At 53.6% G+C, this 57,671-nt stretch carries 53 protein-coding genes and 1 tRNA gene (2 of these 54 running past the window's edge); 37 read left to right on the forward strand and 17 right to left on the reverse strand.

From position 1 onward, the window contains the following. Both pyrD and J5067_RS02920 read left to right on the forward strand, forming a co-directional pair. A protein-coding gene (gene pyrD / locus J5067_RS02915) for a quinone-dependent dihydroorotate dehydrogenase (RefSeq protein ID WP_264650395.1) crosses the window boundary here: on the forward strand, positions 1–562 show its 3' portion. Its footprint begins 449 nt before the window's first position; the window shows 562 of its 1,011 coding nt (coding positions 450–1,011); its start codon lies off the left edge, out of view; the stop codon is at positions 560–562. 222 nt (positions 563–784) lie between these two features. Then, positions 785–1,351, forward strand: coding sequence for a cell division protein ZapC (locus tag J5067_RS02920; RefSeq protein ID WP_264650396.1), 567 nt, complete (start codon positions 785–787; stop codon positions 1,349–1,351). A 14-nt stretch (positions 1,352–1,365) separates the two neighbouring features. On the opposite strand, the gene J5067_RS02925 is transcribed toward J5067_RS02920, so the two are convergent. Then, positions 1,366–2,469, reverse strand: coding sequence for a YcbX family protein (locus J5067_RS02925; RefSeq protein WP_264650397.1), 1,104 nt, complete (start codon positions 2,467–2,469; stop codon positions 1,366–1,368). A 212-nt stretch (positions 2,470–2,681) separates the two neighbouring features. On the opposite strand from J5067_RS02925, the gene rlmKL reads away from it, so the two are divergent. The 14 genes from rlmKL to J5067_RS02995 all read left to right on the forward strand — a co-directional run bounded on the left by rlmKL (position 2,682) and on the right by J5067_RS02995 (position 19,100). Then, positions 2,682–4,826 carry a bifunctional 23S rRNA (guanine(2069)-N(7))-methyltransferase RlmK/23S rRNA (guanine(2445)-N(2))-methyltransferase RlmL gene (rlmKL, locus tag J5067_RS02930; RefSeq protein WP_264650398.1) on the forward strand — a complete coding sequence of 715 codons (2,145 nt, stop codon included), beginning with the start codon at positions 2,682–2,684 and terminating at the stop codon, positions 4,824–4,826. 3 nt (positions 4,827–4,829) lie between these two features. Then, complete coding sequence (locus J5067_RS02935) at positions 4,830–6,749, forward strand: ABC transporter ATP-binding protein (protein ID WP_264642283.1); 1,920 nt, start codon at positions 4,830–4,832, stop codon at positions 6,747–6,749. Between the two features lie 147 nt (positions 6,750–6,896). After that, complete coding sequence (pqiA, locus tag J5067_RS02940) at positions 6,897–8,168, forward strand: membrane integrity-associated transporter subunit PqiA (protein ID WP_264642284.1); 1,272 nt, start codon at positions 6,897–6,899, stop codon at positions 8,166–8,168. After that, on the forward strand, positions 8,155–9,804 hold the full coding sequence (gene pqiB / locus J5067_RS02945; RefSeq protein WP_264643699.1) for an intermembrane transport protein PqiB: 1,650 nt from the start codon (positions 8,155–8,157) through the stop codon (positions 9,802–9,804). The genes pqiA and pqiB overlap by 14 nt, the downstream gene beginning before the upstream one ends. After that, on the forward strand, positions 9,801–10,364 hold the full coding sequence (gene pqiC / locus J5067_RS02950) for a membrane integrity-associated transporter subunit PqiC (RefSeq protein ID WP_264642285.1): 564 nt from the start codon (positions 9,801–9,803) through the stop codon (positions 10,362–10,364). The genes pqiB and pqiC overlap by 4 nt, the downstream gene beginning before the upstream one ends. Positions 10,365–10,598: 234 nt before the next feature. Then, positions 10,599–11,501 (forward strand): MurR/RpiR family transcriptional regulator, encoded by a 903-nt coding sequence (locus tag J5067_RS02955; RefSeq protein WP_264650399.1) that lies wholly within the window; start codon positions 10,599–10,601, stop codon positions 11,499–11,501. A 12-nt stretch (positions 11,502–11,513) separates the two neighbouring features. After that, positions 11,514–12,092, forward strand: a complete 579-nt coding sequence (ddpX, locus tag J5067_RS02960; protein WP_264642287.1) for a D-alanyl-D-alanine dipeptidase — start codon at positions 11,514–11,516, stop codon at positions 12,090–12,092. A 98-nt stretch (positions 12,093–12,190) separates the two neighbouring features. Beyond that, positions 12,191–13,693: an ABC transporter substrate-binding protein gene (locus J5067_RS02965; RefSeq protein ID WP_264650834.1), complete on the forward strand. Its 1,503-nt coding sequence runs from the start codon at positions 12,191–12,193 to the stop codon at positions 13,691–13,693. Positions 13,694–13,790: 97 nt separating this feature from the next. Next, a complete protein-coding gene (locus J5067_RS02970; RefSeq protein ID WP_264650400.1) occupies positions 13,791–14,810 on the forward strand; it encodes an ABC transporter permease in 1,020 nt (339 codons plus the stop codon). Next, complete coding sequence (ddpC, locus tag J5067_RS02975) at positions 14,810–15,706, forward strand: D,D-dipeptide ABC transporter permease (protein ID WP_264650401.1); 897 nt, start codon at positions 14,810–14,812, stop codon at positions 15,704–15,706. Before J5067_RS02970 ends, ddpC begins: the two co-directional genes overlap by 1 nt. Then, entirely contained in the window at positions 15,706–16,692 is a 987-nt protein-coding gene (locus J5067_RS02980) for an ABC transporter ATP-binding protein (protein WP_264642290.1), read from the forward strand. Before ddpC ends, J5067_RS02980 begins: the two co-directional genes overlap by 1 nt. Then, entirely contained in the window at positions 16,685–17,641 is a 957-nt protein-coding gene (locus J5067_RS02985) for an ABC transporter ATP-binding protein (RefSeq protein WP_264642291.1), read from the forward strand. The genes J5067_RS02980 and J5067_RS02985 overlap by 8 nt, the downstream gene beginning before the upstream one ends. 268 nt (positions 17,642–17,909) lie before the next feature. Next, the gene (gene rmf, locus J5067_RS02990) at positions 17,910–18,077 is read left to right on the forward strand and encodes a ribosome modulation factor (protein WP_195312963.1); all 168 of its coding nucleotides are present in this window, start codon (positions 17,910–17,912) and stop codon (positions 18,075–18,077) included. Between the two features lie 264 nt (positions 18,078–18,341). Continuing rightward, positions 18,342–19,100: a hypothetical protein gene (locus J5067_RS02995; protein ID WP_264642292.1), complete on the forward strand. Its 759-nt coding sequence runs from the start codon at positions 18,342–18,344 to the stop codon at positions 19,098–19,100. Positions 19,101–19,161: 61 nt separating this feature from the next. Here the strand turns inward: J5067_RS02995 and J5067_RS03000 are convergent. Continuing rightward, a tRNA-Ser gene (locus tag J5067_RS03000) sits at positions 19,162–19,251 on the reverse strand. A gap of 248 nt (positions 19,252–19,499) precedes the next feature. On the opposite strand from J5067_RS03000, the gene J5067_RS03005 reads away from it, so the two are divergent. Both J5067_RS03005 and J5067_RS03010 read left to right on the forward strand, forming a co-directional pair. Beyond that, positions 19,500–20,237 (forward strand): phosphatase, encoded by a 738-nt coding sequence (locus tag J5067_RS03005; RefSeq protein WP_264628402.1) that lies wholly within the window; start codon positions 19,500–19,502, stop codon positions 20,235–20,237. 49 nt (positions 20,238–20,286) lie between these two features. Further along, positions 20,287–20,868 carry a molecular chaperone gene (locus J5067_RS03010; protein ID WP_264642293.1) on the forward strand — a complete coding sequence of 194 codons (582 nt, stop codon included), beginning with the start codon at positions 20,287–20,289 and terminating at the stop codon, positions 20,866–20,868. Between the two features lie 46 nt (positions 20,869–20,914). Here the strand turns inward: J5067_RS03010 and J5067_RS03015 are convergent, their stop codons facing one another. Together J5067_RS03015 and mdtH are read right to left on the reverse strand one after the other, a co-directional pair. Beyond that, positions 20,915–21,481, reverse strand: coding sequence for a lipoprotein (locus J5067_RS03015; RefSeq protein WP_264628962.1), 567 nt, complete (start codon positions 21,479–21,481; stop codon positions 20,915–20,917). Between the two features lie 182 nt (positions 21,482–21,663). Then, complete coding sequence (gene mdtH, locus J5067_RS03020) at positions 21,664–22,869, reverse strand: multidrug efflux MFS transporter MdtH (RefSeq protein ID WP_264642296.1); 1,206 nt, start codon at positions 22,867–22,869, stop codon at positions 21,664–21,666. 354 nt (positions 22,870–23,223) lie between these two features. On the opposite strand from mdtH, the gene rimJ reads away from it, so the two are divergent. The 4 genes from rimJ to murJ all read left to right on the forward strand — a co-directional run bounded on the left by rimJ (position 23,224) and on the right by murJ (position 27,100). After that, positions 23,224–23,808, forward strand: coding sequence for a ribosomal protein S5-alanine N-acetyltransferase (rimJ, locus tag J5067_RS03025; RefSeq protein ID WP_264642297.1), 585 nt, complete (start codon positions 23,224–23,226; stop codon positions 23,806–23,808). An 11-nt stretch (positions 23,809–23,819) separates the two neighbouring features. Then, the gene (locus tag J5067_RS03030) at positions 23,820–24,473 is read left to right on the forward strand and encodes a YceH family protein (protein WP_264642298.1); all 654 of its coding nucleotides are present in this window, start codon (positions 23,820–23,822) and stop codon (positions 24,471–24,473) included. A 41-nt stretch (positions 24,474–24,514) separates the two neighbouring features. Further along, entirely contained in the window at positions 24,515–25,450 is a 936-nt protein-coding gene (locus J5067_RS03035; protein WP_264642299.1) for a Gfo/Idh/MocA family protein, read from the forward strand. Between the two features lie 114 nt (positions 25,451–25,564). After that, the gene (murJ, locus tag J5067_RS03040) at positions 25,565–27,100 is read left to right on the forward strand and encodes a murein biosynthesis integral membrane protein MurJ (RefSeq protein WP_264642300.1); all 1,536 of its coding nucleotides are present in this window, start codon (positions 25,565–25,567) and stop codon (positions 27,098–27,100) included. 72 nt (positions 27,101–27,172) lie between these two features. Here the strand turns inward: murJ and argS are convergent, their stop codons facing one another. Then, on the reverse strand, positions 27,173–28,903 hold the full coding sequence (argS, locus tag J5067_RS03045; RefSeq protein ID WP_264650402.1) for an arginine--tRNA ligase: 1,731 nt from the start codon (positions 28,901–28,903) through the stop codon (positions 27,173–27,175). A 748-nt stretch (positions 28,904–29,651) separates the two neighbouring features. Between argS and J5067_RS03050 the strand changes: the two genes are divergently transcribed. Together J5067_RS03050 and cutC are read left to right on the forward strand one after the other, a co-directional pair. After that, positions 29,652–30,194: a VOC family protein gene (locus J5067_RS03050; RefSeq protein ID WP_264650835.1), complete on the forward strand. Its 543-nt coding sequence runs from the start codon at positions 29,652–29,654 to the stop codon at positions 30,192–30,194. A gap of 198 nt (positions 30,195–30,392) precedes the next feature. Beyond that, a complete protein-coding gene (cutC, locus tag J5067_RS03055) occupies positions 30,393–31,157 on the forward strand; it encodes a copper homeostasis protein CutC (RefSeq protein ID WP_264642302.1) in 765 nt (254 codons plus the stop codon). 102 nt (positions 31,158–31,259) lie between these two features. Here cutC and J5067_RS03060 read toward each other — a convergent pair whose 3' ends face one another. From J5067_RS03060 to J5067_RS03090, 7 genes are all read right to left on the reverse strand, one after another. Further along, a complete protein-coding gene (locus J5067_RS03060; protein ID WP_264642303.1) occupies positions 31,260–32,120 on the reverse strand; it encodes a leucine-rich repeat domain-containing protein in 861 nt (286 codons plus the stop codon). 257 nt (positions 32,121–32,377) lie between these two features. Beyond that, entirely contained in the window at positions 32,378–33,619 is a 1,242-nt protein-coding gene (locus tag J5067_RS03065) for a DUF1835 domain-containing protein (protein ID WP_264642304.1), read from the reverse strand. Positions 33,620–33,888: 269 nt separating this feature from the next. Then, positions 33,889–34,173: a hypothetical protein gene (locus J5067_RS03070; RefSeq protein ID WP_264650403.1), complete on the reverse strand. Its 285-nt coding sequence runs from the start codon at positions 34,171–34,173 to the stop codon at positions 33,889–33,891. A gap of 305 nt (positions 34,174–34,478) precedes the next feature. After that, complete coding sequence (gene cmoB / locus J5067_RS03075; RefSeq protein WP_264650404.1) at positions 34,479–35,450, reverse strand: tRNA 5-methoxyuridine(34)/uridine 5-oxyacetic acid(34) synthase CmoB; 972 nt, start codon at positions 35,448–35,450, stop codon at positions 34,479–34,481. Then, on the reverse strand, positions 35,447–36,190 hold the full coding sequence (gene cmoA / locus J5067_RS03080) for a carboxy-S-adenosyl-L-methionine synthase CmoA (RefSeq protein ID WP_264650405.1): 744 nt from the start codon (positions 36,188–36,190) through the stop codon (positions 35,447–35,449). The genes cmoB and cmoA overlap by 4 nt, the downstream gene beginning before the upstream one ends. A 124-nt stretch (positions 36,191–36,314) precedes the next feature. Further along, complete coding sequence (locus tag J5067_RS03085; RefSeq protein WP_264642308.1) at positions 36,315–36,710, reverse strand: MAPEG family protein; 396 nt, start codon at positions 36,708–36,710, stop codon at positions 36,315–36,317. A 192-nt stretch (positions 36,711–36,902) separates the two neighbouring features. Beyond that, the gene (locus J5067_RS03090; RefSeq protein ID WP_264650406.1) at positions 36,903–37,715 is read right to left on the reverse strand and encodes a DUF72 domain-containing protein; all 813 of its coding nucleotides are present in this window, start codon (positions 37,713–37,715) and stop codon (positions 36,903–36,905) included. 394 nt (positions 37,716–38,109) lie between these two features. Between J5067_RS03090 and aspS the strand changes: the two genes are divergently transcribed. The 6 genes from aspS to ruvB all read left to right on the forward strand — a co-directional run bounded on the left by aspS (position 38,110) and on the right by ruvB (position 43,397). Further along, positions 38,110–39,894 (forward strand): aspartate--tRNA ligase, encoded by a 1,785-nt coding sequence (gene aspS, locus J5067_RS03095; protein WP_264642310.1) that lies wholly within the window; start codon positions 38,110–38,112, stop codon positions 39,892–39,894. A 6-nt stretch (positions 39,895–39,900) separates the two neighbouring features. Next, positions 39,901–40,344, forward strand: a complete 444-nt coding sequence (gene nudB, locus J5067_RS03100; protein WP_264642311.1) for a dihydroneopterin triphosphate diphosphatase — start codon at positions 39,901–39,903, stop codon at positions 40,342–40,344. A gap of 23 nt (positions 40,345–40,367) precedes the next feature. Beyond that, positions 40,368–41,111: a YebC/PmpR family DNA-binding transcriptional regulator gene (locus J5067_RS03105; RefSeq protein ID WP_264642312.1), complete on the forward strand. Its 744-nt coding sequence runs from the start codon at positions 40,368–40,370 to the stop codon at positions 41,109–41,111. A gap of 49 nt (positions 41,112–41,160) precedes the next feature. Then, complete coding sequence (ruvC, locus tag J5067_RS03110) at positions 41,161–41,682, forward strand: crossover junction endodeoxyribonuclease RuvC (RefSeq protein WP_264650407.1); 522 nt, start codon at positions 41,161–41,163, stop codon at positions 41,680–41,682. Positions 41,683–41,764: 82 nt separating this feature from the next. After that, the gene (ruvA, locus tag J5067_RS03115) at positions 41,765–42,385 is read left to right on the forward strand and encodes a Holliday junction branch migration protein RuvA (protein WP_264650408.1); all 621 of its coding nucleotides are present in this window, start codon (positions 41,765–41,767) and stop codon (positions 42,383–42,385) included. 10 nt (positions 42,386–42,395) lie between these two features. Beyond that, complete coding sequence (ruvB, locus tag J5067_RS03120) at positions 42,396–43,397, forward strand: Holliday junction branch migration DNA helicase RuvB (RefSeq protein WP_264650409.1); 1,002 nt, start codon at positions 42,396–42,398, stop codon at positions 43,395–43,397. Between the two features lie 7 nt (positions 43,398–43,404). Here ruvB and znuB read toward each other — a convergent pair whose 3' ends face one another. Further along, the gene (gene znuB, locus J5067_RS03125; protein WP_264642316.1) at positions 43,405–44,190 is read right to left on the reverse strand and encodes a zinc ABC transporter permease subunit ZnuB; all 786 of its coding nucleotides are present in this window, start codon (positions 44,188–44,190) and stop codon (positions 43,405–43,407) included. After that, positions 44,187–44,945, reverse strand: a complete 759-nt coding sequence (gene znuC, locus J5067_RS03130; RefSeq protein ID WP_264642317.1) for a zinc ABC transporter ATP-binding protein ZnuC — start codon at positions 44,943–44,945, stop codon at positions 44,187–44,189. Before znuC ends, znuB begins: the two co-directional genes overlap by 4 nt. A 73-nt stretch (positions 44,946–45,018) precedes the next feature. Between znuC and znuA the strand changes: the two genes are divergently transcribed. The 4 genes from znuA to J5067_RS03150 all read left to right on the forward strand — a co-directional run bounded on the left by znuA (position 45,019) and on the right by J5067_RS03150 (position 50,547). Continuing rightward, the gene (znuA, locus tag J5067_RS03135) at positions 45,019–46,095 is read left to right on the forward strand and encodes a zinc ABC transporter substrate-binding protein ZnuA (protein WP_264650410.1); all 1,077 of its coding nucleotides are present in this window, start codon (positions 45,019–45,021) and stop codon (positions 46,093–46,095) included. A 12-nt stretch (positions 46,096–46,107) separates the two neighbouring features. After that, the gene (mepM, locus tag J5067_RS03140; RefSeq protein WP_264650411.1) at positions 46,108–47,469 is read left to right on the forward strand and encodes a murein DD-endopeptidase MepM; all 1,362 of its coding nucleotides are present in this window, start codon (positions 46,108–46,110) and stop codon (positions 47,467–47,469) included. Positions 47,470–47,609: 140 nt separating this feature from the next. Beyond that, on the forward strand, positions 47,610–48,581 hold the full coding sequence (lpxM, locus tag J5067_RS03145; RefSeq protein ID WP_264642320.1) for a lauroyl-Kdo(2)-lipid IV(A) myristoyltransferase: 972 nt from the start codon (positions 47,610–47,612) through the stop codon (positions 48,579–48,581). Between the two features lie 292 nt (positions 48,582–48,873). Further along, positions 48,874–50,547: a methyl-accepting chemotaxis protein gene (locus J5067_RS03150; RefSeq protein WP_264642321.1), complete on the forward strand. Its 1,674-nt coding sequence runs from the start codon at positions 48,874–48,876 to the stop codon at positions 50,545–50,547. A 66-nt stretch (positions 50,548–50,613) separates the two neighbouring features. On the opposite strand, the gene pyk is transcribed toward J5067_RS03150, so the two are convergent. Then, a complete protein-coding gene (gene pyk, locus J5067_RS03155; protein ID WP_264642322.1) occupies positions 50,614–52,056 on the reverse strand; it encodes a pyruvate kinase in 1,443 nt (480 codons plus the stop codon). A 287-nt stretch (positions 52,057–52,343) separates the two neighbouring features. After that, complete coding sequence (locus J5067_RS03160) at positions 52,344–53,222, reverse strand: MurR/RpiR family transcriptional regulator (RefSeq protein ID WP_264642323.1); 879 nt, start codon at positions 53,220–53,222, stop codon at positions 52,344–52,346. A gap of 367 nt (positions 53,223–53,589) precedes the next feature. Here J5067_RS03160 and zwf point away from each other — a divergent pair, with 367 nt between their 5' ends. Both zwf and J5067_RS03170 read left to right on the forward strand, forming a co-directional pair. After that, positions 53,590–55,065: a glucose-6-phosphate dehydrogenase gene (zwf, locus tag J5067_RS03165; RefSeq protein WP_264642324.1), complete on the forward strand. Its 1,476-nt coding sequence runs from the start codon at positions 53,590–53,592 to the stop codon at positions 55,063–55,065. Between the two features lie 173 nt (positions 55,066–55,238). Beyond that, positions 55,239–55,880: a bifunctional 4-hydroxy-2-oxoglutarate aldolase/2-dehydro-3-deoxy-phosphogluconate aldolase gene (locus tag J5067_RS03170; RefSeq protein ID WP_264642325.1), complete on the forward strand. Its 642-nt coding sequence runs from the start codon at positions 55,239–55,241 to the stop codon at positions 55,878–55,880. 59 nt (positions 55,881–55,939) lie between these two features. On the opposite strand, the gene purT is transcribed toward J5067_RS03170, so the two are convergent. Then, the gene (gene purT, locus J5067_RS03175) at positions 55,940–57,118 is read right to left on the reverse strand and encodes a formate-dependent phosphoribosylglycinamide formyltransferase (RefSeq protein ID WP_264642326.1); all 1,179 of its coding nucleotides are present in this window, start codon (positions 57,116–57,118) and stop codon (positions 55,940–55,942) included. 170 nt (positions 57,119–57,288) lie between these two features. On the opposite strand from purT, the gene J5067_RS03180 reads away from it, so the two are divergent. Beyond that, positions 57,289–57,671, forward strand: partial view of a S9 family peptidase gene (locus J5067_RS03180; protein WP_264650412.1) — the beginning only. 1,651 nt of this gene lie beyond the right edge of the window; only the first 383 of its 2,034 coding nucleotides appear in the window; the start codon lies at positions 57,289–57,291; the stop codon falls past the right edge of the window.

The following is a 57,671-nucleotide window of genomic DNA, read 5'->3' on the forward strand; positions in this document are numbered from 1 at the left end:
GGGTAAAGATGACTATTTGATCTGCATGGACAAGATCTATGCACACGCTGGATATATTGCGATCAATATCTCATCACCGAATACGCCGGGATTGCGTTCTCTGCAATACGGCGAAGCGTTAGACGATCTGTTGCAGGCGATTAAAAATAAACAAGATGCATTGCATCACCAGCATCAGAAATATGTGCCGATCGCCGTGAAGATCGCGCCGGATCTTTCTGACGAAGAATTGATCCAAATTGCAGACAGTTTGGTACGCCATCACATTGATGGGGTGATTGCCACCAATACCACACTGAATCGTGACTTGATTCAGGGGTTAAATCATTGCGGGCAAACCGGGGGATTAAGCGGGCGTCCATTACAACAGCGCAGCACCGAAGTTATTCGTCGTTTGGCGCAAGAATTGAACGGCCGGTTGCCGATTATTGGCGTTGGTGGGGTCGATTCACTGATGGCCGCACGGGAAAAAATGGCTGCGGGTGCATCCCTGATACAGATATATTCCGGCTTTATTTTTCACGGACCGCGCCTGATTAAAGATATCATTACCCATATTTAATCTTTTCATCACATCATTTCTCGTTGGGGGTTTATTTATTCCCCCAGCTAGTCTATATTTTACTCGTTTGTGCAATTAATCTTCTTTTTTACAAAAAACGCGACTGACATACCCTCACAAAGCGTATGACGGATATAAACTGTTTTCTTGTCAAGGATGGCAATGGTATGTGGTGTGCAGACGCAACGGCGTCGATGAATAGCCCAGGGGAAGGTGAATAATATGAAGTTAAAACCTGACGACAATTGGCGCTGGTATTTTGACGCGGAACACGATCGTATGATGCTGGATTTAGCCAACGGCATGGTATTTCGTTCTCGTTTTTCGGCCAAAACGCTGACGCCAGATGCGTTTGCCCCGGTATCATTTTGTGTTGATGACGCCGCATTGTTTTTCACCTTTCAGGAAAAATGTCAGCCTATTTCGTTGCAGCATGAATTACAGGCAGAGCTGATATTAAATGCGCTGGTGGCTCACCGTTATTTAAAGCCCCTGATGCCCAAGAGTTGGTATTTTGCGCAGCAACCCCACGAACAGCAGGCTCCGCAAATGGGCGATGCGGTCCGGGTAATGCTGGCAGAAAGCCAGGAGATTGCCTGCTTTATGGTGGTGGAACACGGTGAAAAAGCCAGCCTGTGCGTGTTGGCACAAGAAGCGCTGACGCTAAACGGCAAAACCATGCAGTTAGGTGAAGCGATTAAAATTATGCATGACCGCCTGTTGCCCCAACAGAGCGCGCTGGCAGGGGCAATGCCATCGGCATCCTTCCCCTATGCCAAGGTGGTGTAGGGGAAAGATGCTTGTCAGGCGAGCACCAGATCTCCTTGCGGCACGCAGCTGCACGCCAGAATAGTGCCATCCTCACGCACGGCTCCCCGCTTTAAGGGCGAAACCTCACCGCTGACCAGTGTCATTTTGCAACAACCGCACACGCCCGCCCGGCACGAATAAGGCACGCGCACGCCGTGCTGCTCCAGTTGCTCTAACAAAATCTGCTGATTATTGCCTGACAGCGTTTGGCCCTGATAGTGCAGGGAAAGGCCTTGTTCCGCCTGAACCGGCGCATCCAAGGTGGCGGCTGGGGTCCCTGCACCATAGAGACGCGGTGGCTTGGTTGCTAGCACCTCAACGCTATCGCCCACGCGAATGATACCGCTTTGACGCGCCACCATATTCTGACCAAAATCCACGTCGCCGTTTTCAGCCGTGCGGAAGGCTTGCAGCGTGGCGAGCGGCTCTCCCGAGGGATGCTTGCGCCCGCGCTCGGTGCTCACGGTGGTTAATATGCAGCGGCTACACGGTTTGACCACATCGAAGGTCACCTCACCGATACGCAGTGTCTGCCAACTGTCTTCCGCGAAGGCATCCGCGCCGGTCACTACAATATTAGGGCGGAACTGAATCAGCTTGATGCCTGCATTACAGCGCTGGCGCAGTGCTTGAAAAGAGGCTTCATTGACCAACAGAAAAGGGTATCCATCGGCGAAACCCAGCGGGATATCAGGAAAGCGTTTCACGCGACGAGAGGGCGCATCACCTACCCAGCGCAACTGTACCGGACGTTTAAAATAACCGCTCAGCCACTGGTTGATGTTATCGGGAGCGATGCAGGCAGAAAAGTGCGTGCCCCAGACTTCGGTCGGCTGCAGCGTGTGGGCGAAATCTGTATAGCGTACTAGCGCCTGCGCGCCATCGGGTGCAGTGAGAAACAAGCCATCAGGCAGCAACGCCGGTGTAAACAGCACCATCTCGGGAAACTGGCGCGCGGTGATAAAAGTCCCATCGGGTTCCGTCACCATAAAGGAACGGTCATACGCCAGACCGCTGGGCGTTGCCAACGCATGGGAAAGTTGCAAGCCGCGCAGGGATTTGACCGGATGAACGTACAGTTGGGAAACACCAATCATCAAGAGTGCCTATCTGTTCGAAGGTTTTTAACGCGGCAACTTTATGACAAGTCGCTGGGATTAGCTATAATGCGCCTCAATTTTATGTTTTACACCCGTGATACTTCACATTGCAGGTGCGCTGGCTGTGTCGGTTTACCCGAACCACTTACCGCGTTCCAGCAACCCGAAGTCGTCTGGGTCTACCCTTTTACCTTGGTGGTCGTCGTATTATGAATTCTCTGTTTGCCAGCACGGCGCGTGGTCTGGAAGAACTGCTTAAAAGTGAACTTGAAGCGTTAGGTGCGCAGGAATGCAGCCTGGTTCAAGGCGGCGTGCATTTTCAGGGTGACGATCGCTTGATGTATCACAGCTTGCTGTGGAGTCGCCTGGCATCACGCATTTTATTGCCGCTCGGCCAATGCAAGGTTTACAGCGATCTCGATCTCTACCTCGGCGTTCAGGCCATTGACTGGACCTCAGTGTTCTCGGTTGACAGCGCTTTTGTGGTTCACTTTACCGGCACTAACGACGAAATCCGTAATTCCCAGTACGGTGCGCAGAAAGTGAAAGATGCCATTGTCGACAGCTTCGTGCGTAAAACCGGTCAGCGCCCCAACGTGGCTAAACAGCAACCGGATATTCGCATCAATGTGTTTTTGCAACGCGAGACGGCCAGCATTGCGTTGGATCTCAGCGGTGACGGCTTGCACCAGCGCGGATATCGTGAAGGCACCGGCGCTGCGCCGCTGAAAGAAAATCTGGCGGCGGCGATTGTGCTGCGCTCGGGTTGGCAGCCGGGTACGCCAATGATCGATCCGCTGTGCGGTTCCGGCACGCTGCTGATTGAGGCTGCCATGATGGCCACCGATCGCGCACCGGGCCTGCGCCGCGATCACTGGGGATTCCGCGCCTGGCTGAACCATAACGCCGATCTGTGGCGTGACGTCGTGGCCGAGGCGCAGGTGCGGGCCAAGCAAGGCCTGCAAACCACCACCTCCCGCTTTTACGGTTCAGACAACGATAGCCGGGTGATTGAGCTGGCGCGCGCCAATGCGCGCCGTGCCGGTGTCGGTGAATTGATTACGCTCTCGGTACAGGACGCGGTACAACTGCGTAATCCGCTGCCGCAAGGGCCGGCGGGCACGGTGCTCAGCAACCCGCCTTACGGTGAGCGTCTGGAGAGTGAACCGGCGCTGATTGCACTGCACAATATGCTGGGCCGCAAGCTGAAAAGTGAGTTCGGTGGCTGGACGCTGTCGCTGTTCAGCGCGTCACCGGAGCTATTAACCAGCCTGCCGTTGCGCGCTGAACGCCAGTTTAAGGCCAAAAATGGGCCGCTGGATTGCGTACAGAAAAACTACCGTATCAGCGCTGCGCCTGACGCCTCGGCGGATGACGCCAGTGTGCCGCGCGTGAGCGCCGAGGTTGCGCCGGATTTTGCCAACCGTCTGCGCAAAAACTGCCGTAAACTGGAAAAATGGGCTAAGCAGCAAGGGATAGAATGCTATCGCCTGTATGATGCCGATCTCCCTGAATACAACGTGGCTATCGATCGTTATGGCAGTTGGGTGGTGGTGCAGGAATACGCGCCGCCGAAAACCGTCGATCCGCAAAAAGCGCGTCAGCGCGTGTTTGATATCATCAACGCCACGTTGCACGTTTTGGAACTGCCTGCCAACCGTCTGGTGTTAAAAACCCGTGAGCGGCAAAAGGGCAAGAGCCAGTATGAAAAACTGGCGCAGAAAGGCGATTTCCTGCTGATGCAGGAGTATAACGCCAAGCTGTGGGTGAATCTGACCGATTATCTGGATACCGGGCTGTTTCTCGATCACCGCATCGCGCGCAAGATGCTGGGCGAGATGAGTCAAGGAAAAGACTTCCTCAACCTGTTCGCTTATACCGGTACGGCCAGCGTCCACGCGGGGCTGGGCGGTGCGCGCAGTACTACCACGGTGGATATGTCACGCACCTATCTGGAGTGGGCGGAGAAAAACCTGAGCAGCAACGGCCTGGCAGGCCGTCAGCATCGCCTTATTCAGGCGGATTGCCTGTCATGGATGCAGGAAACGCGCGAACAGTTCGATCTGATTTTTATCGATCCGCCTACGTTCTCAAACTCGAAACGCATGGCCGATGCCTTTGACGTGCAACGCGACCATCTGGCGTTGATGAAAGATTTGCAGCGTATGCTGCGTCGAGGCGGTACCATTCTGTTTTCCAACAACAAACGCGGTTTCCAGATGGATCAGGCGGGCATTGCAGCCCTTGGGCTTCGCGCCACGGAAATCAGCGAGAAAACCCTTTCATTAGATTTTGCCCGCAATCGCCAGATCCACAACTGCTGGTTGCTGCGACACGCGGGCGAGGAAAAGTAAGTCATGTCATTAATTAGCGTCTCGGATGCCTGGCTGTCGTTCAGCGATGCGCCTTTACTTGATAACACCGAACTGCACATTGAAGAAAATGAACGCGTCTGTCTGGTCGGGCGTAACGGTGCGGGGAAATCGACCCTACTGAAAATCCTGGCGCGCGAAGTACGGCTGGATGATGGGCGTATTGTTTATGAGCAGGATCTGATCGTCTCGCGCTTGCAGCAGGATCCGCCGCGTGACATCGCGGGCAGCGTATTTGATTTTGTGGCGGAAGGGGTGGCCGAGCAGGCGGATTACCTGAAACGCTACCATGAAGCCTTGCGTCTGGTCGAACAGGATCCCAGCGATAAGAACCTCAACCAGTTGGCGGTACTTCAGGAAACGTTGGAAACCCAAGGGTTGTGGCAATTAGAGAATCGTATCCACGACGTGTTGGCGCAATTGGGACTGACGGCGGATGCGCCCTTGTCCTCGCTCTCTGGCGGTTGGCTGCGCAAGGCGGCGCTGGGCCGCGCGTTGGTCAGCGGGCCGAAAGTGTTGCTGCTGGATGAACCCACCAACCACCTGGATATCGAAACCATCGACTGGCTGGAAGGTTTCCTCAAAACCTTCCAGGGCAGCATCGTCTTCATCTCCCATGACCGTTCCTTTATTCGCAACATGGCGACACGCATTGTCGATCTCGATCGCGGTAAACTGGTCTCCTGGCCCGGCAATTACGATAAGTATCTGCTGGGTAAAGAAGAAGCGTTGCGGGTGGAGGATCTGCAAAACGCCGAGTTCGATCGCAAACTGGCACAGGAAGAAGTGTGGATCCGTCAGGGCATCAAGGCGCGTCGTACCCGTAATGAAGGCCGGGTGCGTGCGCTGAAAGCGATGCGTCAGGAACGTTCACAACGCCGTGAAGTGATGGGCTCTGCCAAAATGCAGGTGGAAGAAGCGGCGCGCTCCGGCAAGATCGTATTTGAGCTGGAAAACGTCGATTATCACATCGGTGACAAAAATCTGGTGCAGGGATTCTCTGCACAGGTGCTGCGCAGCGACAAGATAGCGCTGGTGGGGCCAAACGGCTGCGGCAAAACCACGCTGCTGAAACTGCTGTTGGGCGATCTGCAAGCGTCGCACGGTCGCGTTCACTGCGGTACCAAGCTCGAAGTCGCCTATTTTGACCAGCACCGCGCCGAGCTCGATCCAGAGCGCACCGTGATGGATAACCTGGCCGAAGGCAAACAGGAAGTGATGGTGAATGGCCGTTCTCGCCATGTGCTGGGCTACCTGCAAGATTTCCTGTTCCATCCCAAACGGGCGATGACGCCGGTAAAAGCCCTGTCTGGCGGTGAGCGTAACCGACTGCTGCTGGCGCGTTTATTCCTCAAACCCAGCAACCTGCTGATCCTTGACGAACCGACCAACGATCTTGATGTGGAAACGCTGGAACTGCTGGAAGAGCTGATTGACAGTTATCAAGGCACCGTGTTGCTGGTGAGCCACGACCGTCAGTTTGTTGATAACTCGGTCACGGAGTGCTGGATTTTCGAAGGTGATGGGCGTATTAACCGCTATGTTGGCGGTTATTATGATGCGCAGCAACAGCGCGCTGAAGCGGTGCCACTGCGTAAATCCATGGCGGCGGCGGTGGAAAAATCCGCAGAGAGTAAAGAGAGTGCCCAGAGCGCACCCAGCGCTAAACGTCAAACCGGGAAACTCAGTTATAACCAGCAGCGCGAACTGGAACAACTGCCCGAGAAACTCGAACAACTGGAGCAGTCCATTGCGGCGTTACAGGCGCAAATGAACGATGCCGATTTCTTTACCCGTCCGCGTGATGAAACGCAAAAGGTATTGGATGCTTTGGCAGACGCGGAGCAAGCGTTGGAAGTGTGTTTCGCACGTTGGGAAGCGTTGGAAACGCAGAAAAACGGCTAACGTTGGTATACTAGCAGAAGGCAAAGGCCTTCCAAGGACCACGGCGGAAACGCTACCGCGTTGTGGGAAACACCAGCCTTCGACAGGTTAACGGCGGCGGCGCTCCTGACTGGGGTGCCGCTCGGCGAAAGATAAAGGAGGCAGAGCGTGTGCAATCATAACGCGAGACATGACGACTACATGTTGTGCCCCCAGTGCGACATGCTGGTGGAGTTACCCATCCTGAAGCACGGGCAGAAGGCAGTGTGTCCGCGCTGTAAATCAACCCTGGCCAACCGCCAGAATCAGGCGCACCAGCGCTCCATTGGCTTTGCCTTCAGCGCCTTGCTGATGCTGACATTGGCGAACGCCTTCCCTTTTGTTTATATGCGCGTGGCGGGCATCACCAGTGAGATATCGCTGTTTGAGATCCCGCAGGTGATGGTGTCCGATAATTACGCCAGCGTCGCCTTCCTGTTTATGCTGTTTGTTCAGGTGATCCCGGCGCTCTCCATGGTGATGGTTATCCTGCTGTCGCTGCGCGGCGATATGCCATTACGGCTGAAACGGGTAATGGCCATCTGGCTATTCTGGCTGAAAAGCTGGGGAATGGCCGAAATCTTTCTTGCTGGCGTGCTGGTGAGCTTCGTGAAGCTGATGTCTTATGGTGACATTGGCGTCGGCACCGGTTTTGTTCCCTATGTCCTGTTTTGTCTGCTGCAACTGCTGGCCTACCAAAGTCTGGATCGGCGCAGCGTGTGGAATGACGTAGCGCCTGCTCCGCCGTTACCCTTTGTGCCGCAAACCGCACGATCGGGGTTGGCACAAGGACTGCGTTCCTGCACCTGTTGTACGGCAATATTGCCCGCCGATCAGTGGGAATGCCCGCGTTGCCATCGTCACGGCCACGCACGGCGTAAAAACAGCCTGCAATGGACGCTGGCGCTGCTGTTGACCTCGGTGTTGCTCTATATTCCCTCGAACCTGTTGCCGATCATGATCACTGAGGCGTTAGGGAGTAGTGAAACGTCCACCATTATGTCGGGGGTCATTCTGCTATGGGGCATGGGATCTTATCCGGTAGCGCTGGTTATCTTCATTGCCAGCATTATGGTGCCGTCGCTGAAAATGCTGGCGCTGGCATGGTTATGTTGGAGTGCGGCGGGCAACGGGCGTCAGGATAACGAGCGGCTGCACGTGGTGTATGAGATGGTGGAGTTTGTCGGTCGCTGGTCGATGATCGACGTATTTGTTATTGCGGTGCTGTCTGCCATGGTGCGCATCGGCCAGTTAATGAGTGTTTATCCGGCAATCGGTGCGGTGCTATTCGCGCTGGTGGTCATTTTGACCATGTTTGCCGCCATGACGTTTGATCCCCGTTTGCTGTGGGATCGCCAGCGTGATAATGACCAAGAGGGATCAGCCATTGGCGAAAAATAACTATTCTGTCGCGAACGTGGAAGCGATTAAACGCTGGTCGCCCGTGTGGATTGTACCCATTGTGACGGTGCTGATCGGTGCCTGGATTTTATTCTACCATTTCAGTCACCTGGGGCCACAGATCACGCTAACGACGCAGAGCGCCGAAGGGATTGTCGCCGGTAAAACCACCATCAAAAGTCGCAGTGTGGACGTGGGTGTGGTGGAGAGCGTGGTGCTGAGTGAAGACCTGCGCCAGGTGGAGATTGTGGCTCGCTTGCATTCTGGTATGGGTAAGCTGCTGCGTCATGATTCTGTGTTCTGGGTGGTAAAACCGCAGATTGGCCGCGAAGGGGTCTCCGGGTTAGGCACGCTGTTGTCCGGTGCGTTCATTGAACTTCAGCCGGGTGTCAGCGGTGAAGCGCGCAGTGAATTTGCGTTGTTGGACTCACCGCCGCTGGCACCGCCGCACGCCAAAGGGATCCGTGTTCTGCTCGACAGCGAGCGTTCGGGCCAGTTGAATGCCGGCGATCCGGTACTGTTTCGCGGTTACCGCGTTGGTTCGGTTGAAACCAGCGAGTTCGATACCAAGGCGCGACAAATGCGCTATCAACTGTTTATCACCGCGCCATACGACAGTCTGGTGACCAGCAATGTCCGTTTTTGGAAAGACAGCGGCGTTACGCTGGATATGTCGGCGCAGGGGATGCGGGTGGAAATGGGATCGCTGACCACCTTGTTCAGCGGTGGCGTGAGCTTTGACGTGCCTGCCGGGTGGGAACTGGGTGAGCGCGTGCAAGATCGTGCGCACTATCAGCTGTTTGATAATGAGCGCAGTATTCAGGATTCGCTCTACACGGAATACAAAGAATATGTGATGTTCTTTGATGAATCGATCCGCGGGTTGCAGGTAGGCGCGCCGGTGGAGTTCCGTGGCATTCGCCTGGGAACCGTTGCTCAAGCGCCGCTGGTGACGACCAACTTTAAGCAGGACATGGATATGGATTACCGCATTCCGGTGCTGATCCGCGTTGAACCTGCTCGTTTTGAAAAGATCATCGGCAAGCAGTTTGATTACCAGAAACAGCTCGCCGACGCACAGACCATGGGGCTGCGTGCCTCATTGAAAACGGCTAACCTGTTGACCGGTGCTTTGTTTATCGATCTCGACTTTTACCCGAAAGCACGCGGTAACAGCACGGGGCCGCTGCGGGTGGTTGATGGGTATCCGGTGTTGCCGACCATGGGCGGCGGTTTGTCGCAAATCCAGCAAAAACTGATGGCGGTGTTGGATAAGATCAACGATCTGCCGTTAACGCCCATGGTGAGCGAAGCCACCAAGACGCTGGCAGAGGGCCAGTCAACGCTGCGTGAGTTGAAAAAGACGCTCGCTTCGTTAAACCAGATAACCTCCAGCAAAGCGATGCAATCGCTGCCGCAGGATATGCAACAAACGCTGCAAGAGCTGAACCGCAGTATGCAAGGCTTGCAGCCAGGCTCACCGGCCTATAACCGCCTGGTGGCAAATATGCAGCGTCTGGATCAGGTATTAAGAGAGTTGCAGCCGGTGTTGCGCACGCTGAATGACAAAAGCAATGCACTGATCTTCCAGGCGCCTGAGAGCGAAGATCCCCAACCGAAGAGGGCGAAACCATGAGTAAAGGATGGCTGGTGGCAGTGGCGTTGCTGTTGAGTGCATGCAGCAGTACAACGCCAAAAACCTATTACCAACTGCCGCAGCCGTCTGTGGCGGCAGCGGGAAAAACCGATCTGACCGCGGCCCGCACGCTGTGGCTCTCCCACGTTGCGCTGGCGGATTATCTCAGCACCTCGGGGCTGGTTTACCAGACCAATGATGTACGTTATGTCATTGCCAGCAATAATCTGTGGGCCAGCCCGCTGGAACAACAGTTGCAACAGACGCTGCAAAGCAGCCTGAATGCCGGGCTGCCGGGTTGGACGGTAAGTTCGCAACCGTTGGGGGCCTCCCCCTCGGAGCTGGCTGTTACCGTGAAAGCCTTCCACGGCCGGTTCGACGGAAAAGCGGTGGTGCAAGGGGAGTGGACCTTGCAGCGCGGCGATCGGCTGCTGCGTCAGCCGTTCAATCTGGTGCTGCCGGTTAAAGACGATGGCTATGACGCGTTGGTGACAACGCTGGCACAGGGTTGGCAGCAGGTCGCGCAATCCATTGCCGCGCAGATTCAACGCAGCGAGTAGTTTGCAGCGATAGGAAATGCTTATCTAACGCTATGTAATGTAACGGTTTATTGGTTTTTTTCGGCACTGTTTTCATGCATTTGCCTGCACACAGTGCGCCATGATGGCGCACTGCAGCTTTCTCAAAACCCTCAAAAACCCATCTTCTTTATAAATATCAATTAGTTATTTTTTGGCACGGATACTGCAATGTTAATCGCATAACATTATGACCGCGAATGACAGGGCACTAACATGCAGCAAGATGACGCCTCTTCCGCTAACCCTGACGCCACTGTGCGCATTGATCTTATCGCACGTATCGAAGCGTCGTTTAGTCAGCAAACCCCCAGCGGTAAGCGTATTGCCGGTTGGTTGCTGAATAATCTGGCACAGATACCGTTTGAATCAGCGGATAGCATCGCCGGCTATACCGGCACGACGGGGATCACCGTGGGGCGTTATCTGCGCAAGCTGGGCTACCGCAATCTGGAAGATGTCAAAGCAAGCCTGCGTGCCGATGCGCTGGCCCCATACCGCCCCTGGGGCGTTACCGACCGGCTGGATGCCTGGCAGCAGCAGCGCACCCTCTCGGATCGTCTCAGCCCCTCTCTGCGCCTGGAGGTCGATGCCATTCAGGATGTCTATCGTCTGGCGCAAACGGAGGCTTTCGCGCGCATCAGTCAGCAACTGGCCGAAGCAGAGGCGGTGTTTATTCTCGGCATCCAATCTACGCGCGGCATCGCCAACGCGTTTTTTAGCCATCTGGAGTATTTGCGCCCGCGCGTGAGCTATGTCGATGGGCTGTCTGGCACCTGGGTGGAGTCACTCAATTCAGAATACCAACGCCCTTATGTGGTGGTGACCGACACGCGCGCCTACTCCACCGTGGCCCGGCAGTATTGCCGCGCCGCCAGCGATCGGCAGATCCCGTTGGCGCTGATCACCGATCTCTGGTGCCCCTGGGCGCGTGATTACCCGATGGATTTGCTGCAAGTCAAAACCGATACCGGCCATTTCTGGGATTCGCTGGCTCCGATTACCTGCCTGTTTAATCTGCTGCTCTCCGCAGTGGTGGAGCAGTTGGGCGACAACCTGTCGGCGAGACTGGCGCTCAACCGCGCTTTGCAAACGGAATTCGGCCAATTTGAACCGTAAACAGGACAACACATGACGGATGTTATCGACCTGGTGGATCTGGCGCAGACGCTACCCCAACTGATTATCGATATGAAATATGCCACGGCGGATAACCTGACCGGTCATCCCATTTATGCCGAAGCGCTTTGCCTGTTGCACCCGGACGCGGCGCGTGGACTGGCGCGCAGCGTGGCCGTTGCCGAACAGAGCGGCTATCGGCTGCAACTCTACGATGCCTATCGTCCCCATGCGGCGCAAGTACGCCTGTGGGATGCCTGTCCCGATCCGCGCTTTGTCGCCTCGCTGGCGGTGGGCTCGCACCACAGTCGCGGCGTGGCGGTGGATGTCACGCTGTTGGATCGACAGGGCAAGGCGCTGGATATGGGCACCGGCTTCGATGAAATGAATGAAAAGTCCTATGCGTGGTGTGCGGCGTTGCCCGTCGCCGTGCAACGTAACCGACTGCAACTCTATGCCGTGATGGCGGCGGGCGGCTTCGTCGGGATTGAAACGGAATGGTGGCATTTTGAACTGCCGGATGCCGATCGTTACCCGCTGTTGCCCGACCGGTTTGGTTGCACCTTGCCCAACTGTAGGACGGCTGTTTGATTGTTGCGCGCTGCGCGAACCCTTTGACTATCACCAGGAGCTGAATCATGAAGACGCACCACACTGCATTGTTACGACCTCTGCTGTTAGCTACCGCAATGGCTGCCGTATTGCCTGCCTGGGCTGCGGTGCCGAAAGATATGCTGGTGATCGGCAAAGCCGCCGATCCACAAACGTTAGATCCTGCGGTCACCATCGATAATAACGACTGGACCATTACCTATCCCTGTTATCAGCGGCTGGTGCAGTACAAAACGGAAAACGGCAAAGGCGCTACCGATGTGACCGGGGATTTGGCCCTGAGCTGGGAAGCATCTCCAGACCAAAAAACCTGGACCTTCACGCTCGATCCCAAGGCAAAATTTGCCGATGGCAGCGCGGTCAGCGCCGAGGCGGTAAAAATCTCCTTTGAACGCCTGCTGAAAATGGGCCAAGGTCCTGCTGAAGCCTACCCCAGCGATTTAAAGGTTGAAGTGGTCGATGCTCATACCGTGCGTTTTACCCTGAGTGCGCCCTTTGCGCCGTTCCTGTATACGCTGGCCAATGACGGTGCCTCTATCATTAACCCGGCGGTATTGCGTGAACACAGCGGCGATGAAGGCAAGGGCTGGTTAGCGGAAAATACCGCCGGTTCCGGGCCTTATCAGGTACAGCGTTGGCAGAAAGGCCAGCAGGTGGTGCTGGTGCCTAATCCCCATTACAGCGGCAATGCGCCCGCGTTTAAACGCGTTTCGGTCAAAATCATCAGTGAGAGTGCCACGCGCCGCCTGCAACTGGAGCGCGGCGATATTGATATTGCTGAGTCGTTACCGGTCGATCAGCTTGCCACGCTGAAAGCAAAAAACAGCGTGTCGGTACAGGAACACCCCTCGCTGCGCGTGACTTATCTCTATCTTAACAATGGTAAAGGACCGTTGAGTCAGGTTGATCTGCGTCGCGCGGTCTCCTGGGCCACGGACTATCAGGGCATGGTGAAGGGCATTTTGGGCGGTAACGGCAAGCAGATGCGCGGCCCGATCCCGGAAGGCATGTGGGGCTATGACAAAGAGGCCATGCAATACAGCCTGGACAACGACAAAGCACAGGCGGCAATGAGCAAGGTAGCGCAAAAGCCGCAGCAATTAACCTTCCTCTATTCGGATAACGATCCCTCCTGGGAGCCGATTGCCATCTCAACGCAGGCCACGCTGAAATCGTTGGGGGTCAATGTCAGTCTGGAAAAACTGGCAAACGCCACCATGCGCGAACGGGTCGGTAAAGGGGACTTTGATATTGCCATTGGGAACTGGAGCCCGGATTTCGCCGATCCCTACATGTTTATGAATTACTGGTTTGAATCCAACAAGAAGGGGTTACCGGGCAATCGTTCCTACTATGAAAATCCGGCGGTCGATGGGTTGCTGAAAAAGGCAATGGCTACCACCGATCAGGCCGTGCGCACTGAGGATTACCAGCAGGCGCAGCGCATCGTGATTGATGAAGCCGCCTATGTTTATCTGTTCCAGAAAAACTATCAGGTGGCGATGAACGGTGCGGTGAAAGGCTTTGTGTTTAACCCAATGCTGGAACAGGTGTTCAACATAGGCACGATGTCGAAATAAGTTCACTAGCAACAGGCGGCGAGGCCGTGAGATCGCCGCACGATAATCAGCCCGATGCGCTAACCCGGTTTGGTGCCGCATCGCGTGGAGTAACACTATGACGTTCTGGAGTATTTTGCGGCAACGCTGCTGGGGATTGGTGCTGGTGGTGATGGGGGTTTGCGTTATCACCTTCATCATTTCGCACCTGATCCCCGGCGATCCTGCGCGTTTGTTGGCAGGCGATCGCGCCAGTGATGACATCGTACGCCATATTCGCCAGCAACTCGGGTTGGATCAGCCGCTTTATGTGCAGTTCTGGCGCTATGTTACCGCCCTGTTTTCCGGTGATTTAGGCACCTCGATTCGTACCGGACGTCCGGTGCTGGACGATATTCGGACCTTTTTCCCGGCCACGCTCGAACTGGCATTTTGCTCTCTGCTGCTGGCGATGGCAGCCGGTATTCCCCTTGGCGTGCTCTCGGCGGTCTATCGCGATCGCTGGTTGGATCATGGCGTGCGGTTACTGGCGATCGGTGGGATATCCACGCCCGCTTTTTGGCTTGGTTTGGGGGTTATCGTGCTGTTTTACGGGCATCTTGATCTGCTGCCCGGCGGTGGCCGGTTGGAGGACTGGCTGGAGCCGCCTGCGCATGTCACTGGATTCTACCTGATTGACAGCCTGTTGGCGGGTGACCATGAGGCCTTTTGGAACGCCTTGCAGCACCTGATATTGCCGTCGCTCACGCTTTCGTTTGTTCATCTCGGTATTGTGGCGCGTCAGATTCGATCCGCCATGCTCGAACAATTGAGTGAGGATTACATCCGCACCGCGCGCGCCAGTGGATTAACCCCGTGGCGCATTGTGGTATGCCACGCGCTGCCCAATGCGCTGATCCCGTCGGTGACCGTGTTGGGACTGGCGCTCGGCGATCTGCTGTATGGCGCGGTGTTAACGGAAACGGTGTTCTCCTGGCCGGGCATGGGGGCTTACGTGGTGGCGTCGATTCAGGCGCTGGATTTCCCGGCGGTGATGGGCTTTGCCGTGGTGGTGTCCATGGCCTATGTCGGGGTTAACCTGGTGGTGGATCTGCTCTACCTGTGGCTGGATCCGCGCATTGGACGAGGAGAGGCGTGATGAATGTAACGCAACAACACACCGCGTCACTGCGCGTACCGTCTCCGCGCATCGCCTATTGGCAAAAGCAGTGGTGGCTGGTCAAGCGTAGCCCGTTAACGCTGCTGGGAGGCGCGATCATCGCAGTGATTGTGCTGATGATGGCGTTTGCCCCCTGGCTGGTGCCCTACGATCCTAATGCTATCGATTTTTCTGCCCGCTTGCAGCCACCGTCGGCAACCCATTGGTTTGGCACCGATGAAGTGGGGCGCGACCTGTTCAGCCGGGTGGTGATGGGAAGCCAGCAATCTGTCGCTGCCGGGCTGGCCGTGGTGGCGATCGCCGCTGTTATCGGCTCGCTGCTTGGGTGTTTTTCAGGGGTGTTAGGCGGTTTTGGCGATGCGCTGATCATGCGGATTATGGACATCATGCTGTCGATCCCCTCATTGGTACTCACCATGGCGCTGGCGGCGGCCTTGGGGCCCAGCTTGTTCAACGCCATGCTGGCGATTGCCATTGTGCGCATTCCGTTTTACGTCCGGCTGGCGCGCGGACAAACGCTGGTGGTGCGCCAGTTTGCCTATGTACAAGCCGCGAAAACCTTCGGTGCCAACCGCTGGCATCTGATTACCTGGCATATTCTGCGTAACGCGCTGCCGCCGCTGGTGGTGCAGGCATCGCTGGATATCGGTGCCGCGATTTTGATGGCTGCCACGCTCGGTTTTATCGGATTAGGTGCACAGCAACCGACGGCGGAGTGGGGCGCAATGGTCGCCAATGGCCGCAGTTACGTGCTCGATCAGTGGTGGTACTGCGCGTTTCCCGGTATGGCGATTTTGATCACGGCGGTCGGATTTAATCTGTTCGGTGACGGCGTGCGCGACCTGCTGGACCCGAAAACTTCAGGAGGACACTGATGGACGATACCCTGTTGACGATTGATAATCTGGCGCTCAGTTTTCCTGTCTATCGCGGTGAGGTCCACGCGCTTAATCAGGTCTCGTTGAGCGTAAAGCGCGGTGAAATTGTTGGCGTGGTCGGGGAATCCGGTTCCGGCAAGTCGGTAACCTCGATGCTGGTAATGCGACTGCTGAGACCGGGCAGCTATAACATCAACAGCGGCAGCATCACCCTGTTGGGGCAGGATATGCTCAATGCGTCGGAGCGCACCCTACGCCAGATGCGCGGTGCCAAGGTTGCCATGATCTTTCAGGAACCGATGACGGCACTGAACCCAACGCGCCGCGTCGGGGATTTGATGCGAGAAGTGATCCAACAGCATCAACCGTTGAACAAGCGCGATGCCCATGCCCATGCGCGGGTATTGCTCTCAGACATGCAGATCTCCGATGCTGAGCAAGTGATGAAGCGCTACCCGTTTGAACTCTCCGGTGGCATGCGACAGCGTGTAATGATCGCGCTGGCTTTTTCCTGCAATCCTGAATTGATCATTGCCGATGAGCCCACCACCGCACTGGATGTCACGGTGCAGCGTCAGGTGTTGCGCTTGTTAAAACAAAAGGCGCAGGAGCGCGGTACGGCAGTGTTGTTTATCAGTCACGACATGGCGGTAGTGTCACAACTGTGCGATCGCCTGTATGTCATGTATGCCGGTACCGTTATCGAGAGCGGAGCTACACAGGCGGTTATCCAGCGTCCCGCCCACCCCTATTCTCAAGGGTTGTTACGCTGTGCGCCGGATGATGCGGTACCACGTGCCGTGCTTCCTGCCATCCCCGGCACCGTGCCTAACTTATCGCAGTTGCCAGAAGGCTGTGCTTTTCGACCACGCTGCACGGCGGCGACGGAACGCTGCTATCGACGCCCTGAACTGCACACGCTGGCGGCATCTTCCCAGCAGGTGGCCTGCTGGAATCCTCAGAGAGAGGTGGAAAATGAATGACGCATTATTGACGCTGCGTGATGTGCATGTGCGCTTCCCGGCAAAGCGTAACTGGCGTGGCAACGTGGTCGAGCAGGTGCATGCGCTTAACGGCCTCGATCTGACGGTTAACGATGGCGAAACCCTGGGGGTAGTCGGAGAGTCCGGCTGCGGAAAAAGCACCTTGTCACAGGTATTGATGGGGATGTTGGCACCTTCGCAGGGCGAGTGCGTACGAGCGCGAGCGCCGGGATCCTGGCTGGCAAACGGGATGCAAATGGTGTTTCAGGACCCTCTGTCATCGCTCGACCCGCGACTGCCCGTGTGGCGCACCATCACCGAGCCGGTGTGGTTACAGGGGCACGGCAGTGAAACGGAACGCAGAGAGCTGGCGTGCGAATTGGCGACGTTGGTTGGTATTCGCCATGAGTATCTTGATCGTTTGCCCCATGCGTTTTCCGGCGGTCAGCGCCAGCGTATCGCCATTGCGCGCGCGCTTTCTGCACAGCCCGATATCATTTTATTGGACGAACCCACCTCAGCGTTGGATATCTCTGTTCAGGCACAAATTCTGAATTTGCTGGTGATGCTTCAGCGACAGCGTAAGCTTACCTACGTGCTGATATCTCACAATATTTCTGTTATCCGCCACATGAGCGATCGCGTAGCCGTCATGTATTTAGGGCAAATTGTTGAGTTAGGCACGGCGCACAACGTCCTGAACCATCCGCGCCATCCCTATACCCGTTTGCTGTTGGATTCGGTGCCTCGCCTTGACAGGCCGCTGTTGCAACACGCTGGAGAAACGATGAAAACGGGCGAATTACCCAGTAATCGACGGTTGCCGCAGGGCTGTTTTTTTCGAGAGCGTTGCCCGTATGCGAGCGTTGATTGTGGGCAGCCACAATCATTGACGCCACTGAATGAAACCGATGGTGTGCGCTGTTGGCGTGCCGTCGCTGGCTCGTAAGAATATTCCTATTTTTTGGCGCGTGTGAAGAGAGCGTCGCTCACTTTTTTCCCTGTGTGGGGGAGGCAGCAGCGGAAAAGCTACCCGAAGATCAACCATTCTGCACACAGGAGAAAACGTTCGCTGCGAAGCTTATCGTATAAATGTGACAGGATAGTGAATTTTTAGCCTTGACCTTCGTGCCCAGAATCGCTATTGATACCTTGTGGGTGCTCGAAAAGCAGTCACTGTTTTCTTTCCACCAGATGAACAATGAGGGAAATGAGGCATGAAGAGACAGAAACGAGATCGTTTGGAACGGGCGCAGTCGCGCGGCTATCAAGCAGGACTTTCCGGTAAATCGAAGGAACTATGTCCTTATCAATCCATTAATGCCCGGTCTGAATGGTTGGGAGGCTGGCGGCAAGCCATGGAGGATAGGGCGGTTACCGCGTAGTCTCCTTTTGTACCGGTGCCTATTGCGCCGGTCTCATTGATTTATCCTAAAATGACCTCCGCACACTTGCGGAGGTTTTTGTTTTAATGTGCGATCGTTTTATCTCCCCCATTATTATCAAACGAGCCCTTAATGATATATAGAATGATGATGAGTTAATTAAATGGGATGTAATAGAACGCAATAAATAGCCTTCGGATTGAAAACTAGAAGGGCATAATGGCGTGATGCTGATATTTTTTTATTTTTATAAAAGGGTATTCTATGAAACCACTCTCGTCACATCATGCTTGCTCGCCAATAATTTATCCTGTTTCGGAAACTGGAAACAACAGTAATGCCAATACGCTTCCCTTGATGGTGAGCGCTTTAAATAAAATAAATAATTCATCACTGAATCTTTATGGTGGTTCAGTGGTGGAAAGGTCAGGCTTTTTTGCACCGTCAACATCGACGATAAAGGCTAGCGCACAGGCGGCAACAACATGTTGTCACGCCATTTATGGCCGCGCCATCAGCTATGGTGATGCCGCGTGTTACAGCCCATCGTTCAATAACCGTACCGTTTCACGCACCCACCTGCCGCCGGATATACAACCTGTTTCGCGAAGAGAGGTAATAAGTCAAAGCTCGCTAACAGCAGAGGCTGTATCGCGTATCCAAGAATCAACAAGACCGCATGAAATGAGAAAAAAACAGGGACTAAGAACACAATATTTTGTGAGGAATTTATCCACAACAATAGTAATGCTTAGCCGCGCGGGCATTGATATCCCAGACGGAATGTCCCCACATACGATTTATTGTAAATACACGCGTGAGAAACGACAGGCAGAGCTATTAGGCTATCACTTCAATAAGGCTGATTTTCAACATCGCATCAACATTCAGGCGACACGGAGGCTCCCTGAATTGATAAACCAATATCATTCAAGCAATGTGATGGCATTAAATATATTTTCAGCATTGCATTCGCGCTCTGCACAAAAAGCTATTTTACAATTTATCAGTCAGAGCAAATGAGCGTAGGGTTATTGCAAAAACAAAACGCCCCTGATTTCTCAGGGGCGTTTTGTTTACTGTTTGGCGGTGAGAGAGGGGTTCGAACCCTCGATACGCTTTCACGTATACACACTTTCCAGGCGTGCTCCTTCAGCCACTCAGACACCTCACCGGATTGTTCGCTGCCGATATGCTGCGGCGACGGGCGCTAATGTAGGTAAATTGCTGGGCAGCGTCAACGGGTTTATGCAACAAAATGCGCGTTTAGCCAAACTTAGTGCAATTTGCTGATTTGCTGACCAATTTTGGTTCGTATCGCGCGCGATAGTGATGTTAAATTTTGGTTATAGCTGCGGCGCAGGCTGCCAGTGCCGATGATAAATGGTATGCTGAAGATGAAATACCTAGCCAGGAGAGACCATGTATCCCGTCGATTTACATATGCATACTGTCGCCAGTACCCACGCCTATAGCACCCTGCATGACTATATTGCAGAGGCCAAGCTGAAAAATATCCGCCTGTTTGCTATTACCGATCATGGTCCTGATATGGCAGATGCGCCGCACTATTGGCACTTTATGAATATGCGTGTCTGGCCACGGTTGGTCGATGGCGTTGGCATCCTGCGTGGTATTGAATCCAATATCAAAAACCGTCAGGGCGATATCGACTGTACCGGGATCATGCTGGAGCAAATGGACGTGGTCATTGCCGGCTTTCATGAACCGGTGTTTCCACCGCAGGATCGTGTTACTCATACCGAGGCGCTGATTGCCACCATGGCGAGTGGCAACGTACATATCATCAGCCATCCGGGCAACCCCAGATATCCGATTGATATTGCCGCCGTGGCACAAGCCGCAGCGCACTATGACGTTGCATTAGAGCTGAATAATTCCTCATTTATGCATTCACGCAAAGGCAGTGGACCCAACTGTCGCGCCATTGCTGAGGCGGTACGCGACGCGGGCGGAAGGCTGGCGCTTGGCTCTGATTCCCATATTGCATTCACATTGGGCGATTTTACCCACTGCGAACGCATTTTGCAGGAAATCGATTTTCCGCAAGAGCGCATACTGAACGTCAGTCCTCGTCGCGTTTTAGATTTTCTGGAACAACGTGGTCGTCCAGCTATCGTTGAACTGGCGGCTTTGTAATCATTAAGTGACGTTGTCACTTAATCACCATAATAACAACAGGTATGACATGAACGAATTCTCATTGGTATGCCGGCTGCTCGGTACGCTGTTTAATCGGGCTCCTGACGACGCCGTGGTTACCCCCTTGTTGACGATGATTGAACAGGGCAAACTCAAGCCGCATTGGCCGCTTAATCAGGATGCTTTGCTGGAGCGCATGCAGCAGAGCGTTGATATCAGTGCATTAACGGCTGATTATCACGCGCTGTTTGTTGAACAGGGCGGTGCGGTTTCCCCTTGGCGCTCTGCCTATGTCGAAGATGACGCGCAAGACGCTGTGCGCGTTTTTCTACAACAGCGTGGTATGCCGCTCAAAGAAGGCGCTGTCGACCACTTTGGTGCATTGCTGTTGGCCGCTTCATGGCTTGAAGATCAGGCACAGGCAGATGAAAGTGCCGCACAGTTGGCCTTGTTTGACGAGTTTCTGCTGCCGTGGAGCGATCGCTTTCTTGGCAAAGTCGAGAGCCACGCCACCACGGCGTTTTATCGCACGCTGGCGCTATTAACACGCGAAGCGCTGGAAGCGTTACGAGAAGATTTGGTGGAAGAAGAGGACGATGAGGACGCGCAGGATAGTCAAGAAGCGTGAATCTGGTTATCAGTATCAGGGCGGAGGAACCCGCCCTGATAACGGCTTAATCGGTCAACTGAATAGCGATTTGTCCCGGTTTTACCTCGATGCCTTTCGCCAGCTTTTTGGCTAACGCTTCCGTTTTGCTGTGTTCATCGCTGAGCACATAGGCTGGTTTCTGATCAAAATAGTTCTTCAATGCCTGATTCAAATAGGGCGTCAGCGTGTTGAATACGGTATCCATTTTCTCTGGCGTCACCTGATAATCCACCAACTCCATCTCTTTGAGGTAAACGGCGCTGTTGGTTTTATCAAACACTGGTTGTGCTTTTAGCGTAAGCACCGCATCCGCTGACTGGGCACCCAGCAGCGAACTGATGTCCACTTTGGCATGACCCGACAGTGTGACCTTGCCCGGTTCGGCACGTCCGATCTGGCTGCTGAGATCGCTCAACACGATGGTGGCATCGACTACGCCCGGAATACCGATCTGTTTTTTGAAATCATTGTGCTTTTGCAGATAACCGTTTATATCTTGCTCGCTAAGCGAATATTGCGTGAGTCGATCGCAGCCACTCACAAGTAACGTCAGCGCCACTGCGGCAATGGCGGCTATCCCTGATTTTTTCATTGATGTTCCTCTGCACGTGCTGTGTTTCAAGGTATGGCGGTTTTAAGATAGCAAGGGTGCCCTGAGCGTAGCAGAAAAACTGCGGGCTAACGGGCGAGGATATACACTGCCGCATTAGCCCCAGCAAAACTATCAGATAGCGCCGAAAGCGCTAAAATTGGCAGTTAGCCCCAGCATTACCCTTAATGTTCGCCAAGCATGGCCGATGCTATTTTACGCAGATTGAACTGCCAATACAGGGTAGCTAGCGTAACTAAACCGATGATGCCCAACATAAACCACGGCAGTTCCGGCATATGAAGTCGATGCCCGGTATCAAACAACCACCCGCCGCCGCTGTAGCCCAACGCGCCGCCCAGTGCCAGCCCCAGACGACTGAAACCCATGTAACTGCCGCGCGCACGCGCATCGGCCAGTGACGCGCTCAATGTTTCACGCGCCGGTTCAGCAATAATCGATCCCATGTAAAACAGACTGATAAGCATCAGCAGCGTCGGCAGCGTGGTGGTCATGCCGATGGGAAACAGGCTCAGCGTCATGATAAACAACCCTGCCATCAGACGTTGTTCCAGACGAAAGCGCTTTTCGCTCCAGCGCGCAATCGGATAGAGCAAACTGAGCGACAGCATGGCTTCAATCGCATACATCCATTTCACCGCTGAGGGCGTGCCCGCAATCTCATTGACCATGATCGGCAGCATTAACAGAACCTGCACGCCGAGCATGTAGTAACCGGTCAGCGTCAGTACATAAATCAGGAAGCGCCGATCGCGAATGACGCGCAGCAGACCTTCTGAAATCGGCGTACGCACGGTCGAGATACGATAGGCGGGTAACAGCCAGGCGTTCAATGCCGCCGCCAGCACGAACAGGACAGCACCGCCCCAGCACACGACGGTAAAGTCATATTGCAGCAGCCAACTGCCAATCAGCGCACCGATAACCGCCCCGGCACTGTCTTGCATCATCAGCAATGAGTAGAAGCGCCCACGTTCCTGCGGACGAACCAGTTTTACCACCAGTGCGGTGCGCGGAGGATCGAACAGCGTGCCGCCCAGGCCAGAGAGCGCACAGGAGAGCCAGAGCAGCCAGGGTTCGGTGGCGATAGCCATAAACATAAAACCCGCGGCGCGCAACAACATGCCAGTGATGATCATCGGTTTAGCGCCAAACCGGTCGGCAATGGCACCGCCAAAAACACCTAATCCCTGTTGAATAAACTGACGTAATCCGAGTGCGATACCCACCAGCAAGGCTGCCCAACCCAGATCGTCAACAAAGCGTATGGAAATAAGCGGGAAGACTACAAAAAAACCCAGAACCACCAGCATATTGTCTAATAGAAGGAAATATTTGCCGAGACTCCGAGCTTGTGACATCAGAGGCATGTTTCACCACAAGAGAAAAAAAAGAAAGAGTTACAACACGTCTATTTTGTACCCTAATCGGATGGCGGGATAGTCTTTACAGGACAATATTTTTTTATCGTACCGAACGTCTGTGAGTGCAGTTTGAATGGCTTTTTTTTAGCCAAAGTGCGGCGATATTGCAGTAATTGCGTAATAAGTCACCGCAGGAGGTTTTACGCCAGAGAATTGATGCGGTTATAGTAGCGAGTATCGGTGTTTTTCGTGGTTAGGCGTGTGGTTCCCTGTTTGGGGGCTGGTTTTTCCAGTTAAACCTGTACTACAAATTATCGCGATAAATTTTTCTTATCGAACAACGCAAAAAACGAGGCAGAGATGTTTGGCTATCGTTCAACCCCGGCACGGGTATATATGACAACGGACAGGCTGGTCGTGCGTTTAGCCCACGAACGTGATGCCTGGCGTCTGGCGGAATACTATGCGGAGAACCGTGATTTTTTAAAACCCTGGGAGCCGGTGCGTGATGCCAGCCATTGTTATCCTTCGGGCTGGCAAGCGCGGCTTAGTGTGATCAATGACATGCATAAGCAAGGATCGGCTTATTACTTCCTGCTGCTCGATCCGAATGAAAACGAGGTGCGTGGGGTTGCCAATTTCAGTAACGTACTGCGTGGCTCCTTCCACGCCTGCTATCTGGGCTATTCGCTCGGTGAGAAATGGCAGGGGCAGGGCATGATGTATGAAGCCTTGCAGCCTGCGCTGCGCTATATGCAGCGCCAACAGCACATGCACCGTATTATGGCTAACTACATGCCGCACAACCAGCGTAGCGGTAATCTGTTGACGCGGCTGGGTTTTGAACGTGAAGGCTATGCTAAAAAATACTTGTTAATCGACGGCACCTGGCAGGATCACGTTCTGACTGCCTTGACGAATGAACATTGGACGCCGCAGCGATAGGAGCCCAGAGAATGAAATATCAGTTTGATGCTAAAGCGTTGCGCGTGGTGGGCTGTTTGCTGGAAAAACAGATCACCACGCCAGAACAGTACCCCATGTCGCTAAACGGTGTGGCAACGGCATGTAATCAGAAAACCAACCGCGAGCCGGTGTTGGATCTCAGTGAAAGCGAGGTGCAACAAACGCTCGATCTGCTGGTTAAAAAACACGTTGTCAGAACCCTGAGTGGTTTTGGTAATCGCGTGATGAAGTATGAGCACCGATTTTGCAACTCTGAGTTCGGTAATCTGAAGTTTTCCTCGGCGGAAGTGGCGTTGGTCGCGACGCTGCTGCTGCGCGGGGCGCAAACGCCGGGTGAATTGCGCACGCGTGCGGCGCGCTTGCATGAATTTGCGGATGTCGATGAAGTCGAACAGACGCTGACACTGCTGCAAACCCGGGAGGATGGCCCCTTTGTGGTGCGTTTGGCGCGTGAGCCGGGTAAGCGGGAGCACCGCTTCATGCACCTGTTTGGCGATGATGAACCCGTCGCGACCGCCGCTGACAGCGCTGAAGAGCGCCTAGAAACTGACTCGACGGATCTCGCGCAGCGCGTGCGTGTGCTTGAGCAAGACGTGGCCGAATTGAAACAGCAATTGGCGCACTTGCTGTCGCAACAATCCTGAGTAATGCCCGAGAGAATGGTTCCCTTAGTGAAGGTGACACAATGAATACAGCGAAAACGGACGCACAGCCGATCCGTATCGGCATGGTTGGGCTCGGTTCGATTGCGCAAAAGGCCTATCTGCCGGTGCTGAGCCAGGAAACACGCTGGAGATTTGCCGGCGTCTTTTCCCCGGATCAGCAAAAAATGCGCACGCTGTGCCAGCAATATCGCCTGTCAGGTTATTCGTCACTGGAAGCGTTGGCGAATGCGTGCGACGCCGTGATGGTACACAGCAGCACCGCCAGCCACTACGAGGTAATCAGCGCGTTATTGCGCCTTGGCGTGCACGTGTATGTCGACAAGCCGTTGGCGGAAACGCTGCCGCAGGCCGAGGCGCTGTTAGCGTTAGCCGAGCGTCAGGGAAAAACCGTGATGGTCGGATTTAACCGCCGTTTCGCCCCCGGTTATCAATCGCTGAAATCAACGTTACCGCATCCGGATTCTGTGCGGGTGGAGAAACACCGCGCGGATAACGTGGGTCCGCAACCGGCACGTTTCACCCTGTTGGATGATTACCTGCACGTGGTTGATACGGCTCTGTGGCTGGCGGGCAAGGGCGCGGTGTTACAAGGCGGCGTCATTCGCAATAATACGGCAGGGCAGCTTGTTTTTGCTGAACATCTGTTTGCTTCAGCAACCTGTCAGATTGTCACCAGCATGCATCGGTGCGCGGGCAGCCAGCGTGAGTCGGTGCAGATGATCGGGCAGGGGGCTATTCACCATGTCGATAATCTTAGCGATTGCTGGCAGGAGAGCGGTGGGATTGTCACGCGACACCCCGCACCGTCCTGGCAAAGTATTTTGGAACAGCGCGGTTTTGTGGGGGCGATTCACCATTTTGTTGACTCACTGGAGCAAGGTGTTCAACCACAGACGTCAGGCGAGCAGGCGATTCTGGCGCAGCGAGTGGTTGAGTCGCTGCTCACATCATGCTGAATCCTGCGATGGCTTAGCATCAAGGGTGGCTATTCCGCCCCTGATGCGTAGACTGTCGCCACGCTTGGCGGGCTGCGTTCCGCTGTAACTCTCGACACAACAGAATCGAATCGGATGAATTTATTAAAATCATTGGCTGCGGTCAGTTCAATGACCATGCTATCGCGCGTATTGGGCTTTATCCGCGATGCCATTGTCGCACGGGTGTTTGGTGCCGGGATGGCAACAGACGCCTTTTTCGTCGCCTTTAAACTGCCGAACCTGCTGCGTCGCGTTTTTGCAGAAGGCGCCTTCTCGCAGGCATTTGTTCCGATACTGGCTGAATACAAAAGCCAACAAGGGGATGAGGCGACGCGTACCTTTCTTGCCTATGTGTCAGGCATGTTGACGCTGGTGCTGGCGCTAGTGACCGTGGCCGGGATGATCGCTGCGCCCTGGGTTATTGTGGTGACGGCTCCGGGGTTTGCCGCCACGCCCGATCGGTTTGCGCTGACCTCAGCGCTGTTGCGCATTACCTTCCCGTATATCTTGCTGATATCACTGACATCCATGGTGGGATCGGTATTAAACACCTGGAACCGTTTCTCCGTTCCGGCGTTTGCGCCGACCTTTCTCAATATCAGCATGATTGGTTTCGCCCTGTTCGCCACCCCCTATTTTGATCCACCGGTGTTAGCGTTGGCCTGGGCGGTGTTGTTGGGCGGCGTGTTGCAATTGGTTTACCAACTGCCGCATCTCAAGAAGATCGGAATGTTGGTCTTGCCGCGCTTTAAATGGCGTCACCCCGGCGTCGGGCGAGTGATGAAACTGATGGCCCCTGCGATTCTGGGCGTGTCCGTTAGCCAAATCTCGTTGATCATTAACACCATTTTCGCCTCCTTTCTCAGTGAGGGCGCGGTCTCGTGGATGTACTACGCTGACCGACTGATGGAGTTCCCTTCCGGCGTGCTGGGTGTCGCTTTAGGCACGATTTTGCTGCCATCGCTGGCGAAAAGCGTTGCCAGTGGCGATCAGGAGGCCTATTCACACCTGATGGATTGGGGGCTGCGTCTCTGTTTTCTGTTGGCGCTGCCGAGCGCGGTTGCCTTGGGCATTTTGTCGAAACCGTTGATTGTTGCGCTGTTCCAGTATGGCAAGTTCAGCGCGCTGGATGCATTGATGACCCAGCGGGCGTTGATTGCCTACGCCATCGGATTAATGGGACTGATTGTGGTGAAAGTGCTGGTGCCGGGGTTCTATTCTCGACAGGATATCAAAACGCCGGTGAAAATTGCGCTGGTCACGCTGGCGCTGACGCAGGTGATGAACCTGATCTTTATCGGGCCGCTACAGCATGCCGGGCTGGCACTTTCCATTGGGTTGGCCTCTTGCCTGAATGCCGGGCTGCTCTATTGGCAATTGCGCAAACAGCAGCTTTTCCAACCACGTCCGGGATGGGGCTCGTTTCTGGTCAAACTGGTTATCGCCGTGCTTGCCATGTCGGCGGTATTGATAGCGCTGTTAGTGTGGATGCCTGCCTGGGACATCGGCGGCATGACAGTGCGTATTTCGCGTCTGATGCTGGTGGTGGTGGCGGGGGCTGGTACCTACTTTGCGATGCTGGCGCTGCTTGGCTTCCGTCCGCGCGATTTTGCGCGTCGCGGTCTGTGACCGAAGCCGGTATGTGATAGCACCAAAGAAAAACGGTGGCCTGAGCCACCGTTTTTTTATAACGTGATGCTGTTACATCTTATCGACGGTTTCAATGCCCAGGGTGCTTAATCCTTGTTTCAGCGTTTCTGCGGTCAACAGGGCCAGTTTCAGGCGGCTTTCGCGCACCGCATCGCTGTCGGCATTCAGAATCGGGCAATGCTCGTAGAAACCGGAGAACAAGCCGGCAAGATCGTACAAGTAAGCACACATCACGTGCGGCGTACCTTCGCGCGCCACGGTGGTGATGGTTTCTTCAAACTGCATCAGGCGGGTTGCCAGCGCTGTTTCGCGTCCATCATTCAGTACCACAGGCTGCGTCAGTGAGGCTTTATCCAGATTAGCGCGTTTGAAAATCGAGGCGACGCGGGTGTAGGCATACTGCATATAGGGGGCGGTATTGCCTTCAAACGCGAGCATGTTATCCCAGTCAAAAACGTAGTCCGTGGTACGGCTTTTTGACAGATCGGCATATTTCACTGCACCGATGGAGACAACGCGCGCCAGTTCACGCAACTCATCTTGTTCCATATCCGGGTTTTTACCGGCGATCAGCGTTAATGCGCGCTCATAGGCTTCGTCTAACAGGTCCGCCAGCTTGATGGTGCCACCCGCACGGGTTTTAAACGGTTTGCCATCTTTGCCCAGCATCATGCCGAACATATGGTGTTCCAGCGATACCGAATCTGGCACGTAGCCCGCTTTGCGCACAATAGTCCATGCTTGCATCAAATGCTGGTGCTGGCGGGAATCGATATAGTAGAGAACGCGATTGGCCCCCAACGTCTCGTAGCGGTACTTGGCGCAGGCAATGTCGGTGGTGGTATAGAGATAGCCACCATCTTTCTTCTGAACGATGACGCCCATCGGTTCGCCTTCCTTGTTTTTGAACTCATCAAGGAAAACCACCGTCGCCCCTTCACTTTCAACGGCCAGGCCTTTTGCCTTCAGATCGGCAACAATCTCTGGCAACATAGCGTTATAGAGGCTTTCACCCATGACGTCATTTTTGGTCAGGGTGACATTCAGACGATCATAGGTGAGCTGGTTTTGCGTCATGGTGACATCAACCAGCTTGCTCCACAGTTCGCGGAAATAAACATCGCCGCCCTGTAACTTCACCACGTAGTGGCGGGCGCGCTCAGCGAAGGCGGCATCTTCATCGTAACGCAGCTTCGCTTCACGGTAGAAGGCTTCCAGATCGGGTAATACCAGCTCGCCGGAGGTGTCTTTCTGCACATCTTCCAGATGGGCAATCAACATACCGAACTGTGTTCCCCAGTCACCGACGTGGTTGGCGCGGATAACCTTGTGTCCGAGAAACTCAAGGGTGCGGACCGCTGCATCGCCAATAATGGTGGAGCGTAGGTGGCCGACGTGCATTTCTTTGGCGACGTTAGGCGCAGAATAGTCAACCACGATGGTTTGCGGCGTGACAGGGGTGATACCCAACTTCGGTGCGTTCAAAGCCCGTTCGGTTTGTTGTGCCAGCCACTGCGCATCCAGAAACAGGTTGATAAATCCCGGACCGGCGATCTCTGTTTTGGCGACAATGCCTTCCAATGCCAGATGCTGAACTACCGTCTCTGCCAGTTGTCGTGGAGCAAGCCCAAGTTTTTTCGCTGCCGCCATGACACCATTGGCCTGGTAATCACCAAACTGAGCCTTGGCTGACTGGCGCACCTGCGGGTCTGTGCCGTTGGGCGCACCCGCTGCAACCAATGCCTGGCTGACTTTTTCCGAAAGAAGAGCCTGAATATTCACCTGGATACCTTTAATAAAAATTTAGCCCTCGCTTATACCATATTTGGGCTGAGACGTCAGCAGGGCAAGCCTTCCCCGCGAGAATTTTCCTGAGAAAATGCAAGGGGGATGGAGCACGAAGAGGTGGGTAACGCGTCGAAAAGAGGGGCAAAGAAGAAGAATAGAGCCAGCGCTAACAAAATAGGGTTAACGCTTTCTTCCCCGATGGTTGGTTCCGATACGTTGACTTTCCCTTGTTTTAAAATGTTTAAAAATTGCATATGCCGCAATGGCAATAAGCAGAACCGATAAAATGGCTAAAATCATAATTATTTCTCTGTATACTATTGCGATACGATAACAAATTACCTGTTTTTGTTAGGTGTTACAATGTAGGTCAAGAGGTTTAAGATTAATCTTTTCTTTTAAGAATATTCCCTAAATCCGTATAATTGACGTAGGAATTAGGTGTATTTAGTTATTGTGTACCATTTACTGCGCTGTGTTTATAAATTCCGCTGCCGTTCGATATCCTTATCAAATACGGTGATGTGATTAACCATGAAGGGATATAGCATAAAGTGATGTTTATCACGTTATGTTTCAGAATGTTACAGCATCTGTTGCATGCACCAGTAGGCTTTTTGTGCGGTGCCCGATGAGCCAGAGCGCTCTGCACCTGGCTTGTGCCGGAATGGTGGCAAAAAAAGCACAGGCGTTACTATTTGAAAATTAATTATTTTTACTGTTAGGAAATGCAATGTCTGGAATGCTTCCCCCTGCGCTTCAACAAGATTTGGCCCGCTTTGAGTGCGCGTTGTTACAGTTAGCGGATACGCTGGCATTGGATTTGTCGCAATTTGAAGCAGATCATATCGCGTTGCGCTGCAACCAAAATACGACAGCGGCACAATGGAAAGAAGCGTTATTAACGATGGGGGTATTAATTTCTGAAAATCACATTAACGGACGTCCTATTTGCCTTTTTTCGCTGAACGAAAAAATAACCGTGGGCCCGTTGAGCATAGACTGTATTGAATTACCCTGGCCCGGTCAGCGCTTTTATCTCAATGAAGGGTGGGAGCATGTCGAATTAGTATTAGCGGGCAATCCAGAGACGTTGCATGCACGCGCGCTGGCTTGTCTCTCCGATCGGGCGCTAGCCTCTCCGCGTATTACTTTGAAATTCAGCCAACCCGGCAGCGATAAAGAACGACTGCCCAACCCCACGTTGGCCGTGAGCGACGGGACAACCACTATCAAGTTTCATCCGTATTCGATCCGTGAGGTCATCGCCAGCGAGCGGGAGTGAGCCGGATGCTGCTATCTGCTGAAGGCTTTTGGTAAAAATTGTGTGACACGTCATGGATAGCATCGGGGCAATCCTGCCCTCTGTGACTCGGCTCTCCTTTGCATTTTTATTCAGATGCCATATTTACCCTAAAGCCATAGCGTGCTGGTTAATGGTGCAATGGTCACAGCGCAATGTGACGCAGGCGGGAGAGAGTAAATGTCTAAGTTGGAAGTATGCTGTTACAGCGTTGATTGCGCACTTACGGCGGAACTGGCGGGAGCCGACCGCATTGAACTCTGTGCAGGCCAGCGTGAGGGCGGACTGACGCCCAGCTATGGTGTTCTGGCAGAGGCACGGAGCAGGGTTCGGCTGCCGGTGCATCCGATTGTACGCCCGCGCGGCGGGGATTTCTGCTACAGCGACAGTGAGTTTCGTACCATTCAGTATGATATTCAGCGCATTAAAGAAATGGGTTTTCCCGGCGTGGTGGTCGGTGTGTTGGATGAAGAAGGGCATATCGATCTGCCGCGCATGAAAGCCGTGATGGCGCTCTGTGAGGGGATGGCGGTGACATTCCATCGCGCCTTCGATCTGTGCTTGAATCCCCACATGGCGCTGCAACAGCTCACCGATTTGGGCGTGGCGCGCGTGTTGACATCAGGCCAGCAGCAGCAAGCTGAAAACGGATTAACGTTATTGCGTGAACTAACCCATGCGAGCCGTGGTCCAATTATTATGGCGGGAGCAGGCGTGCGTTTGACCAACCTGCATAAATTTCAGCGAAGCGGTATTCAGGAACTGCACAGTTCAGCCGGACACTGGCTTCCCTCGGCGATGCGGTTTCGCAAAGTGGGCGTCTCTATGTGTTCAGATGCTGAAAGCGATCTGGACGAATTCAGCCACTATTGCGTTGACGGCGACATTGTTGCCGAAATGAAGCGCGTATTAAATGCGGGGTGTCAGCCGGTTCCTGTCCCCTGAGTGCTGAAAGCCCGTCGAACGAGTCCTTTACCGCGCAGCATTCCCTCGGGTTTGCTTGCGAGTACCAAGCCCCGGCGGTTTGCCGGGGCTTTTTTTCTTACGCTATCCCATCGCGTATACAATTATTGGTCCTGAATAATCAGGATCTTGGTCGGCGAGGCGCAATTTCTGAAAGGTTTCTACTGAAAGTGGGTTGCCAAGAAGATCAATGTCGGCTTTGGGCGACAAATTCATGATGCTGTCAGGTATTTCTTTTATTTGATTATATCTTAAGTCAATATATTTGGTCTTTTTAGAGAAATCGCATAATATATGTTCGATTTTATTATGGCTTAAATCTATTCTTTTTAGTTTTTGAGGGCAGTTTGTAATTGCCCCTTCGATGCTGTTTTCACTTAGGTCTAAATGTTTTACGAAAGGCGGTAAGTCTTCAGGGTATTTCTTCAAGGCATTTTGGCATAGATATAATTCAGAGATATTTTCGGGCAGGTTTTTAGGCAACGACTCCAGTCTGTTATTATAAAGTGATAAGAAAGTGAGGGTTTTAGGAAGTGTTTCTGGTAAAGTTGTCAGGCAATTATTCATTGCGTATAGTTGTTGAAGGTTTTCAGGAAGTCGAGTCGGTAATTTATCAAGTTTATTGTTCGAAACATTTAATTTTATTAGCTGGTCGGGGATAACATCAGGTAATGAACTCAGTTCAAGGTTAGCTAAGTCAAGAGAAGTGCTTGCCCTTTCAAGACAATCTTGCATTCGCAAAACTGCAACGTTCCGTAGTTCACCTTCACCTTGGGGAGCATTACTCTCCCATGTTGACCAGATAGCTTGATATTGCTCCTGACTCGGTTGAGTTTGCGAGGATTGAGAAACACTGCCTGCATGATATTCTTCAGCACGCTGCGATGGTGTTATGTTTATTAACGATGCTGAATGTGAAAGAGCGTTATTTTTAATCGTGAACATATCACTTCCCCGTATGAATTAAGTTCCCTGTACTATGTTCGCCTACGCAGGAGGATGAGTGATATCAAAAAAGAGAATTACTCAAGGTTGTATGATGTCCCATGCAGTCCCGAGCGGTGTAATAACCCTATGATTACCCATTTCTTTCTTTAGAAGGCACTGCTGTGAAATTAAATGCAGTGCATCACAAACCCCGACCAGTCGGTCGGGGTTTGTGACCGCAATGATTATATATTCTGCTTGCGTTGAAAACTACACTACGAATCCCGCCATACCGGACGCCCATTATTGTCCACCGCCCAGTGTCCTTCACGGGGCGTAAGGCAAACCCCGCCCACCCAGCGAGACTGCGGTGCAACATCAAGCCAGTAAGCGTTGCCGTTGAGCATGTCATTCCCGAGCGGCGTTAATTCCACCGTTTGCAGGGCTTCAGTATCTGCCGCCGTGTTGATACGTAGCAGTGGGTTTGGACCGAGTATCAATGGTCTGATGGCGGAATAGAACATCATGTCACCCATATAAGGCAGCGGATCGCGCTGGCCGATCAGCTCTCTGAATACCTTTCTGAGGCTGACAGGGCCGGACTGCGCAATATACTGTAATGACAGGCGTTCAGTCAGAGAAAGACCGTCGTTGATACCCGGCAATTCTTGCAATAATCGGCGCAAGGAACGGGAGAGATAAGGCAATGTGGCGTGTTCACGCTGAGTGAGCGTAAAGAGCGCTACCGGTGAGGGCGCGCACCAGGCCGACCAGGCAAGGCGCGCCAGCGTTAGTGCATCGGCAGGCACCGTTTGGCGCTGCGTCCAGAGCCAGGCCAATACATCGGGTGATAGTTGCCCGAGCCCAATAAAACGCTTCACGCCCGGTATATCGTCAACAGCGATAAGCTCAAGCTTTTGTGGCTGCTTTTCGAGTGTCGAGAGCGTGCGGATCAAAAACAGTTGGTCGTAAGGATCGGCTTCGCACCACAGCACCGCATGTTCTGCATCGGGTAAACGTTGCCACTGCGCCTGCTCCTCGTCAAAACGACGCATCACGTCATCGGCGTCCAATTGAAATGCCTGCTGGATATAGGTGCAGCGCGCCGTGCGGTAGTCTGCAAAGGGGATGTCCTGAACGGGCCCCATCGCCAGCGGGTCGGTATAGCTGTGAAATGTGCCGCGAAAACCGGCGAGTCGCAGACTGTGTTCAATATCATTGCCGCAGCGCCAGTGCTGGGTTTTGCTTTCATCATCAGCGGCGAAATGGGGATGACGCCGGGCAAATGCAATGGCATCCACATGCGCTTTAAGCTTTGGCCAACTGTCAAACCCCACATCACGCGCAATTAACCACTGTGCGCTGGCAAGGGTAACGTTGGACGTTGGATTAAGACGATGAAGCAGCGCTAATTTTTCAGGCTCGAGGCCTGCCTTGATACGTTGCAGCAACTCTTTAGCGCGTTTGCGTTGTTGAACAAGGCTGATGTGACCATTACTTATCGGATGTACAGACATACGAGCTCCTTTCCAGAACCTTATCCGCATTCAGGTGGGGAGTCGTAACCTTGAGGTTGCCTACTTGTCTTGGGCGCAGCCCTTTCCGCGGATGGCGGCGCAGATCACGCCGAACCATCACTATATCCCGCCAGCGGGAGGGCTGCAATACGCGTACTAGTGATTACCGTTGAAATGTTATAACGGGTTTCCTCTGACCAGCGTTTAATTACCGTACGCGCAGTGGTATCAAAAAAACGAAAATCGGTGTAACCGTTCCGCTATTGTTATTATTTAAACCAGCGTTTGAACTCATTTTTAGCTTGTTGCTTAAAACGTTCAGTTCCTCGTTCAACTTGTTGCTCAACACGTTCAGTTTCTCTTTTAACTTTTGGCACAAATCGATCAATTTCTCGACCTACTCGCTCGCCAAAACTGGGCTTTTCACACTCACCGGACTGAGTCAATTTATCAAGATCATCTTTTGATTGATTAAGATGATCTTGTTTTTCAATACAGGCGTGATCGGGCGCTACCGAAGATAACTTGTTTGTTACCAGCCCCGATGTTGACACTGTCGCAGTGTTTCCGTGTGACGAACTCTGGGATGTCGAAATTGAGTGAGTTGAAAGCGTTGCACTTGACATGGACGGTATCATATTGATGACTCCCTGTTAATATGAGGAGTGATGATATGAGGAAAAAAATTATTTTTATATCAGGTTATGGCCTTATTTAATGTAGCGCGATTATGCATTACGAAATCTTGCGGAAGTAAATATAACGCGTAGTCAGAAATATCAAAGCATGTAGGCTAGATCAGGAACGGATGCAACGATAAATAGCAAGTAAAACCCCGGCATGGCACCGGGGCGAGACACTAAGGATTACGTGCCACTATCACCGCACGCAGCGGCGCGGGGTAACCTTCACAGGTTTTACGGTGATCGTTGGGATCGAGAAAATCGGCCAGTGATTCCGTGGTCATCCATGAGGTTCTGCGCTGCTCTTCAAGGGTGGTGACGCAATGATCGACGATACGCACGTCGACAAAACCGCACTTTTCCAACCAGCGCACCAGCGCCAGAGCAGAGGGAATAAAGTAGACATTGCGCATCTGCGCGTAACGCTCGCCGGGTACCAGCACGGCATTTTCATCACCCTCGATAACCAGCGTTTCCAACACCAGCTCTCCGCCGGAAACCAACTGATTTTTCAACTGCCACAGATGATCGAGCGGTGAGCGGCGGTGATAAAGCACGCCCATGGAAAATACCGTATCGAAGGCGGCGAGTTCGGGCAACTGTTCGATGCCCAGCGGTAATACATGCGCCCGTTGGTCGTTACCCAGTAGTTTGCGTACCGCTTCAAATTGGCAGACGAAAAGCTGCATCGGGTCGATGCCCACGGCCAGATGCGCACCGGCACCGACCATGCGCCACAGGTGATAACCGCTGCCGCAGCCGACATCCAGCACCAGACGGCCCTGCAAAGGGCTGATATGGGGCGTCAGACGTTCCCATTTCCAGTCAGAGCGCCATTCGGTGTCGATATTGACACCATAAAGCGAATAGGGGCCTTTACGCCACGGCATCAGTTGACGCAGGCGCACTTCCAGCCCTTCACGTTGACCCTCGCTGAGGCCCGGCTGTAAAGCGGCGGTGACGCTGTGTTGCACATCTAACTGCGAGGGGGTTAATTCGGGCAAGGCTTCAACGGCATTGAACCACTGTTTAAATTTGCCGTGCAGTGATTCCCGTTGCCATGCACTCAACTGTGCAGGCAGCGTGTTTAACCAATGGCTTAATGGACCTTTCGCGATAAGCTGATAAAAATTGCCAAAATCGATCACGCATTATCCTCAGCTTTTAGCGCCAGTAACGAACCAAAATTAAAGCACTGGAACCACACTTCGCTGTGTTGAAATCCGGCCTGTGCCAGACGAGATTTATGGGTTTCCACCGAATCGGTCAGCATCACATTTTCCAGCATATTGCGCTTTTGGCTGATCTCTAATTCGCTGTAGCCATTTGCCCGTTTAAAATCGTGGTGCATGTTGAATAACAGCTCGCCCACCTTGCTATCTTCAAAGCTGAATTTTTCCGATAACACCAGCGCCCCACCGGGGTTCAAGCCTTGATAGATCCGCGTTAACAGCGTCTGCCGTTCTTCCGGTGCCAGGAATTGCAAGGTGAAGTTGAGCACCACCAAAGAGGCATTCTCAATGACGATATCGCGGATATCAGCCTCGATCACCTTAACGGGGGTGGCAGCGCGAAAAGCGTCAATATGGCGGCGACAGCGTTCTATCATCGCGGGTGAGTTGTCAACGGCGATAATGTGGCAGTCCGCTGCCTGAATATTACGCCGCATCGACAGCGTAGCGGCACCGAGCGAGCAGCCCAGATCGTAAATCTGGGTATCGGGTTTGGCGAAACGCTCGGCCAACATGCCGATCATGGAAATAATATTGGAATAACCGGGGACGGAGCGCTGAACCATATCGGGAAAGACTTCAGCGACGCGTTCGTCAAAGGTCCAGTCACCGAGGTGGGCTATGGGAACAGAAAAAAGCGTATCGCGATTTGGCATGATGGACACGGGGTAATGGTGCGGTTAATAAAAAAGGTGGCACAGTCTAGCAAATATCGAGAGGAAAGTCTGTGTCCTTGCGGCGCGCCATCGCACGTGCAGCGCGCCAGAGTCACAGGCGCCGTTAATACAGCGTGAGCACCAATTCCCAGGGAAGGTAGTAAAGATTGAACAGTGACATCAATACCAGTGAGGCATAGGTAGCGGCCATTCCGGTGCGACGCCAGCGGAATTCACGTTGGCGTAACCCGACGTAGTGAAACAGCCGGCCAATAATCAGCAACATACCGCACAGGTGGATCATGACGATCAATGCACCGTTCATTTCCATCAGCACCAGAAGAATCGCACCGATGGGGAGGTATTCTACGGCATTGCCGTGCACCCGAATGGCGGTCTGTAATTCATAAAAACCGCCGTCTCCGTAGGCTACGCGATATTGCATCCGCAGTTTAACCACATCGAGAGACAGTTTTACCAGCAACAATGCGCCAAGCACCACGTAGAGCGCGCTTACCATGTTCCACTCCATTGTCGGGCAAACCTTGCCTGACAGAAAATATTAACCGACTTCGGCTGGCAGAATGATAGCTGTCTGCTGTCAGACTGTCGCCTGTAATGTCTGCTTTTAAAAAAAAAGCAGTTCAAAACCTGAAGTTATAATAAAAAATGCTAAAAAAAGCCTTTTAATATATTGCTGTTTTATCTTTGTTTAAAATAAGGCGTCCTGCTGCGGCCAGTCAGGGCGCGGCGGGCAGGCAGCGATAACCGGCTCTAACAGCGGCCACATCGCCTGCGCCAGCGGTAGCACATTGCCAATGTCAGGCGTATGGATAAACAGATACGGAGAATGTTCCTGCCAGAGCGTCAGTTTATCAACCCAGGGGTCAAACCAGCGCAAATTGTCGGCAATATCTTCATTGCCGATGAAACGGATGGCGGGTTGCTGTGCGGTCAGCACCGCATGAACCGGTAAACGCGGTTTTTTCCGTTGGGCTTCGAGCAGGGCGGGCGTATCAGGCAACGCGTGGTGCACCGGGCGGCTGTCGAGCATGATCCTGTCGATGCCCCGTTGTTGAAGTCCTTGGTTCAGTTGCCGTTCATCCTCGCCTTTGGCAAAAAACGCAAGGTGGCGAACTTCCACGCCATAGCTGAACTCCTGCGGTAACGTATCGAGAAAACGCCATAAATCGGGGAGTTGCTCGGGGGAAAAGGCCGCAGGAAGCTGCAACCAGAATTGCCCAACGCGCGAGGCGAGCGGTTGCAGGCAATGGAAGAACTGGCGCGTTTCCTCTTCACAGTGGCGCAGCCCCGCCTGATGGCTGATGGTGGCCGGAAATTTGAAGCAGAAGCGGAAACTGTCAGAGGTCATGTCGCGCCAGCGTAATACGCTGTCGGCGCTGGGTAGCGCATAAAACGTGGTGTTGCCTTCCACACAGTTGAAATACCGCGCGTAGTCCTCCAGCGTGCGCAGTCCGAACTTGTGCCAGGCGGGATGTTGCCATTGTGGTAAGCCAATAAACATTCCGTTGCAACCCATTAACAGAGTGAGAGACAGTAAAACATTTTTTTAACCGAGAGGGAATTCTCACGATTCTTGCGACATATCACTGCCCGGAAACCGCTTCACTCTTATCGTTCCGGGGAATATCCTTTATAATAGCCACCTTTTTTTACTGAACAGCAATCCAGAACTACCATACCGTGTAAAAAAACACCGTTGTGACCTGATGCGTGGGGAAACGTTGCTGTGTTTGTGACATCCGTGAGTGTTGTGGAACCGATAGGTTTTATGGAACCTGCGTGTTGCACTCACTGCGACGATGCGGTTTGGCCGGTGCTCTCTGGCGTGGTGGTTGTAGGTGTGATTATATCTCGTTGAGATTGTTTCTAGCGTGATTGCTCAAAAGGACATCGTAATGCGTACTGAATATTGTGGACAACTAAACGCGTCCCATGTGGGCCAGGAAGTGACATTGTGCGGTTGGGTTAACCGTCGCCGCGATCTGGGTGGTTTGATATTTATCGATATGCGTGACCGCGACGGCGTGGTCCAGGTGTTTTTCGACCCCGATCGGCAGGATGCTTTCACTCTGGCGTCAGAACTGCGTAACGAATTCTGCATTCAACTGACCGGCGTGGTGCGTGCACGCCCTGAAAGTCAGGTGAATAAGGATATGTCTACCGGCGAAGTGGAAGTGTTTGCGACCGCGCTGACCATTATCAACCGCTCAGAGCCGTTGCCGCTGGATGCTAACCAAACCAACACCGAAGAAGCGCGTTTGAAATACCGCTATCTCGACTTGCGCCGCCCGGAAATGGCGACGCGGTTAAAAACCCGTGCGCGTATTACCAGCTTTGTGCGTCGCTTTATGGACGGCCACGATTTTCTGGATATTGAAACGCCGATGCTGACCAAGGCGACGCCGGAAGGGGCGCGCGATTACCTGGTGCCAAGCCGGGTGCACAAAGGCAAATTCTACGCGCTGCCGCAATCGCCGCAGTTGTTCAAGCAATTGCTGATGATGTCCGGTTTCGATCGCTACTACCAGATTGTTAAATGCTTCCGTGATGAAGACTTGCGTGCGGATCGCCAGCCAGAATTTACCCAGATTGACGTCGAAACCTCCTTCATGACGGCACCGCAGGTGCGTGAAGTGATGGAGAAACTGGTGCGTGAACTGTGGCAGGAGATTTTGAGCGTCGATCTGGGTGATTTCCCGATCATGACGTTTGCTGAAGCCATGCGCCGTTTTGGCTCCGACAAACCTGACCTGCGTAACCCGCTGGAACTGGTGGATGTCGCCGATCTGCTTAAAACGATCGACTTTAAAGTGTTCTCCGGCCCGGCTAACGATGCCAAAGGCCGTGTGGCGGTGATTCGCGTACCGGGCGGTGCGCAATTAAGCCGCAAACAGATTGATGAATACGGCAAATTTATTGAGATCTACGGGGCTAAGGGCCTTGCCTATATTAAAGTTAACGAGAAGGCGAAAGGGCTCGAAGGAATTTCCAGTCCGGTGGCTAAATTCCTGAATGAAACGCTGCTGACAGCCCTGTTGGAACGCACGGCGGCCGAGGACGGCGACATTCTGTTCTTCGGTGCGGACAGCGCGAAAGTGGTGACAGACGCGTTGGGTGCGCTGCGTCTTAAACTGGGACGCGATCTCGGCCTGACCAATCTGGCAAGCTGGAGACCGCTGTGGGTCATCGACTTCCCGATGTTTGAAGACGACGGCGAAGGCGGTTTGGCTGCCATGCACCACCCGTTTACTTCACCGCGTGATATGACGCCTGAAGCACTGGAAAGCAACCCGGTTTCAGCCATCGCTAACGCCTACGATATGGTGCTGAACGGCTATGAAGTGGGTGGCGGTTCCGTGCGTATTCATAGCAGTACAATGCAACAGACAGTGTTCCGCATTCTGGGCATCAATGAACAGGAACAGCGTGAAAAATTCGGCTTCCTGCTGGACGCGCTGAAGTACGGTACACCGCCGCATGCCGGTCTGGCGTTTGGTCTGGACCGTCTGGTGATGCTGTTGACCGGCACCGAGAACATTCGTGACGTTATCGCCTTCCCGAAAACCACCGCAGCGGCCTGCCTGATGACGGAAGCGCCGAGCTACGCCAATCCGGCATCGTTAGCCGAGCTGTCAATTGCCGTGGTGGCGAAAGCGAAACCTGTGCAGGATGCGGAGTAACCGCCGATGGCTTATAAGCGTCCCGTTTCGGCCCTGATCGTTATTTATGCTCAGGATACCGGGCGGGTGCTGATGCTTCAGCGTCGCGACGATCCCGATTTTTGGCAGTCGGTTACCGGCAGCCTTGAGGAAGGCGAAACCGCGGCGCTTACCGCGCAGCGCGAAGTGAAAGAAGAAGTTAACATCGATATCGCCGCTGAGGGGTTATCACTGTTTGACTGTCAGCGCTGTGTCGAGTTTGAGCTTTTTGCTCATTTGAGACGTCGCTATGCCCCCGGCATCACGCACAATATGGAACACTGGTTCTGTCTCGCGTTGCCGAGTGAACGCGAGGTGATTCTCACCGAGCATCTTGCCTACCGTTGGTTAGCGGCGTCCGAGGCGGCGCAACTGACCAAATCGTGGAGCAACCGGCAGGCGATTGAAGAATTTGTTATTTATCCGGCCTGAAGAGGCTTTTTTCGGAGATTTTTATGGCAGGTCATAGTAAGTGGGCCAACACAAAGCACCGTAAAGCGGCGCAGGATGCAAAACGCGGCAAAATCTTTACCAAAATTATCCGCGAACTGGTGACGGCGGCTCGTTTGGGCGGCGGCGATCCGGGCTCCAACCCGCGTCTGCGTGCGGCCATCGATAAAGCGCTCTCCAACAACATGACGCGCGATACCCTGAACCGCGCCATTGCACGCGGTGTCGGTGGCGATGAAGATAACAACATGGAAACCATCATTTATGAAGGTTACGGCCCTGGCGGCACGGCGGTGATGGTGGAATGTCTGAGTGACAACCGCAACCGTACCGTATCCGAAGTGCGCCATGCCTTCACCAAATGCGGGGGTAACCTGGGTACCGATGGTTCCGTTTCCTATCTGTTCACCAAAAAGGGCGTTATCTCTTACGCGCCGGGCCTGGATGAAGATCAGGTGATGGATTCTGCGTTGGAAGCCGGTGCTGATGACGTCGTGACCTACGACGACGGCGCTATTGACGTCTTTACCCCGTGGGAAACCTTCGGTCAGGTGAAAGATGCGCTGGATGCTGCCGGTCTGAAAGCCGAATCCGCAGAAGTTTCCATGATCCCGTCGACCAATGCCGACATGGATGTAGACACCGCACCGAAACTGATGCGTCTGATCGACATGTTGGAAGACTGTGATGATGTGCAGGAAGTTTATCACAACGGTGAAATTTCCGACGAGGTAGCGGCAACACTGTAATGGTGTTTTCGCAGCTTACGGTTAACGCGTCTACAGGGGGCGATGCGCGATGGCGCTAATTCTTGGCATCGACCCCGGTTCACGCATTACCGGATATGGCATTATCCGCCAGCAAGGGCGTCAGCTCAGCTATGTCGGTAGCGGCTGTATTCGCACCGGGGTGGACGATCTCCCGACGCGATTGAAGCTGATTTATGCCGGGGTGAGCGAGATAATCACCCAGTTTCAGCCTGATTGTCTGGCGATAGAGCAAGTTTTTATGGCCAAAAATGCGGATTCAGCCCTGAAGCTGGGGCAGGCGCGCGGCGTGGCGATTGTGGCGGGTGTCAATCAAGGGTTACCCATTTTCGAGTACGCTGCCCGACAAGTAAAACAGACGGTTGTTGGCACCGGCGCGGCAGAAAAAAGTCAGGTGCAGCATATGGTGCGTACCTTGCTGAAGCTGTCAGCGAATCCGCAGGCAGATGCCGCCGATGCGCTCGCCATTGCCATTACGCACTGTCATTTGAGTCAGAATGTGGCACGCATCGGCCCCGACAGGTTGAATTTAGTGCGCGGGCGACTGCGTTGAACATCAGGCTGGATATTCATCCAGCCTTTTTTATGCTATAAGCTAGCAAAAAGGTTTTAACGTAACGAAAAGGAAGGTCAACGTGATTGGTCGTCTCAGAGGCATCATTCTGGAAAAACAACCGCCGCAGGTGCTGATCGAAGTCAACGGGGTTGGCTATGAAGTCCATATGCCGATGACCTGCTTTTATGAACTGCCCGATTTGAACCAGGAAGCGGTCATTTTCACCCAGTTTGTGGTGCGGGAAGATGCACAGTTATTGTTTGGTTTTAACAATAAGCAAGAGCGCGCGCTATTTCGTGAGTTGATTAAAACCAACGGCGTTGGGCCAAAACTGGCGCTGGCTATCCTCTCAGGGATGTCCGCCCAGCAGTTCGTGAGCGCCGTTGAGCGAGAAGAGATCGCTACGTTGATCAAACTGCCGGGCGTCGGTAAGAAAACGGCAGAGCGGTTAGTGGTAGAAATGAAGGACCGCTTCAAAGGGATGAGCGGAGATCTGTTTAATCCAGCGGCCCTCGATGTCCCGCTCAGCAGCTCAGCATCCACCGCGGCACCGGAAGACGATCCGGAAAGTGAAGCGGCCTCAGCGCTGGTGGCCTTGGGCTACAAACCGCAGGAAGCCAGTCGGATGGTATCGAAAATTGCCCGACCCGGTGCGGACTGTGAGATGCTGATCCGCGAAGCGCTGCGCGCCGCACTGTAAGGAAATTGCCATGATTGAAGCCGACCGCCTGATCTCCTCGCAAGAAATACCTGAAGAAGAGATCATTGATCGTGCGATCCGCCCACGCATGCTGGCGGAATACGTAGGGCAACCCGTGGTGCGCGAACAGATGGAAATCTTTATTGAGGCGGCACGTAAACGGGGTGATGCACTGGATCACCTGCTGATTTTTGGTCCACCCGGTTTAGGGAAAACCACGCTCGCCAATATTGTCGCCAATGAGATGAACGTGAACCTGCGCACCACGTCAGGGCCGGTGTTGGAGAAGGCCGGCGACCTGGCGGCACTGCTGACCAACCTTGAACCGCATGATGTGTTGTTTATCGATGAAATCCACCGTTTATCGCCCGTGGTGGAAGAGGTGCTCTATCCTGCGATGGAAGATTACCAACTGGATATCATGATCGGTGAGGGGCCCGCCGCGCGTTCAATCAAACTCGACCTTCCTCCGTTTACCCTGATTGGCGCGACGACCCGCGCTGGCTCCCTGACATCGCCACTGCGCGATCGTTTTGGCATTGTGCAACGGCTCGAATTCTACAAGGTGGAAGACTTACAGCACATTGTCAGCCGCAGCGCGGCTTGCCTGGGGCTGGATCTTACCGATGAAGGCGCGTTAGAAGTCGCTCGACGCTCTCGCGGCACGCCGCGTATTGCCAATCGCTTGCTGCGCCGGGTCCGTGATTACTCAGAAGTAAAATCGAGTGGTGCCATCGATGTCGAAACGGCAAAGCTGGCGCTGGATATGCTGGCGGTAGACACGGAAGGCTTCGATTATATGGATCGCAAATTGCTGCTGGCTATCATCGATAAATTTACCGGCGGACCGGTCGGGCTGGATAATCTGGCGGCGGCTATCGGTGAGGAGCGGGAAACCATTGAAGATGTGCTGGAGCCTTACCTGATTCAGCAGGGGTTTATTCAGCGCACGCCGCGCGGGCGTATTGCCACCGCGCATGCATATCGTCACTTCGGTATTGACAGAAGCTGACCCGCCCTCAGGCGGGTTGCTTGCGAATCAGGCTCAGCATAAACAGGAACGAGGCGCTCAGCACCACGGAAGGGCCCGCTGGGGTGTTGTACAAGGCGGAAAAGATCAGACCGCCGGTCACGGCCAGCATCCCCAGCACCACCGCTAAACCCGCCATCTGTTCCGGCGTGCGTGCAAAACGGCGCGCGGTAGCGGCAGGAATGATCAGTAATGAGGTGATGATCAGCGCACCGACAAATTTCATGGCAAGCCCGATGGTCAACGCGGTTACCAGCATCAGAATCAAACGGGTGCGCTGTAGATTGACACCGTCCACGTGCGCCAATTCCTGGCTGATGGTCATGGAAAGCAACGAACGCCACTGCCAGCACATGATGGCGATCACTACCAGTACTCCAGGCCCAATCAGCCACAAATCCTGCGTGGTTACCGACAGCAAATCACCAAACAGGTAGGCCATCAAATCAACGCGAATGTTGTTCATCAGGCTAACGACCACCAACCCTAACGACAGCGCGCTGTGCGCCATGATGCCAAGCAGCGTGTCGATGGCGAGATAGGGGCGACGCTCCAGCCACACCAATCCCAGTGCCAGCAGCAGGGTTACCAGAATAACCGCGTAATAGACGTTGATATCCAGCAGAAAACCGATGGCAACGCCCAGCAGGGAGGCATGGGCCAGCGTATCACCGAAGTAAGACATCCGTCGCCAGACCACGAACGAACCGAGCGGACCCGCCGCGCAGGCGAGAAAAATACCGGCCAGCCAACCGGGGAGCAAAATATCAATCATGCGTCGTTGCCGCCCTGTCGTTTTAAAATAATGCGTCCGTTTAAATCGTGACGATGATTATGGTGGTGGCGATAGACGGCCAATTGTTCTGCGCCGCGTGGGCCAAACATGGCGAGAAATTGAGGATGCAGAGAGACGACTTCTGGCGCGCCAGAGCAGCATACATGCTGATTCAGACACAGCACTTCGTCGGTCTTGGCCATCACCAGATGCAAGTCGTGCGAGACCATCAACACACCGCAGTCAAATTCCTGTCGCAACTGGTTGATAAGGTCGTACAACGCCAACTGTCCGTTGACATCCACCCCTTGCGTCGGCTCATCTAACACCAACAATTGAGGCTGATTGAGCAGCGCGCGCGCGAGCAGCACCCGCTGTGTTTCGCCACCGGAGAGCTTTTGCATCGGTTGATCTAACAAGTGGGCGGCCTGCACCCGCTTGAGCGCGGGCAAGATATCCTGCTGTTTAACGCCGGGGCGTAAACGCATAAAACGACCCACGGTCAAGGGCAGGGTGACATCCAGATGCAGTTTTTGCGGTACGTAGCCAATGCGTAAATTGGGCTGCTTGTGCAGGGTGCCAGCCGTAGGTGCCAGCAGCCCGAGCACCACGCGTACCAGCGTGGATTTTCCTGCACCATTGGGCCCAAGCAGGGTAAGAATGCGGCCCGATTGCAGGTTCAGCGAAATGTCGCTAAGCACGTTACGTTCACCAAAGGCGACGGAAATGCGATCGAGCGAAACGAGTGTAGACATAAAATTCAGTTTGCAGAGTGTCTGTGACGTTATAATATTACAAAATTAACGGTAAATGAATGAGAAAACGCGCATGCCATCCAGCTTTACACCGAAAAAATCGCCAAATGAGCAAAAATTGAAAGCCCTGTTTGTCGCGGGTGCACTATTCTTTGCGGGTATCACTGTAGAAAGCGCGCAGGCGGCGGTCGTCAGCTCCGTTCGTCCTCTCGGGTTTATCGCGGCGGCCATTGCCGATGGGGTAACGCCTACGGAGGTACTGTTACCTGATGGCGCATCGCCTCACGATTATGCCCTGCGCCCGAGCGATGTCCAGCGTTTACAGTCGGCAGAGCTGGTTATTTGGGTTGGGCCGGAAATGGAAGCGTTTTTAACCAAGCCGCTGGCATCTCATGCTGCATCACAACAGATTGCCTTGGCGAGCTTGCCTGCCATTCAGAACGCACTGATTAAAGAGAGTGAGCACCACGACGATGAGCATGCTGAAGCGGCGGAGCATGACCATCATGACGCTGCGGATCATGATGAAGCCGAGCACCAACACGGGCACGTTCATGGCAGTGCTGATGCGCATCATGACCATGGCGCAGATGATACTGCTGACGCCCATGAAGGGCACCACCATGGCGAGTACAACATGCACATTTGGCTGTCACCGGAGATGGCAAAACAGACAGCGATCGCAATTCATGCAAAATTGTTGGAACTAATGCCACAAAAGAAAGACAAATTAGACGCGAATCTACTTAATTTTACAGATCAACTCGCGCAGACAGAAGAAAAAGTTGTTAATATGCTGGCACCTGTGAAGGGGAAGGGCTACTTCGTGTTTCACGATGCCTATGGCTATTTTGAAAAGCGTTTTGGGTTAAGCCCGTTAGGCTATTTCACTATCAACCCAGCCATTCAACCCGGTGCACAGCGTTTACACCAAATACGAACACAACTGGTTGAGCAGAAGGCGGTATGCGTCTTTGCTGAGCCACAATTCAGGCCAGCGGTTATCAATGCTGTTGCCAAAGGAACGGAGGTACGCATTGGCGTACTGGATCCATTGGGAAGCAACATCGCGCTAAGTAAGGACAGTTATGCCGAGTTTCTGCTACAACTGTCCGATCAGTATAGCCGCTGCCTGGAGAAGAGATCATGAGGATGCCGATAAGTGCAGCAGATAGTCCGAACTATCGCTATAGCGTATAACAACTTGCCGCGACCCCATCGCATAATGCTGGGGTCGTTGAGTGTCATCACCCTGGCCGTCGCCGTCTGGCGGCCCGTTGTCTATCCCCCCGCTGATGATACGCCCGTTACTGTCAAAGAAACCCCGATTAGCACTGCACCCATGCCAACTCAAACCGTTATGCAACCGCAGACGCTCGCGCCTGAGGCCAGTGAGCCGATGGATAGCGAAAGCATTGAGCAACCGACGCCGCCGGTGGCGATCCCGGCGGATGAGTTGGGGACAACCGGTAGCGATGACAGCAGCGTGCATGAGTATGTGGTTTCAACCGGTGATACCTTAAGCAGCATTTTGAACCAGTACGGCATTGATATGGTTGATGTGTCGCTGCTGGCCGATAAACACGACGACTTACGTAATCTCAAGATCGGCCAGCAGCTCTCCTGGACAGTCAACGATGACGGTGAATTGCAAAGCCTGACGTGGCAGATGTCGCGTCGTGAAACCCGTATCTATGAGCGCGGCGATAACGGTTTTAAAGAACGCGTGGAGATGCAGAAAGGGGAGTGGCACAACCGCGTTATCAACGGTCGCCTGAGTGGCAGTTTTGTGCAGAGCGCCAAAACGGCGGGTCTGACCGACAGTGAAGTCAATGCGGTGATCAAGGCGCTGCAATGGCAGCTCGATTTCCGCAAACTGCGCAAAGACGATAATTTCTCGGTATTGCTATCGCGGGAAATTCTCGACGGCCGCAGTGAGCAGAGCGAATTGATCGGTGTTCGGCTGAACACCGGCGATAAAGATTACTTTGCTATCCGTGCGGCCGACGGTAAGTTCTACGATCGGGAAGGCTCAGGGTTAACCCGTGGGTTTATGCGTTTCCCTACCATGAAGCAGTTCCGCGTCTCTTCGAATTTTAATCCGCGTCGCCTTAATCCCGTCACCGGACGTGTGACGCCGCATCGCGGTGTAGATTTCTCCATGCCGGTAGGCACCCCGGTGCTGTCGGTTGGGGATGGTGAAGTGGTTGCGGCATCGCGCGGGCCGGACACCGGCAACTTCGTTGAGATCCGTCACGGACGCCAATATACCACGCGCTATATGCACTTGAATCGCCTGCTGGTGAAACCTGGGCAGAAAGTGAAACGCGGCGATCGTATCGCGCTATCCGGCAATACCGGGCGCTCAACCGGTCCGCATCTGCACTATGAGTTCTGGATCAATCAGCAAGCGGTAAACCCGTTGACGGCCAAACTGCCGCGTTCGGAAGGGTTGGCAGGTCAGGATCGTCGCGAATATCTGGCGCAGGTCAGAGAGGTGACACCGCAGCTCAAGTTTGATTAGTATCTGGCCGTGTTCATCTTCAGCCGACAGCTTGCTGTCGGCTGTTTTATTTATACCGGTCATGCGTTTATCGGGAAGATGATTGCAAAACCTGAGCGGACAATTATCATTACCCTATGTTGTATATGAAGAGTTAAGGCATGAATACAGAGAAAAAAAATAGCGCCGAGTTTATCCCCGAGTTCAAACGCGAGTTTTATCTACCGCGCTATTGGGGAGTATGGCTAGCCGCAGGAGCCATGGCGGCAACGGCTTATGTTCCCGCCCGCTGGCGCGACCCGGTGTTGGGTCATTTGGGCAAACTGGTCGGCCGCTTTGCCAAAGGTGCGAGAAGACGCGCCCGAATCAATCTGCTCTATTGCTTCCCTGAACTGTCGGAATCTAAGCGGGAAGCGATTATTGACCGGATGTTTGCTACCGCACCGCAAGCGATGGTGATGATGGCCGAAGTGGCGGTTCGCGGCGCTGAACATGTGCAGAAAAAACTGCGTTGGCACGGTTGGGAAACCGTCGAAGCGCTCCAGCAGCAACAACGCAATATCATTTTTTTGGTTCCCCACGGTTGGGGCGTTGATATTCCCGCCATGCTGATCTCTGCCAAAGGCCAGAAAATTGCGGCAATGATGCATAATCAAAAAAATCCGCTGGTGGATTATCTGTGGAACAGCGCACGCCTTTGCACCAATGGCCGCGTTCATGCCCGAAATGATGGTATCAAGCCTTTCGTCAGCTCAATTCGTAATGGCTACTGGGGGTATTATCTGCCGGATCAGGATCACGGTCCTGAGCACAGCGAATTTGTTGATTTTTTTGCTACCTACAAGGCTACCTTACCCGCCATTGGCCGCTTGATGAAGGTCTGTAAAGCCTCGGTGGTGCCGCTGTTCCCGGTGTACAACGCCGCAGAAGGGGTACTGGATGTGGTGATCCGCCCGCCGATGGATGACTTGCTTGAGGCGGATGACACCCAGATAGCGCGCCGAATGAATGAAGAAGTCGAACAATTGGTCGGCCCGAACCCGGAGCAGTACACCTGGATTTTGAAGATCTTGAAAACCCGCAAACCGGGAGAGACGGAACCCTACTGCCGGGATGAACTGTTTCGCGACTAAGTCGCTTTCTTGCCAACGCGGCGGTAGCAGGCGTGAGCCTGTTACCGCGTATTCTGTCGTGTCCTCTGCTGTCCCCACCGTTAAATTACGTGTTTTTTTTAATTATAATAAAAATATTTTAACGTAACCCTCAAGTGTTTCAATAACATGTCGATAACCTTAACGCATTGAGCGTTACACAAGTATGGACAATTACGGCCCGCAGGTTGACTTGCGCGGTTTTCACGCAAGGAAGCATGGATTTGGTTCACACCGATGAACCCCTAATCATTACCTTTCCAGGGCTGATATTATGAATTTTATCCGCGATACCAAAATAAGAACCATGCTGGTGCTTATCCTGATCCTGTTTTCCTTGCTGTGGGGCGGCGTTTCGGCGTTCGCACTCTACTCGCTGAGCCAACTAAACGATGAAATTGATCTCACCAACGTACAGCAAATTAACGGCGACATTATCAACGGTGCCAGCGGTCAATATTATCGTGCAAAAAGTGCATTGGACCGCGCTGCTGAAGCCAAAACCGGTAACAATCCCACATTACTCGCTACGGAATTGCGCACGGCAGAGGAAGAGTTGGCCCGTTTAAAACAAGGGCTGGAAACGTTTAAGGTGACCGATCACGCCAATATCAATAACGTTACGGTAGATGAGATCTATAACAGCTCCTATCGGCTGTACAGTCAGGCCATGGTCCCGATGTATGAGGCGTTGAAAGGCGATCGCGCAGATAGCTTCCAACAACTCTCCAGCGGTGCTTACCGCGAACTGCGTCGTGATTTCACTACGGCTATCGATAAATACAACGCGGTTATCGCCGGTTTAAAAGAGCAGGCGCAGCAACGTATTAGTGGTTGGGTTGAGTGGTGCAAACGTATCCTGATTGCCGCGCTGGCCGTGGGCGCAGTCATTGTGGTACTGACCGATCGCTACCTGGCGGCGTTCGTGGTGCGCCCGTTGGAGCGCATTCAGCAGCATCTGCAAGTGTTGGCAGAAGGCATTTTGCATACGCCCTTGGAGCAGATGGGGAGAAACTGTGTCGGCAGGCTGGCTCCTTTCGTTCAGCAAATGCAAGGCAATTGGGTGAAGACCGTATCGGATATTCGCGGCAGCGCTGAAGAAATTTACCGCAGCGCCGGGGAAATTGCGTCGGGCAACACCGATCTTTCATCGCGCACCGAAGAGCAGGCGTCTGCGTTAGAACAAACCGCCGCCAGCATGGAACAATTGAGCGCGGTGGTGAAACAGAATGCGGATAACGCTAATCAGGCCAGTCTGGTCGCGAAGAACGCTTCACAGACCGCCAATGAAGGCGGTGATATCGTCAACGGCGTGATCAAGACCATGAGTACGATCAGCGGCAGCTCACAAAAAATTGCCGATATTATTTCCGTCATTAACGGTATTGCCTTCCAGACCAACATTCTGGCGTTGAATGCGGCCGTTGAGGCCGCGCGCGCTGGCGAACAGGGGCGGGGCTTTGCCGTGGTAGCCGGGGAGGTGCGTAACCTGGCCCAGCGCAGTGCTCAGGCGGCAAAAGAGATTGAAACCCTGATCGATGAATCCGTCAATAACGTCAAGATTGGCTCGGATCAGGTCGCGCTGGCAGGCAGTGCGATGGAAAATATCGTCAAGGCGGTGACCAGCGTGACGGATATCATGGGGGAGATTGCTTCTGCGTCGAGCGAACAGAGCAAGGGGATCAGTCAGGTCGGCCAGGCCGTGGTGGAAATGGATAGCGTGACACAGCAGAACGCCGCGTTGGTGGAGCAATCGGCTTCCGCCTCTGCCTCGTTAGAAGAGCAAGCGCGGCATCTCAATCAGATCGTCTCTATCTTCCAATTGGCGACGCTGGGGTCAGCGCCAAAAGCCGTGGCGGTACGTAAACCGGTAGCAACCAGTCCGGTGCCAGCATTAACCGCGCAAAAATCTGCACCTAAAGCGGAAGGAAATTGGGAAACGTTTTAAGTAACCCGAGATAAACAATAAAAAAGCCCCTGATTCAGGGGCTTTTTTTATGCAAGCAGCAAAGGGTTATTCTACGCGCAGGATGCGGCAGGTGTTGGTGGTGCCTACCGTACTCATTACGTCGCCTTGCGTGACGATAACCAGATCGCCAGACACCAGGAACCCTTTGTCACGTAACCGAATCACCGCATCGTTGGCTGCGGCAACACCGTCGGTATAACTGTCAAAATGTACCGGCGTAACCCCACGGTAGAGCGCCGTGAGATTCAACGTGTGCTCATGGCGAGACATGGCGAATATCGGCAAACCGGAACTGATACGAGACATCATTAGCGCGGTGCGGCCAGACTCGGTCATGGCGATAATCGCGGTGATGCCTTTCAGGTGATTCGCAGCATACATTGTGGACATGGCAATCGATTCTTCGATGTTATCGAATTGCACATCCAGGCGGTGCTTGGAGACATTGATACTCGGAATTTTTTCCGCACCAAGACATACGCTGGCCATCGCTGCGACGGTTTCGGCAGGGTACTGACCGGCAGCGGTTTCGGCTGACAGCATCACGGCATCGGTACCGTCCAACACGGCGTTGGCGACGTCCATGACTTCGGCACGGGTCGGCATCGGGTTGGTGATCATGGATTCCATCATCTGGGTCGCGGTGATCACCGCACGGTTCAACTGACGTGCACGACGGATCAGTTTCTTCTGAATACCGACCAGCTCCGGGTCACCAATTTCAACACCCAGATCGCCACGCGCCACCATCACTACGTCGGAGGCCAGAATGATGTCGTCCATGGCTTCGTCCGTAGCGACCGCTTCGGCACGTTCTACCTTGGAAACAATCTTCGCCTGACTGCCGGCATCGCGTGCCAGACGGCGGGCGTAATTGAGGTCTTCGCCGCAGCGCGGGAAAGACACCGCCAGATAATCGACGCCAATCTTGGCCGCTGTGATGATATCGGCTTTGTCTTTTTCAGTTAATGCCTCGGCAGACAGACCGCCACCGAGCTTGTTAATCCCTTTGTTATTGGACAGGGGGCCGCCGACGGTCACTTCGGTGAACACCTTCATGCCGTCCACGCGCAATACTTTTAACTGTACGCGGCCATCGTCAAGCAACAAGATATCACCCGGTACCACATCGGCCGGCAAGCCTTTGTAGTCGATGCCCACTTTTTCTTTGTCGCCTTCACCTTTGCCCAGGTTGGCATCCAGCAGGAATTTGTCGCCAACGTTCAGGAAGACTTTGCCTTCTTTAAAGGTCGAAACGCGAATTTTTGGCCCCTGGAGGTCGCCCAGAATTGCCACATGGCGGCCCAATTTTGCTGCGATTTCCCGCACTTTGTCCGCACGCAGCAGATGATCTTCAGGCGTACCGTGCGAAAAATTCAGGCGGACTACGTTAGCGCCTGCGGCAATGACCTTTTCCAGATTATTGTCGCGGTCGGTAGCTGGCCCCAGCGTAGTGACGATTTTGGTTCTTCTGAGCCGTCTGGACATGTATAACTCCGTTGACTTGTGAAGCAATAGTGAAGTGAGTAGTGCCGAACCGTGCTCTGGCATCAGGTAAAGCGCAAACGCGGCCCGCATCCGTGGTTAAGTACGGGTGGCTGTACCGGGCAATGGTCATGTATAGCAGCCATTACTCCTTAAGGATAGCCAACCCTTCCCCTTGTTATGATTATCATGTTGGGTAAATCGTTAAATACAAACGCATTGTGCTAACAAAAACAATATGTTAATAAAAACACCTGTTTATATAAACACAAAATTATAAAAACAGATGTTTAGTGCTCGTTACCGTAAGAACCGCCAAAACGGTCGCTTTTATCAAAGCGCGATTCCCGTAAGGCTTCCTTGACGCGCTTAAGGTTATCTCTGAATTTGGCGCCTCGGCGCAGCGTAAACCCGGTCGCCAGTACGTCAATCAGCGTTAATTGTGCGATACGGGACACCATGGGCATATAAACATCAGTATCTTCCGGCACATCGACGCGTAGCGTCAAAGACGCCTCGTGGGCTAGGGGGCTGTCATCTGACGTGATGGCGATAACCGTTGCATCGTTTTCCCGCGCTAACTGGGCCATTTCAACCAGACTTTTAGTTCTGCCGGTATGGGAGATCAGCACCACGACATCCCCATCGCTGGAGTTCATGCAACTCATGCGCTGCATAACAATGTCATCGAAGTAAACGACAGGGATATTAAAGCGGAAAAATTTATTCATCGCATCGTGCGCCACGGCGGCCGACGCACCAAAGCCGAAAAATGAAATTTTCTTGGCCTGCGTCAGCAAATCGACGGCGCGATTGACCGCGGTGATGTCCAGATTCGATTTGGCGTGCTCCAGCCCAGCCATGGTGGATTCGAAAATTTTGCTGGTATAGGAATCGACGCTGTCATCTTCATCGACGTTACGGTTAACATACGGCGTGCCATTGGCAATGCTTTGCGCCAGATGAAGTTTGAAATCGGGAAAGCCTTTGGTTTCCAGACGGCGGCAGAAACGGTTGACGGTGGGCTCGCTAACCTCCGCCATGCCAGCCAGTGTGGCAATACTGGAGTGGATGGCGGTATGTGGCGCCGCCAAAATAACCTCTGCCACTTTTCGTTCTGACTTGCTGAGGAGCTCAAGGTGGCTCAGAATTTTGTCCAGCATGTTCATATAATGAGACCGTGTGCGGTTTTATCGATTTCAACCAGAGGGAAACCGATGCAGAATTCATGGGAATATACTACGCCCCATGCTGGGTTGGCAGGGAAAACTGCGTAAGGCCGCGCATTTTTTTTCTGAGAACATGACGTGTGTCTAACTTTCAAAAAAGTAACCGACTGTCAGAAAAGACAGAAAATTTCTCTTTTGGAGGAACGCCTAAACCGTTTCAGTCATTCATACAGTGGGTTTTTTTCATCATTACGTGATGCGCATTGTGAAACTTAATGACATTTATTGACGGGTTTACGGGTCCTAGTCAAAAAGAGTACATTATTGCTGTAATAAAATTACAGCATCCTGCAACGAGGAGATGAACATGGCGGTAACTTCAACAGCCCAGGCGTGTGATCTGGTTATTTTCGGTGCGAAAGGCGATTTGGCGCGCCGGAAACTGCTGCCGTCTCTGTATCAATTGGAAAAGGCCGGTCATATTCATCCGGACACGCGCATCATCGGCGTGGGACGTGCAGAGTGGGATAAGGAAAAATACGTTAGCGTAGTCCGTGAAGCGCTGGACACCTTCATGAAGGAGTCTATTGATGACGGGCTGTGGCAAACGCTGAGTGGGCGGCTGGATTTTTGCAATCTGGATGTGCAGGATACCGCCGGTTTCAAACGGCTGGGCAAAATGCTCGACCAAAAGAACCGCACCACCATCAACTATTTCGCCATGCCGCCCAGCACCTTCGGTGCAATTTGTCGCGGGCTGGGGGAAGCGGGGCTGAACAAGTCGCCGTCGCGCGTGGTAATGGAGAAACCGCTGGGTTCGGATCTGGCTTCTTCTCGCGAGATCAACAATCAGGTAGCCGAATATTTCGAAGAGTGTCAGGTATACCGTATCGACCATTATCTGGGTAAAGAGACGGTACTCAACCTGCTGGCGCTGCGTTTTGCCAACTCGCTGTTCTCTGCCAATTGGGATCACCGCACCATCGACCATGTGCAGATCACCGTGGCGGAAGAGGTGGGCATTGAAGGTCGCTGGGGCTATTTCGATCAGGCCGGGCAGATGCGCGACATGATCCAAAACCATCTGTTGCAGATCCTGACCATGATCGCCATGTCTCCGCCGTCGGATTTAAGCACCGACCGGATTCGTGACGAAAAAGTGAAAGTGCTGCGCTCGCTGCGCCGTATCGATCGTTCCAACGTGCATGAAACCACGGTGCGCGGCCAATATACCGCCGGCTTTGTCCAGGGCCATAAAGTACCTGGCTATCTGGAAGAAGAGGGTGCCAACAAAAGCAGTAACACCGAGACCTTTGTGGCGATCCGCGTTGATATTGACGACTGGCGCTGGGCGGGTGTGCCGTTCTATCTACGTACCGGCAAGCGTTTGCCCACCAAGTGTTCGGAAGTGGTGGTCTATTTCAAAAACCCGGCGTTGAACCTGTTCCACGATTCTTACCAGCAGCTGCCGCAGAATAAACTGATCATCCGCTTGCAGCCTGATGAAGGCGTTGAGATTCAGATTTTGAACAAAATCCCCGGGTTGGAGCATAAACACCGTCTGCAAACCGTGAAACTGGACCTGAGTTTCTCCGAAACCTTTAATCAACAGCATCTGGCGGATGCCTACGAACGTCTGTTGCTGGAAACCATGCGCGGTATTCAGGCGCTGTTTGTGCGTCGTGATGAGACGGAAGAAGCCTGGAAATGGGTTGACTCCATCATGGAAGCCTGGGCGATGGATAACGATGCACCGAAACCGTATCAAGCAGGCACCTGGGGGCCGGTGGCGTCTGTTGCCATGATTACCCGTGATGGCCGTTCCTGGAACGAAGTGGAATAAAGGGTTGGGTTCTGCCGCGCGTACAGCGTGCGGCAGTGCCCGGTAATCGATTGAATTTTTGTTTGTAATGTTTGGCTAACTCGGTGCGGTCGGACGTCTGCTTTTGGCAGATCCCTGTGGCAGGGGCGCGCTATATGACTAATGATGCCTCCGGGCATGACAGGAGATGATGAATGAAAAACTGGAAAACGAGCGCAGAGCAAATTTTGACCACGGGTCCTGTGGTTCCAGTCATTGTGGTGAACAAACTGGAGCACGCAGTGCCGATGGCGAAAGCCCTGGTCGCAGGTGGCGTTCGCGTTCTGGAAGTCACGTTGCGTACCGACTGCGCAGTAGACGCGATCCGTGCCATTGCCAAAGAAGTACCTGACGCGATTGTCGGTGCTGGCACAGTAACCAATCCTCAGCAACTGGCTGATGTGATTGCTGCTGGCGCACAGTTCGCTATCAGCCCAGGCTTGACAGAGCCGTTGCTGAAAGCTGCCGTGGAAGGCCCGATTGCGTTGATTCCGGGGATCAGCACCGTTTCTGAACTGATGCTGGGTATGGATTACGGTTTGCGTGAGTTCAAATTCTTCCCGGCGGAAGCGAACGGCGGCGTAAAAGCGCTGCAAGCGATTGCAGGTCCGTTCTCGCATATCCGTTTCTGCCCGACTGGCGGTATCTCACTGAAAAACTACCGCGATTACCTGGCGCTGAAAAGCGTGCTGTGCGTGGGCGGCTCCTGGCTGGTGCCGAACGATGCGCTGGAAAGCGGCGACTATGCGCGCATTACCGAGCTGGCGCGTGAAGCAGTAGCAGGTGCTACAGCGTAAAACGCTGTTACGACAAAAAAGCCACGCATTGCGTGGCTTTTTTTTGGGGCCGGAGGCGATTATCCGGTCACGTTGACGGCGCTTGCGACCGAGACGGCCAACCCTACTGCGTCATCGATGTTATCAGCCACGGCCAGTGCCACACCCATTCGGCGTTTACCTTCGATATCCGGCTTGGCAAACAGGCGAATTTGCGTACCGGGACGCAGGGCATTTTCTAATCCACTGTAGCTGACGTTATCGCTCACCAACTCAGGCAAAATAACGGCAGAAGCGGCGGGGCCATATTGCCGTACCGCGCCGACAGGTAAACCCAGGAAAGCGCGCACGTGCAGGGCAAATTCGGAAAGATCTTGCGAGATCAGCGTGACCATGCCGGTATCATGCGGGCGCGGTGACACTTCGCTGAAGATGACCTCATCACCGCAGACAAACAGCTCCACGCCAAACAGACCATAACCCCCCAGCGCACTGACCACATCGCGGGCGATCTGCTGCGCACGCGCCTGAGCCAGTTCGCTCATTTGCTGCGGCTGCCATGATTCGCGGTAGTCGCCGTCCTCCTGACGGTGGCCGATGGGCGCACAGAAGTGGATACCGTCGCTGGCGCTGACCGTTAATAACGTGATTTCGAAATCAAAGTTGACCAGGCCTTCCACGATCACCTTACCGCCACCCGCACGTCCACCTTCTTGCGCGTATTTCCAGGCCTGATCCCGTTGTTCTTCACGACGGATCAAACTTTGTCCTTTACCTGAAGAACTCATGACCGGCTTGACGATACAGGGGTAACCGATTTCGGCAACGGCCTGTTGAAACGCGTCTTCGCTGGCCGCAAAACGGTAGGAGGAGGTAGGCAAACTCAACGTTTCTGCCGCCAGACGACGAATGCCTTCACGGTTCATGGTCAGACGCGTGGCTTTGGCACAGGGCACTACATGGTGGCCTTCCTGCTCTAACGTCTCTAGCGTGTCGGTGGCAATGGCTTCAATTTCCGGCACAATGTAATCAGGACGCTCAAGTTCGATAACGGCACGCAGCGCTGCGCCATCCAGCATGTTAATGACGTGGCTGCGGTGAGCGATATGCATAGCGGGAGCATTGGCATAGCGATCGACACCGATCACCTCAACGCCCAGCCGCTGGCACTCTATCGCCACTTCTTTACCCAGTTCTCCGCAACCTAATAACATCACGCGTGTTGCGCCTGCGCGTAGCGCTGTTCCAACCGTTAACATTATGCTTTCCTGATCTGTATTGACATGGCGCGCAGTATAAAGGAAAACGTTTGCGTACGCATCCGCGGCGAGGATATCTGCGGCAACAAGCCATGCATATAAACAGCATCGCTTGGCTTTCTCTAAGAATCGTGCCACGATTTTCTTTCCAGAAAACAGGATGGCACGCAATGAAAGCACCTCAGGCAGAAAAACGTCCGTACCCCCTCACGACCCACGGTGATACCCGCATTGATAATTACTACTGGCTACGTGACGATGCGCGGGAAGATCCGGCCGTATTGTCGTATCTGCAAGCAGAAAACGCCTATTGCGCCTCGCATATGCAACCCTGCGATGCGGTGAAAGAAACGCTTTATCAGGAGATGGTGGCGCGGATCCCGGCGCAGGATGCGTCGGTGCCTTATGTTAAACGTGGTTATCGCTATCAGACGCGCTACGAATCGGGTAAAGAGTACGCGCTCTATGTGCGCCAGCCTGCATCGGAAACGGAACAGTGGCAACTGTTGCTGGATGAGAATGAACGTGCCGCAGACAGCGAGTTCTATCATCT

Source organism: Candidatus Symbiopectobacterium sp. NZEC151 (assembly GCF_025962655.1).
Lineage (GTDB): Bacteria > Pseudomonadota > Gammaproteobacteria > Enterobacterales > Enterobacteriaceae > Symbiopectobacterium.

Bases quoted from the DNA above. Each gene is read 5' to 3' on its own strand.
- J5067_RS02920 (WP_264650396.1), top strand. From the start codon at position 785: ATGAAGTTAAAACCTGACGACAATTGGCGCTGGTATTTTGACGCGGAA.
- J5067_RS02925 (WP_264650397.1), bottom strand. From the start codon at position 2,469: ATGATTGGTGTTTCCCAACTGTACGTTCATCCGGTCAAATCCCTGCGC.
- rlmKL (WP_264650398.1), top strand. From the start codon at position 2,682: ATGAATTCTCTGTTTGCCAGCACGGCGCGTGGTCTGGAAGAACTGCTT.
- J5067_RS02935 (WP_264642283.1), top strand. From the start codon at position 4,830: ATGTCATTAATTAGCGTCTCGGATGCCTGGCTGTCGTTCAGCGATGCG.
- pqiC (WP_264642285.1), top strand. From the start codon at position 9,801: ATGAGTAAAGGATGGCTGGTGGCAGTGGCGTTGCTGTTGAGTGCATGC.
- J5067_RS02955 (WP_264650399.1), top strand. From the start codon at position 10,599: ATGCAGCAAGATGACGCCTCTTCCGCTAACCCTGACGCCACTGTGCGC.
- ddpX (WP_264642287.1), top strand. From the start codon at position 11,514: ATGACGGATGTTATCGACCTGGTGGATCTGGCGCAGACGCTACCCCAA.
- J5067_RS02965 (WP_264650834.1), top strand. From the start codon at position 12,191: ATGGCTGCCGTATTGCCTGCCTGGGCTGCGGTGCCGAAAGATATGCTG.
- J5067_RS02970 (WP_264650400.1), top strand. From the start codon at position 13,791: ATGACGTTCTGGAGTATTTTGCGGCAACGCTGCTGGGGATTGGTGCTG.
- ddpC (WP_264650401.1), top strand. From the start codon at position 14,810: ATGAATGTAACGCAACAACACACCGCGTCACTGCGCGTACCGTCTCCG.
- J5067_RS02980 (WP_264642290.1), top strand. From the start codon at position 15,706: ATGGACGATACCCTGTTGACGATTGATAATCTGGCGCTCAGTTTTCCT.
- J5067_RS02985 (WP_264642291.1), top strand. From the start codon at position 16,685: ATGAATGACGCATTATTGACGCTGCGTGATGTGCATGTGCGCTTCCCG.
- rmf (WP_195312963.1), top strand. From the start codon at position 17,910: ATGAAGAGACAGAAACGAGATCGTTTGGAACGGGCGCAGTCGCGCGGC.
- J5067_RS02995 (WP_264642292.1), top strand. From the start codon at position 18,342: ATGAAACCACTCTCGTCACATCATGCTTGCTCGCCAATAATTTATCCT.
- J5067_RS03005 (WP_264628402.1), top strand. From the start codon at position 19,500: ATGTATCCCGTCGATTTACATATGCATACTGTCGCCAGTACCCACGCC.
- J5067_RS03010 (WP_264642293.1), top strand. From the start codon at position 20,287: ATGAACGAATTCTCATTGGTATGCCGGCTGCTCGGTACGCTGTTTAAT.
- J5067_RS03015 (WP_264628962.1), bottom strand. From the start codon at position 21,481: ATGAAAAAATCAGGGATAGCCGCCATTGCCGCAGTGGCGCTGACGTTA.
- mdtH (WP_264642296.1), bottom strand. From the start codon at position 22,869: ATGCCTCTGATGTCACAAGCTCGGAGTCTCGGCAAATATTTCCTTCTA.
- rimJ (WP_264642297.1), top strand. From the start codon at position 23,224: ATGTTTGGCTATCGTTCAACCCCGGCACGGGTATATATGACAACGGAC.
- J5067_RS03030 (WP_264642298.1), top strand. From the start codon at position 23,820: ATGAAATATCAGTTTGATGCTAAAGCGTTGCGCGTGGTGGGCTGTTTG.
- J5067_RS03035 (WP_264642299.1), top strand. From the start codon at position 24,515: ATGAATACAGCGAAAACGGACGCACAGCCGATCCGTATCGGCATGGTT.
- murJ (WP_264642300.1), top strand. From the start codon at position 25,565: ATGAATTTATTAAAATCATTGGCTGCGGTCAGTTCAATGACCATGCTA.
- J5067_RS03050 (WP_264650835.1), top strand. From the start codon at position 29,652: ATGCTTCCCCCTGCGCTTCAACAAGATTTGGCCCGCTTTGAGTGCGCG.
- cutC (WP_264642302.1), top strand. From the start codon at position 30,393: ATGTCTAAGTTGGAAGTATGCTGTTACAGCGTTGATTGCGCACTTACG.
- J5067_RS03060 (WP_264642303.1), bottom strand. From the start codon at position 32,120: ATGTTCACGATTAAAAATAACGCTCTTTCACATTCAGCATCGTTAATA.
- J5067_RS03065 (WP_264642304.1), bottom strand. From the start codon at position 33,619: ATGTCTGTACATCCGATAAGTAATGGTCACATCAGCCTTGTTCAACAA.
- cmoA (WP_264650405.1), bottom strand. From the start codon at position 36,190: ATGCCAAATCGCGATACGCTTTTTTCTGTTCCCATAGCCCACCTCGGT.
- J5067_RS03085 (WP_264642308.1), bottom strand. From the start codon at position 36,710: ATGGTAAGCGCGCTCTACGTGGTGCTTGGCGCATTGTTGCTGGTAAAA.
- J5067_RS03090 (WP_264650406.1), bottom strand. From the start codon at position 37,715: ATGTTTATTGGCTTACCACAATGGCAACATCCCGCCTGGCACAAGTTC.
- aspS (WP_264642310.1), top strand. From the start codon at position 38,110: ATGCGTACTGAATATTGTGGACAACTAAACGCGTCCCATGTGGGCCAG.
- nudB (WP_264642311.1), top strand. From the start codon at position 39,901: ATGGCTTATAAGCGTCCCGTTTCGGCCCTGATCGTTATTTATGCTCAG.
- J5067_RS03105 (WP_264642312.1), top strand. From the start codon at position 40,368: ATGGCAGGTCATAGTAAGTGGGCCAACACAAAGCACCGTAAAGCGGCG.
- ruvC (WP_264650407.1), top strand. From the start codon at position 41,161: ATGGCGCTAATTCTTGGCATCGACCCCGGTTCACGCATTACCGGATAT.
- ruvB (WP_264650409.1), top strand. From the start codon at position 42,396: ATGATTGAAGCCGACCGCCTGATCTCCTCGCAAGAAATACCTGAAGAA.
- znuB (WP_264642316.1), bottom strand. From the start codon at position 44,190: ATGATTGATATTTTGCTCCCCGGTTGGCTGGCCGGTATTTTTCTCGCC.
- znuC (WP_264642317.1), bottom strand. From the start codon at position 44,945: ATGTCTACACTCGTTTCGCTCGATCGCATTTCCGTCGCCTTTGGTGAA.
- znuA (WP_264650410.1), top strand. From the start codon at position 45,019: ATGCCATCCAGCTTTACACCGAAAAAATCGCCAAATGAGCAAAAATTG.
- lpxM (WP_264642320.1), top strand. From the start codon at position 47,610: ATGAATACAGAGAAAAAAAATAGCGCCGAGTTTATCCCCGAGTTCAAA.
- J5067_RS03150 (WP_264642321.1), top strand. From the start codon at position 48,874: ATGAATTTTATCCGCGATACCAAAATAAGAACCATGCTGGTGCTTATC.
- pyk (WP_264642322.1), bottom strand. From the start codon at position 52,056: ATGTCCAGACGGCTCAGAAGAACCAAAATCGTCACTACGCTGGGGCCA.
- J5067_RS03160 (WP_264642323.1), bottom strand. From the start codon at position 53,222: ATGAACATGCTGGACAAAATTCTGAGCCACCTTGAGCTCCTCAGCAAG.
- zwf (WP_264642324.1), top strand. From the start codon at position 53,590: ATGGCGGTAACTTCAACAGCCCAGGCGTGTGATCTGGTTATTTTCGGT.
- J5067_RS03170 (WP_264642325.1), top strand. From the start codon at position 55,239: ATGAAAAACTGGAAAACGAGCGCAGAGCAAATTTTGACCACGGGTCCT.
- purT (WP_264642326.1), bottom strand. From the start codon at position 57,118: ATGTTAACGGTTGGAACAGCGCTACGCGCAGGCGCAACACGCGTGATG.